The following is a 57,671-nucleotide window of genomic DNA, read 5'->3' as shown; positions in this document are numbered from 1 at the left end:
ATTACTTTACAAGATTTACCCGGCATTTACTCACTAGCACCCTACACCCCAGAAGAAATTATCGCTCGAGATTACTTAATTAGCGGTGAACCCACGGCCATCTTAGATATTGTGGACGCCACTAATATTGAACGCAATCTTTACTTAACGATGCAGCTGATGGAAACTGGGTTGCCTGTGATTTTAGCCATGAACATGATGGATGTGGTTACAAAACAACATAAAAGTTTTAACTTAGAAAAATTGGCCTATGGTTTAGGGCTGCCCGTGATTGGTATTTGTGCCCTAAAAAATAAAGGGCTGGACACTATGATTGCCAAAGCCAAAGCCTTAAACACAACGGCTGAGCCACACTATCCTCAGTATGATCCGCGGCTAGAAACTGCCCTTAGTGACATTCAAGGACAACTACATAATTTAATCCCCGCTCATCGGCGCCGCTGGTTTGCCATCAAACTATTTGAACGAGATAGTTTAGTTTTAGACCAATTGTCATTAACCGCTGAACAGCAACTGACAATTGCGGCGATTATTACCGATACGGAACAGATTTTTAATGATGATAGTGAAAGCATTATCATCAATGAACGTTATAATTTTATTTCTAAACTCGTACAACTAACTTTAGTTCAAACTGATAATTCCAAAATGAACACTAGCGATCGGATTGATCAAATTGTGACCAATCGCTTTTTAGCACTGCCTATTTTTGCCACAGTTATGTGGGCTGTTTATTATCTATCCATCCAAACCATCGGTGCACTAGGGACCAATTGGGTGAATGATACTTTATTTGGCCAGCTTATTCCTAATGGGCTTATCCCTTTATTAGAAAAATGGCAAGTTGCCGATTGGATGCAAAGCTTGCTAGTCGATGGCATTATCAGCGGGGTGGGGTCTGTAATCGGCTTTTTACCTCAGCTAATGGTTTTATTTTTATGCTTAGGTCTGTTAGAAGATTGTGGTTATATGGCCCGCATCGCTTTTGTCTTAGATCGGCTCTTTCGTAAATTTGGACTGTCTGGAAAATCTTTTATCCCCATGCTAGTAGCCACTGGTTGCGGTGTGCCAGGGATTATGGCCAGTCGAACGATCGAAAATCAAAATGATCGGCGGATGACGGTGATGGTCACCACCTTTATGCCTTGTTCCGCCAAATTAACCATTATTGCGTTAATTGCCGGCGCCTTTTTCCCAGGACATTCTTGGGTAGCCCCTTCGGCTTATTTTGTAGGCATCATCGCCATTGTCCTATCTGGTGTTTTTTTGAAGAAAACCCGCTTGTTTGCAGGGGATGAAACGCCTTTTATCATGGAACTGCCGCTTTACCATTTACCGCAGTTTGGTAATGTCCTTCGGCAAGTTTGGGACCGCAGCCGATCTTTTGTCAAAAAAGCCGGTACAATTATTTTTATTAGCTGTATTATTATTTGGCTATTAGCCAATTTTAATTATAAATTCCAGATGGTCCCTGAGCGTCAAAGTATTTTAGCGGGAATTGGCAGTTTTATTGCTGTGATCTTTGCACCGCTGGGCTTTGGTAATTGGCGGGCAGCCGTTGCTATTTTAACAGGGCTAGTGGCTAAAGAAAATGTTGTCGGTACTTTTGGCGTTTTGTTTAGCAAACAGGCCAACCTCGCTGAGAGCAGCCGACAAATTTGGCCGTTGATGCGCCAAGCTTTCACCCCCGCTGCCGGTTATGCTTTTTTGACCTTCAATTTATTATGTGCCCCTTGCTTTGCGGCGATTGGTGCCATTCGTAAGGAAATGGGCGATGCCAAATGGACGTTAACTGCCATTGGCTATCAATGTGTTTTAGCCTATATGGTCAGTTTAATCGTTTATCAATTAAACCATTGGCTTTTGGAAAACGGTCCTTTTACACTGGGCACCGGCATTGGTCTATTATTTCTAGGCCTTTGTATTTACGGCTTATTTATTTATAAACCAAGATCAAAAGCTGTCGAAGAGCAGCTAACAACGATTCCTTTACCATAATTTTTTTAATCCTGGGTAGAACAAGCCACTTTTGGTTTGCTTTATTATACATCGCGGCTTTCTTTTAAAATCTAAGCCTTGAAAGAAAACCGGCTATTACTTCAGTACTGTGGGGGAAGATGGTTCTGACCCCGAAGAAAGGAAGGACAACTATGTATAATCCAAAATCTCATGTTGCAACCGAATTCATCAGTGATGACGAAATTCAAGAAACACTAGCCTATGCCGAAGCCAACAAAGAAAACGGGGCTTTAATTGATCAGATTCTGAAAAAAGCTCGCTTACATAAAGGCCTCGACCATCGTGAAGCTTCTGTTCTGCTGGCCTGTACGTTGCCAGATCGGAATGAAGCGATTCTCGGTTTGGCAAAAGGTATCAAGGAAGCCTACTATGGCAGCCGTATCGTTATGTTCGCACCGCTTTATCTCTCCAACTATTGCGTTAATGGTTGTGTTTACTGTCCATTCCATGGTCAAAATAAACACATCCCGCGGAAAAAATTGACTCAAGCCGAAATCGAACGTGAAGTCATTGCCCTACAAGATATGGGCCATAAGCGATTAGCTTTGGAAACCGGTGAAGATCCGATTAACTGCCCAATTGATTATGTTTTGGATTCTATTCATACAATCTATAGCATTAAGCATAAAAACGGTGCCATTCGGCGGGTTAATGTGAACATTGCAGCAACTACGGTTGAAAACTATCAAAAACTTCATGACGCCGGTATTGGTACGTATATTTTATTCCAAGAAACTTATCATAAAGAAAGTTATTTGGAATTACATCCTTGGGGCCCAAAGCATGATTATGATTATCATACGGAATCCATGGATCGGGCGATGACCGGTGGCATTGATGATGTAGGTATCGGTGTTTTGTTTGGCTTAGACAAGTATCGTTATGAATTCGCCGGTCTATTAATGCATGCGGAACATTTGGAAGCTGCTTTTGGTGTCGGCCCGCATACTATCAGTGTGCCCCGCATTCGGCCAGCTGATGATATTGATCCAGAAACATTTGATAATGGGATCAGTGAAGAAATTTTTGAAAAAATTGTTGCTTGTATTCGAATTGCCGTGCCTTACACTGGGATGATCATGTCAACTAGAGAAAGTATGGCGACACGGCGTAACGTGTTAGACTTGGGGATTTCTCAAATCAGTGGGGCTTCTTGTACAAGTGTCGGTGGTTATGCCGGTACAGATCGAGACAGCTTAGAATCTAACCAATTTGATACTAGTGACAAACGGACTTTGGACGAAGTTGTTCATTGGTTAATGGATCTAGGCTATATTCCAAGTTTTTGTACAGCTTGCTATCGTGCCGGCCGTACCGGAGATCGCTTCATGTCGCTATGTAAGAGCGGTCAAATTCAAAACTGCTGTCATCCTAACGCCCTCATGACGCTTAAAGAATATCTACAAGATTACGCCAGCCCAGATACGGTTCAAGCCGGCAATCGCCTCATTGACGAACAGATCAACGATATTCCAAATGACCGCATCCGTGAAGTTGTCGGTAAAAATCTAGTTGCCATCGCCAACGGTTCTCGAGATTTTAGAATCTAATTACGGCCTTATAACTACTCGAATGATAGTCAACGATCAAAGGGTAGTAAAAGACGAAAACCCAAAATTCAGGTTTTCGTCTTTTTTATACCCTATTATTAATTATTTTTGATTAACTTTGTGTTGGATTATGCTGATGCGCCGGTGCTGTATCCGGCAATTGATTTAAGACCATCATGTCTTCAGCACTAATTGTAAAATCAAGTTGGCTGTTTGCTTCAATATGATCTAAGCTCGTTGCTTTAGGTAGCGGCAGTACGTTATTTTCAAGACAAAAACGTAATGCCAATTGTGCCACAGTAACATGATACCGCTCAGCGATCGCTTTAATTTTGGCATTATGCACTAAGTCTCCAGTGGCCAATGGTGAATAAGCTTCTACCAAGATACCTTGATCCTGGGCGAACTTAGTAATTTTAGGTTCCGTAAAACCAACGTAGTATTGAATTTGATCGACCATTGGTTTGATTTTGGCATCACTGAACACATTTTCCAAATCAACCACATTAAAATTAGAAACACCAATTGCCTTTACGCGACCGCTGGCATAGATCTCTTCCATTGCCCGCCAAACTTCCCGGTTTCCTTTGTCATGATTGGTGCCAATTTCATCCCATGGCCAAGGTGCATGAACTAAATATAAATCTAAATAATCAATATCTAAATTGGCCAAAGTCTGATCAAAAGCCTGTAATGTTTCTTGATAAGTTTTAAACTGTGCCGGTAATTTAGAGGTTACGAAAATATCCGTCCGAGGTAGCCCTGAATCACGTACTGCTTGCCCAACACTGGCTTCATTGCCATAAGCTAGCGCGGTATCCAGGTGTCGATACCCAAGCTTTAAGGCATTTACCACAGCTTGATAAGCCACAGCGCCCTCTGGAATCTGCCAAGTGCCAAAACCGACTTTAGGTATTTTAACGCCATTTTCTAGTGTAAATGTTTCTGTCAAAATCGACATCCAATCATCCCCTTATAACCCTTATTATAACATTGGATTAATTGTTAATGAGAAGGGCTATAAACTTTTTAATACGTCTACTGTGGTAGATTTTTGCGGACAATTTTAGCTTGTTGTAATAAACCAATACCGACACCAATTAAAACGCCTAGAGGAACGCCAATAATCGAGAACATCCCAAACAGCGTTGTTTTTAACCAATAATTTACCGCGCAACCCAGAATAAAGCCGATTACAGCCATAATTAAAATCGCAGCACCATAATATAATCCCACCGCTTCTTGGGTAGCAATCCCTTTTTCCGTCGTATAATTTTTGGCATAATAAGCTTTATATGCTTCATCTTGTTGATGTTTTGTCGTGACTTTTTGGACAAGATCACTTTCAATCGCAAAATCTTGTTTTGTTTGGGCAATAGCCTTATTTTCGGTATATCCCCGAGTTAATAAGGCTTGCATATGATCTTCCATATAACCGGTAAGTTCATCAATTTCATCAATTTTTTGCGTAATCGCTGCCACTTGCGCTTCAGTATCCCCGTCAGCTTTAGCAGCCTGTTTTACAGCAAATGTCCGCAATTCATTTTTATTTTCAGTTGTTAGTGTCATAATTGCCTCCATAAAATTTATCCATCATTTTTTTAATCAGCTGCCACTCAGCCTGTTTTTTAGTTAGTTCTGCTTTGCCCGATACTGTCAAATGATAATATTTGCGACGGGCAGCCCCACTACCTTCCTGCCAATAACTAGTGACGTACCCCGCTTTTTCCAAACGTTTAAGTGCCACATATAGCGTCCCTTCTTTCAGTTCAAAAAAACCTTCTGTTTGGTCATGGGCTTGCTTGGTTAAATCATAACCATAGCTGTCATCCCGGGCTAAAAGGCTCAAAATAATCGGATCAATATACCCTCTTAGTAATTCTTTATCGATTGCTTGCATTGCATTACCCTCGACTTTCTTTATACATTGTAAAGCGATGTATAAAGATTGTCAATGTATTTCATTTGCTGTCCTTAATTTTTATAGCTGTCCTGTGAGGAACATAATTTTACAGGGGTTTTACACCTTATAGGCTACTAATTTACACTATAACGGCATAATATTTTCTGTAACTAACTTACTAAATACTTCAATTTTTTGTTAATTTTATAAAATTCTTGTCAATAACTTGTAAAGGAGTCCTCTATTATGAATCAAACGTTAATTTTTGGTCACCGTGGTTTTCCTGAAAAGTTTCCAGAGAATTCTTTATCTGGTTTTGAATATGCTTTAACGCATCAAATTGATGGTTTAGAATTTGACGTCCACCTAACAAAAGATCAAATTCCTGTCATCATCCATGACGAGACGATTGACCGCGTCAGTGATGGTCATGGTTTTATCAAGGAGATGACTTTTAATCAGCTCCGTCGTTTTCATTTAAAGAATGGCGAACCAATCCCTACTTTAAACGGCCTATTAGAATTAGCTAAACGTTATCCGGTTCACTTAAACTTAGAGTTTAAAACAAATTTTGTGACCTATCCCAATATTGAACAGATTGTTTTAGAAATGGTTCACGATTATCGCTTAACTTATCCGGTAATTTACTCTTCATTTAACTTAAAATCATTACAAAATGCGTATCGTTTGGATACAAAACAAAATTATTGCTTGCTTACTGATCAAACCATCGTTGATCCAGAACAATTGATGCAGCGGGAACATCTTTCTGGATTTCATTTCAGTTATGCCCAGTCCCCAAAACACATTCCTCAACGTATTTGGACAGTAAATGATGCCAATCAAATTCAAACTCTTCTTGATTTAAAAGTTTCTGGCATTATCACTGATAATTTTGAATTAGCTCAGGCAATTAAAGCCCACCATCATCCCGTGATGGCTTAAAGTACATACTTGGTCACATTCAAAAAAACAGCCCTATCTTCTAAAAATCAAAGATAAGGCTGTTTTATTTATAAAAATTAAAGTGTGGTGACCAGCTGCAGATTTTGTTTTAACTGCTGCAACAGTGCATTACCAAAATTAATTTCTTCAGTAGTCCCGATCATATTAAAACCAATTATAATCTCATGATTAAAACTGCTAAACGCTGCTTGAAAAGCGGGTGCTTCTCTAAAAGAACCGGTTAAAAGACAATGTTTGATTGTGCACCCGGTAAAGTTCAAACGACTGGCATCAATAATCCCAAAATTCGTGTAAGCAATGGGTCGAACCGAATAATTTTGTTGAACTACTTCCCGTAAAGCCGAGATGGGCTGTGTTTTAGCTAATGTCAGCAGTTGCCGAATGGACTGTAAAAACTGCTGATCTTGTTTTAACATCGTCATCTGCTGATGAAACGCTTGAATCGTTGCCGTTAACGGCTGTGTGAAATCATTTGTCACAGCTGTATTATATCGGGCCGTTGCATTTTGAATCCGTAATTGCTGCCGTTCTTTTTCCGGTAAATACTGCCGGGTATCTGTCGGACAAGCTAACGTGATTTCCGGAACCGCTGCATAGCTTTGCATCAGTTGACCAAAAACTGCCATAAAGATGTCATTTAACGTCACCCCTTGCACTTTAGCCCATGTCTTTAATTTTTGAGAATCGGTCTTAGACAAGTGACAATCGTTAACATAGTATTGCCGCGTCGTTGCCTGTGAGTTCAAGGTTGGCAAATAAAGCGGTGCACTAGGATGATCGGTTGGCTTTAAAGTACCAACTTTTTGCTGCTGGACTAGCGTTTCTAATCCCGTCACATCCATATGATTTTTCAAACCTTGAATTGCAGTTGATCCTTGATTATAAATCGCTGCTAAAAGATATAAGAACTGTTTAAAGCCAGCACCATCGGTTAAAATATGACTCATGACAAATGTCACTTGGTGCCCTGTCTTTGTATCTTGTAAATAAACATGTAACTGCGGGCCAGTTTCTAAGTCTAACGTTAACGCATCTATATTAACTTCTGAAGCGACTTGCTGAACCAACCGCTGAGGCCGGGTATCCGGAATAAGCCATTGATTATTTTCTAAATCATAGCCGGCATAAATTTCGGGAATAACTTGCCCGATGGTTTTTAAAGCTTGATATAACTTGGGCAAATCTAACGCCTGATCCAAGGTCAACTGGCACCGGACGATGGGATATAATTTGTTCAAATCAATGGTATGCAAAATATTCAAGGGTTCTCCCGCTGTAACTGCTGTCATCATAAAACCTTCCTTTTACAAAAAAAGGGCGCTAAAACTGTGAGTATCCGCAGTTTAGCGCCCTTTTTATTTTAGAATTTAACTATTCAGTAACACCGTTTTTGAAAATAGCGATGCCATGAATGCCATACTTTTCATTATTCGTTTTTTCACCGCTGGCAACGTCAATAATATATTGGACAAATTCTGCGGCCACTTCATCCATTGTACTATGCATCAATTTACCAGCATCAAAATCAATCCAACGTGGTTTTTTATCTGCAATATACGAATTAGAAGATACTTTAACGGTTGGTACATAAGTGGCAAATGGTGTCCCACGACCAGTGGTAAATAAGACCATTTGGCAGTCTGCGGAAGCTTCTGCAGAAGAGGATACTAAATCATTACCTGGAGATTGCAACAAAGATAAACCGGCAGATTTGATTTTTTCACCATACTGTAAAACATCATTTACAGAAGAAGTCCCAGACTTTTGCGTACAGCCTAAAGATTTATCTTCAAGGGTTGTAATGCCCCCTTCTTTATTACCAGGAGAAGGATTTTCATAAATTGGCTGATGGAAGCTTTCAAAATAAGCTTTGAAATTATTAATTAAGTCCACAATCTTATCAAAAGTTGCTTCATCCTTAGCCCGAGACATCAAAATCTTTTCAGCCCCAAACATTTCAGGCACTTCGCTCAAAACTGTAGAACCACCTTGAGCTGTCACAAAATCAGATAACCGACCTAATAATGGGTTCGCTGTAACACCGGATAAACCATCGGAACCGCCACATTTTAGACCAATTTTTAGTTCACTTAAAGGTTGTGGTGTCCGAACATCATTGCCAGCAGTGGTATTTAGATCTTCTAACATATCTAACGCTGTGCCTAATTCGTCGTCGACTTCTTGAGAAATCAAGAATTTCATTCGGCTATCATCAATTGGTCCGCCGACTTTTTCGATTTCTTCAATCATGCCATCCATTTGATTGTTTTCACAGCCTAAGCCAAAGACTAAAACACCACCAGCGTTAGGTTGTAATGCGGCATCTACTAAGATTTTACGTGTCTGTTCAAAGTCGTCTCCTAATTGAGAACAGCCATAGGGGTGTTTTAAAACAATAACATTGTCAAAATTCCCATTATCTGGATGTAATGCCTTAAATTGTGCTACAAAAACATCTAATAACGGATTGATACAGCCTACAGTTGGCACAATGTACAAATCATTACGAATCCCTACTTTGCCATTCGCCCGTTTATAGCCCATGAAAGTTCGGTCATCTTTAGGGATGTCGTTATGAATTTCAATTGGTTGATAATCATAATTTAATTCCCCAGACAAATTTGTCTTCGTATTGTGGGTATGAACCCAAGCGCCTTGGGCAATAGCTTCTGTGGCATGGCCAATTGGAAAGCCATATTTAACAATGTCTTCATTTTCAGCGATTGCCTGCAAAGCAAACTTATGTCCACGCTTAATGGTTTCTTTTAAAACAACGTCACCCTTATCCGTAGACAATTTTGTCCCTTCAGGGATGTCTTGTAAAGCAACCCCTACTTTGTCCTTTGGATTTAAAATGATATATTGGTTCATAAATTATTTCCCTTCTTGGTTAATCAATTGAACTGCTTTACGTGCGCCTTGTTGATTGATTAATTCTAAATCTTCAAGAATCAACGCTTTTAAGCCGTCAAATTGATTTAAATCTTCGCCCCAAAGTTCAGTTGCGCCTAAAGCAGCTTCAACATAGTCATCAGCTTTGACTAATTTTTCAAAAGCAGCAAGCGTTTCTGGTGTATCTTGTGGTTTGAAGTCTGCTTCACCAGCATAAATCTTCAAGTAAGAAGCTAATGCTAAAGTGATCCGTTTTGGTAATTTGCCTTCTGCAGCAACATAACGTTTGAAAGTTGGTAACAAACGAGCTTTGAACTTAGAAATACTATTTAATGCAATTGAGCTTAATTCATGACGGACATAAGGATTTTCAAATCTTTCCTTAACACCTTCTGCATAAGCGGTTAATTCATCTTTTGGTAAAGCAACCGTTGGGATGATTTCTTGATACATTTCATCATTAACGAATTTATAAAAATCAGTGTCAGACATAACTTCCCCAACAGTTTCAATGCCAGCTAAGCGTGCGATTGGACTCATTGTTGTATGTGGTCCATTTAACAATGAAACTTTCCGGTTACGGTAAGGTTGCATATCGTCTGTGACAACAACATTTAAGCCAGCTGCTTTCAATGGCAATAATTTTTCTAATTTCTTGTCGCCTTCGATGACAAAAATCAAGAATGGTTCTGCTTTAACAATCAAATTGTCATGATATTGCCATTCTTTTTCTAAATCAGCTGCCCGATCCTTAGGATACCCAGGTACAATCCGGTCAACTAAAGTAGCGTAAAAATCATTTTCATTATTAACCCAAGCTTCAAAGTCAGCGCCTAAGTCCCAAAGTTTTGCATATTTCAAAACGATTTCTTTTAAAGTATTCCCGTTATGATTGATTAATTCACAAGGAATAATTTGGAAACCTTTTTTACCTAATTTAAACCGTTCATATAATAAAGCGGTCAATTTACCAGGATAAGAATTTTGAGGTTTGTCCGTTAGTTTATCGTTTTCATCAAAAGCAATCCCAGCTTCTGTGGTATTAGAGAAAATAAATTCAATATCGTCATTTTTAGCAAGGTCTAAATAAGCTTGATAGTCTTCATAAGGCCGAATCGTTTCGTTGATATCTTCAACGATTTCATGGTCTTGGACTTTTTCACCATTTAATTTACCTTCTAGTAAAACGGTATATAAATCGTCTTGTTCGTCCAACATTTTTGTCATACCATTTTCAATCGGCTGAACAACGGCCACGCCGCCCTTAAACAAATCTTTTTTATTCATTTGTTGAATCTGCCAGTCTACAAAGGCTCTTAAAAAGTTACCTTCACCAAATTGAATTACTTTTGTAGGATACTTAGGAAGTTTCCGGAAAGAATTGTCTAGTTGTTTCAATGCCATTTTTATGACCTCCAAAAAATTTAGATGCAGCCTATCCTTGCGAGATGACGTCATCATCATCCCCAATTTAAGATAGACATGCCTTGGCTACTCAATTATATTTGTTAACGATTTCATAGTATTGATAATTAAGCAAAATGTCAAGTCTATTTATAAATTTTCTAAAATAATGTGCCTATCAAATCATCCATAAGGCTTATTTTACAATGGATCAGCTGTTATCAACAGTTTTAGCGGCTTAATTCGCCTCGGGTATAACACATTATTTACCAATTTTCCTATATTATTATGCCTATATCGTGATATATCGCATAATTTAATTGTGATTTTTTTAACTTTATGTTGACATTCAAATAATTTGGTTTTATCATGAAATCGTTAACATGTTACAGACCAATTTTATTTTTGACGTCAAATGTACTTAGGCGTTATAGAACAGCTTTCTAAAACGTCCGATCTAATTTTATTATTATTCAATGTTACTTAGAGAAAAGAGGATAAAACAGTATGCCTGAGAACAAAACTGCGCAAACTGCGGCACGCCAAAAAACACTAGCCCAAGAGCTCGTTGATGGCCACCACGAAAAGAAAATTCCCGTCTCTCAGAAAATCGCCTATGGTTTTGGGGACTTCGGGAATGGCTTCATGTTTGATTTGGGGCAAGCTTACTTAACAAAATTCTGGATTGATGCGGCTGGTATCGGTGCCGGCGCTGTCGCTGGGATTTTCGCGTTCACAAAGATTTTTGATGCATTTATGGATCCAATTGCTGGATCAATTATTGATAACCGTAAGAATATTGGTAAGGCTGGGAAATTCCGGCCAGTCATGATGATTTCTGCGATTTTCTTAGGGATCATGACGGTCGTTACTTTTACAATGCCTGACCTATCCCCTACAGGTAAAATTGTTTACGCTTACGCCGTTTACATGATTTGGGGCTTAGTTTACTCCTTTACCAATGACCCATACGGCTCACTGGCCTCGGTAATGTCTAGAAACTCTGAAGACCGGAGCTTCTTAGCCACTTCCAGACAGGTTGGTTCTGTTGGGGCACAATTCTTAACTGGGATTGCCTTCATTCCAATGATGACTATGTTTGGTGGCAAAAACGAACGCCACGGCTTCCTAATTGCTGCTTCTATCTTCGCTGTTCTTGGGGTTTTGATGTTCTTTATCTGCTTTATGGGAACACGTGAAAACGTTAAAGTTCACCGTGATAAAGGCGCCCAACCAGAAGGTTTTAAAGATTACTTCAAAGTTGTCTTCACTAATGGTCCATTGTTCACTATTATCTTAATGACTTTGTTTACCATCTCTGCAATGAACACTAACAACCAAATGATGGTCTTCTTCGCCCAATATAACTTAGGTAACATTGGCTTACAGCCCGTTGTTAATGCCATCATGATGGGGACTTCTATTGTCGGTGTCTTCATGATTCCAACGTTAACAAAACACTTTGGCAAACGTAAAACAGCCATGACTTGCTTTATCATTGGTGCTGCTGCCAATATCTTAAACTTCATTTTACCAACAAACGTTGTCACATTTATCATCTTAGTTACTGTAGGGTATACCGCTTTAGCAATTCCAAACGGGATCACTTGGGCCTTTGTATCTGACGTTATTGACTATGGTGAATGGCACACAGGTATGCGTAAAGAAGCTATCACATATGCTGCTTTTAACTTCTCAAGAAAAATCGCTCAATCTTTAGCTGCTTTAGTCAGCGCCGGTGTCTTAGCCTTAACAGGTTATGTTGCCAACGCACACCAAACTCAAAAAACTTTGACAGGTATCAAAGCTGCCATGACGCTTTACCCTGGTGTTTGCTTATTAATCGCCGCTTTAGTTGTCGGTTTATTGTATAAATTGTCAGATGATCGTTTCAAGAAGATTGCTGAAGACTTAGATAACGGCAAATGGGAACATGGTATCATCGGCGATAAAGACGTTAAGAATACAACCAAATAATTATTTTTATAATTAAATTTAGATCATAGGAGTGGATAGAATTATGGCATTACTAGACAAAGATTTTCTATTAACAAATGAAATGGGCAAAAAGTTATTCCATGATTACGCAAAAGACATGCCAATCATTGATTTTCATTGTCATTTGAATCCTGATGAAATCTATGAAAACAAAAACTATGATAATATTACCCGAGTTTGGATTAACGAAGGTGTTTATGGGGACCATTACAAGTGGCGTTTAATGCGGGCTAATGGTGTGCCTGAAGAATTGATCACTGGTGACGGCGACGATTACGATAAATTCATCGCCTGGGCTAAAACGATTGAAAACGCAGCCGGTAATCCTTTATATGAATGGACACATCTTGAATTGCGTCGTTTCTTTGGTATTGATGAAGTCTTTAACGAAAAAACAGCGCCTGAAATTTGGAAAAAAGCCAATGCGCTATTACAAACTGATGATTTCAAACCACGCAGCTTAATCCGTAACTCTAATGTTAAAGCAGTCTGCACTACTGATGATCCTGCTTCTGAATTGCCTTATCATAAACTTCTAAAAGCTGAAGAAAAAGAAAATGGTTTCAGAACCTTACCAGCTATGCGTCCTGACAAATTAATCCAAGTTGACCGGGATGGCTATGCGGATTACTTGAAAGAATTGAGCCGGGTTTCTGGTGTTGAAATTACAGATTTCAACAGCTTAGTTAAAGCTTTGCATCAACGTTTTGAATTCTTCAATGAAATGGGCGGCCGTTTATCTGATCATTCTCTATTGACTTATCACTTCAATGAAGCCAGCGAAGCTGAAGTTAATGCAATCATGGCTAAAGGGATTGCTAACAAGCCTTTGACTCAAGAAGAAATTGACAAATACTTGACAATGTTGCTTGAAAACTTAATGAAATTAAACAACGAATTTGACTGGACAATGCAATGGCACGTTAACTCTGTTCGTGACCTTAACCGGCCAATGTTTGATAAATTAGGCCCTGACACTGGTTATGATGCTATTGGGACACAACCAGATATCGCCTTGCATATTCAAAAATTGTACACTAAGATGCGGGATACTAATGACATTCCTAAGTCTATCTTCTATTCTCTAAACCCTAACGACTGGATGGAATTAGCTTCTATGATGGGTTGCTTCTTAGAGGGCGGCGTTCAACGGATGCAATTAGGTGCCGGCTGGTGGTTCAATGATACTGCTGAAGGTATGCACGAACAATTACGGACCTTTGCCCAACAAAGCTTATTACCACACTTTGTTGGTATGTTAACTGACTCTCGTAGCTTCTTATCTTATCCACGGCATGAATACTTCCGTCGTGTGCTATGTAACTTCTACGGTGAATTAGCAGAACAAGGCCGTGTTCCTGATGACGAAGCTTATCTTGGTAAGATTGTTCAAAACATTTCTTACAACAATGCCTATGACTTCTTCGGCTTCTTCCCAGATGCTACACCTGAAGAATTATTCGGTAAATAAAAATAAGTACCCCTGCCAAGTTTGATTAAAATGAATTTTAAAAAGGACGAAAACTAAAATTGGTTTTCGTCCTTTTTTGTTTGAGCTTATATTTTAACTGCTTTAAAAATTTAGTTTTCTCCATTTTCTAAAGCAACGCCTCTAATAAAATTAAAAACTTTCTCAACGTCTTGCCATTGTTTTAAAACTGGATATAATATGGATCCCCGCAATATCCATCCCTTTGACCATCCGTCAATTTAAGCTTAAGATAATAACAACGCGCTTTTAGGAGGCTATTATGACAAATATTATAGATCATATTGAAGTCCGGGGTGGTAACGTTAATAACTTAAAAAATATTGACATTGATATTCCCTTAAATAAATTTGTAGCAATTTCTGGGCCCTCAGGTTCTGGCAAAAGCTCGCTAGCTATGGGTATTTTATATGCTGAAGGCTCCCGGCGTTATTTAGATGCCTTATCCACCTACACCCGCCGCCGCATCGGTCAAGCTAAAAAATCTCAAGTTCAATCCGTAAAGCACATTCCCTCAGCTTTAGCATTACGGCAGCGGCCCAGCACACCTTCTGTACGTTCTACCGTAGGGTCAATGACTGAAATTTATAACATCGTGCGCTTAATTTTCTCCCGACTAGGCTCAGTAGTTTGTCCAAATGGGCATCGCTTAGAACCCACCTTAGATATCGCCCAAGCTATGGAACTTTCAGGCGACGCTATGGGCCGCATTACTTGCCCCACCTGCCATGTTCAATTTATGGCCAAAAGTGCCGAGGACTTTGCCTTCAACTCCGCTGGTGCCTGTCCAAAGTGTGATGGCTTAGGTGTTGTCCGGCAACTAGATCCTGATAAGTTAATCGGCGACGTGTCACAAACACTGCGCGAAGGCGTCGTTCAATCTTGGCACCTGCCTGGGCGTAATTTTATGCCAGCTGTTGCTGAAAGTATCGGTGTCCGTATCGACGTTCCATACAAAGACCTAACATCTGAAGAAAAAAACATCGTACTCCATGGCGAAAAAAAGCTTTATCCATTTGACTTTCATGCGAGTACCGGCCGGGTATTCCACACAAAAGGTACCCTATATGAAAACGCCTATGAAGCGGTTTACGAAGCTTTAAAAAGTGCAAAAAGTGAGCGTTCCATTGCTAAAATCAATCAATTTTTCCATTTTTCTACCTGTCCTACTTGCCATGGCACCCGCCTAAATCCCGATTTATTAACCCAACTAGTTGCTGGTAAAAATATTGCTGAAGTTGCCAGATTACAATTAAATCAATTATTACCTTGGACCGATGCCACTTTAGCAGCACTACCTCAAAATATGCACACCTTAGCAACTATGTTATTCACGGAACTAAAAGATAATTTACAGCCGCTTTTAGAACTCGGCCTAGATTACTTAAGCTTAGATCGTGATGGCGCCAGTCTGTCCACCGGGGAACTACAGCGTATCCAATTAGCCCGGACTTTGCGAACAGAAACCACTGGTGTTTTGTACGTTTTAGACGAACCCTCCATCGGCTTACATCCGGATAACATCAAAGGCCTACTCCAAATTTTTCGCGCTTTAATTGCCCAAGGTAACTCACTAGTTGTCGTCGATCATGACGTAGACATTATTGCCGCTGCAGATTGGGTTATTGAGATCGGTCCTGGTTCTGGCGACAAAGGTGGCACTGTGATTGCTCAAGACACCCCTAGTAATCTCACTCACAATCCCCACTCCTTAATCGGCCCCTTTATTGCCGGTAAAGCTAAAATTTTACAACCTAAACACCCAGCAAAGCACCCCACGCATCAGCAAACAACTATTGAAGTTAAAGACTACTTTAATCTAACCGATTTAAACGTTCAGTTTCCTGACAATCAAGTCACCGCCGTCACCGGATTTTCCGGAGCTGGTAAAACTAGTCTCATTTTAGATAGTCTTGTTCCAGGGATCCAAGCGCTAAAAGCCAAACAAAAACTGCCCCATCAAATTACCCAGCTTACTACCGATTTAACCGACGTTGTCAGCGTTGACGCCGCTCCAATCGGTAAAAATGCCCGTTCTACAATTGCTACTTATACTAGCATCATGGATAACTTACGCCGTTTATTTGCAGCTCAACCCGAGGCCAAAGCTCAAAATTACGGCATTCAACATTTTTCTTATAACAACAAGGAAGGCGCCTGTCCAAACTGTGGTGGTGTGGGCACGATCACCCTAGATATTCAATATTTACCGGATATGTCCGTCACTTGTCCAGTATGTCATGGTACCCGTTACAAACCAGAAATCCAAGCCATTCATTGGCAAAACAACAGTATCGTTGATCTATTAGATTTATCTGTCAAAGCAGCCTTACCTGTTTTTGAAAGCCAGCCTAAAATTTACAATCAGCTCAAGCGCTTAGACGAAGTAGGCCTAGGCTATTTACATCTAGGTGAAAGTACCCCCACCTTGTCCGGTGGTGAAGCCCAGCGTTTAAAACTGGTTAAACACCTTAATAAACAGCAGCAAAATACATTATTTGTCTTTGATGAACCTTCCATCGGTCTACATCCATTAGACATTCAAGTCCTTTTAAAAATCATCGATAAATTACGGCTTAAAGGGGGCACTATTTTGATCATCACCCACGATCTAGACTTAATGCTCAACGCAGATTATCTTGTAGATCTTGGCCCTAAAGGTGGGGCTGCTGGGGGTCAATTGATGGCAGCTGGGCAACCTTTGGCATTAGTGCAAGCGCCTAACAGCCTAACCTTAACTTACTTAGCCGACTATTGGCAGAAATTACAAACGCCTTAACCAAAAATTTGCTGGACCTGTGCTGAGTCAATACTGGCTAAGTCTTGTTCTGTGACCGGATTTACTGGTTTTAACTGGGTATTGCCCAATGCATCTTTAGGTTGGTGCGTTTGACACCAAATTAAGTATTTTTTACTCAGAAAATCAAATTCGCTATTAAACGTTTTGAATATATATTTCTTTAAATCCTTAATTGCTCCCGCCTTTGCTTGTTTCAAAATGCGATAAATCGTTTTTTCTACGGTCTGAGTAAAATCTTTTAAATCTAAGTATTTGGAATAAAGACCTTGATTGTTTAACGCTGCATCCTTAGCTTTAAAAATACATTTGCTTAAAGTCACCACGTCTTGATTAAAATTGGCGCTCAAAATCTGTAATAAGTTATAGGCCGTTTCCGAAAAGACACTGTTGTCTTGATCTAAGGCTTTATATTGGGCTAAGGCCGCCGTTAAACTTTGAGTATCTTTTTCAGCATCCAGGGGTTTTAGAGTATCTGATTTAAAAGTATCTTGTTTTAAAGTATCTGTTTTGGGTTTAGTATTATCTTGTTTTATTTGAGTATTAATATATCTAGCAGGCAAATCTTGCACGTCTGGACGTGCAGATTTTGCATCTCTGGATAACAAATGCTGATTTGATGGGCTTTTAACTTGACATGCAGATTCTGCATCACTGGTTAATTGCCCTTTTTCATTCCGAACCGTCGGTGCAGGTTGGGTATCTTTAGCCTGAAGCATCTCAATTTTAGAAAAATCAGACGTTTCAATTACCGGTTTTAATAAATAAAGTCTGGCTGGCTTGTGGAGGCCTTGTTTTTGAATATTTAACAGATTAGCAGCAACAAGTTCTTGACGGACTTTAACAGCTGTCCGTTCGGAAACATGAACATCGGCAGCTAAAGTTTTAGTGGTGTAGTAAAAGTAAATTGCACCAGTATCATCAATCCAATTGTTTTTAAAAGATAATTCAAAGCGAGAGGTTAATAAAGCATAAGCAACTCGAGCATTATTTGTTAGATTTTCATATTTTTGGTTAGTAAGTAAAACCATCGGCAATTTGCAAAAAACTTCTCGATATTGTTCGTCCTTAAAATATAATAGTGCCTGGACACTAGGGTCAACTGAACTTATAATCATCAGGGTCCTTCCGTATAAAAAAAGTGGTTCACAGCCTCAGATAATTAACTTGAGTGTGTCCACTTTTATACGAATTCAATTTTAGGTATTGAAAACTAAGCTTATACCGTCTATAATGAAAAACAAGCATAAGGCAGGGACACATGAGTGTGCATGTGATTCCAAGTATGATTGTTTTTAGCGGGACTTTCATACTCGGCCTTCTTTTTTTTATTCAATTTTTAACGGGCTTCGGCTCGTTTTTTTTTCTACAAACTTAATTTAACATCATGAAAAAGCCTTTGCAATAGTCTTTTTAATTAAAGTATAAGTTATTCCGTAATAATTTCGGAATAACTTATACTTTAATTGTATTTATGGTATAAGTTATACATATATGAAATGATTACTAACAAAAAGATAGTGACGAAAAGGTAGATGCTGACTGTTTTTGTGAAGCTGTGGATAACTTTAAAATCAAAAAATAAAGGTATAAGTTATACTTTCTGGCAAATTTTTCCAGAATAACTTATACCTTTATTTGATTTTTACGTTTGAAAATTATTTTAAATTTTCAAAGCCTTTGTCAATTTCTTCTCTCAAGAATTCTTCTCTAGAGACACCCAACCGATTTTTAATATAAGATTCAGCTAATGTATCCACGATTTTGTCAAAACTGATTCGACCGCTCGCCTCTTGAAATTCTGGCATGTAATCTGTTAAGGCGTGTAATTTATTTTCAAGAGCAGGGGAAATTTTTTTCGGAAGGCTTACTTTATATCGATCATCCGTAATAACTTTAGGTCGGCCTTGCTTTCGTTTAGCTTTCGTTTTACTGCCAGGAATTTCTTTGGCATCACTATAACTGTCCAAACCCGTTGGACCAAAAGCATCATTTCCGAATTCATTTTCGCCATTAATTTCAACTTTTTTCTTAGGCTTTTTGATTAATGTATTAAACTTTTCACTTTTTACCGAATCGGTATCAAATTTAGATCTATCAACCGGCATAATTTTTTCCTCCATATAAGCTTATGAATCTGATGTTAAGAAACTATCCCGGGCATCAAGTTCACTTAAAATTTTGATAAAATTGTCATGGGCACGATAATCCCATTGGTCAAACTTACCATTTTTATTTTTCTGAAGATAAATACCTTCACGGGAATAGCGTTTAAGTCGTTTTTGATAGGTAATAACAGTGTCTAACACCGCATCGCCATATATTTCTCTGGCTTCACTCAAAATAGTCTGATCCAAATTGTCATCTGGTTCAATCATGCAGGCTACAATTGCAATAACCTGCAAGGAAATATTGTAACGATCAACCATGAAGTTTTGATAGCCTACATATTTGCTGACACCGTCTAAAGATTCTTCTTGTGTCTGAAAAGCGATAATACTGTAGTCTGATGCAGCCATGGCATTATCTGAAAATTCTGAAATTGTAGGTGGCACATCAATAAAGATGGCATCGTATTCAGCTTTAATTGGTTCTAGTAATTTTGAAATGACTGAAATTTGATCTAATTCAGATTTGAAGTTAGTCAAGACAAAACGACTGAAAGAACGGAATGAAGTATTACAAGCCACTAAATCCAAATTCGTCATAACGGGGGTAATACAACTTTTTAGATCACCACTAGAAATTGCATCGGTGATGGTTCTATCAATTCGCTCAATATTTGATGTTTTAGCTAAAACTTGAGAAGCATTACCTTGGGGATCTAAATCTAAAACCAAGGTCTTTTTATTGCGAATTGCTGCATTGTCATAAGCAAGCATTGTGACGATTTTGGTTTTACCAACGCCACCTTTAAAGTTACCGACTGTAAAAACTTTTGCACCCATAAATGTTCCTCCACAAATAAGTTATACGTTATTATCATATTAAAAGTATAACTTATAACCTTAGATATGTAAATATTTAAAAGATACTTTTAATATCTAATAACTAGAAGAATAAGTTATACCGTAAACATTTACAGTATAACTTATTCTTTTTTGGATGTTATAAACGGCGATAGACTAGACTTAGATTGAATGAAGATTAATTTTAGGTTTCAGTTTTATACTAAAAAGAAAAGACAAAAATCATAAGGGGTTAAAGGTATAAAGTATAAGTTTAATATTTCGCGTATAAGGTATCTAATTAAATTGGATTAATTTTTAATGGCGCAACATGATCGATAGCTAGTTCGTAGTTTCAAGTTACTAAAAATTTGAGGCGAAAGAGGGCTTTAAAAAATAGGAGAGTTTAACTTTAGTTCGAGATTATGATTGTAGAAATGAATCAGATAACTTAATGATTTATAGAATAAGTTATACCTTAATACTCAAAAGATTTAAAAAGATAAGTTATACTTTAAATAACATCGATTTTGAAATGCTGTTGTATAAGTATTTATAAACAAATAAAAAGAATAAGTTATACCCCAAATCTTAATTAAGGTATAACTTATTCTTTTTAAATTAAAGTATCTTCTAATTGTTCTCAATAAAATTTAGGTTGTCGGTGATGATTTTAAGTTGGCGCAGATTATTTAATTTGTACTGGATCCTGTCAAGTTGACACTTTAAATTAAGTTCGTGCATCACTCGCTGTACCATCTTAAGTGTAACTGTAAAATCAATTGATTTATCATGTTGAATGTTGATTAATAAATTTCCAGCTCCAATGCCTTGATGATGGAAGTCAAACCAGTATTGTATCCGTTCTTTGAGTTGACGATCCTGAGCTTCTCAAGTCGTTACTTGGCGTTTGAGGCCCTTATAATACGCTTGTCGGCTAACGCTAACGACTGTCAGTAGCCTAGCTACTGCACCATGTTTTCCTTGACTAACTTCTCTGATTGCGGCGTAAGCTAGTCGACGTTGTTGCGTCACCCCCTGCGCTGAAGTTCTAGAAATTTTTTTACAAAAGCTTCGACGAGCTCTTTGTCTTCAAGTTCAGCTTCCAGCTGGCGAATTCGAAGATTTGCTTTTTCAAGATCTGTCAGTTCAGATTGATCCTTGTGATGACCCCGGTTATCCACAAGGCCCGCATAACCGCTGGCTTTAGCCTTGAGTACCCAGGAGCGTGCTTGTTGATATGAGACCTGAAAGTGTTCAGCTGCCTCTGTATATGAGTGCTTCTGGTTAGTCACATATTCCACAACTTTAATGCGTTCTTCGAAGGTAGTTTTTCGACTCATAATAGGGACCTGCTTTCTGGACGGCGACGCCGTCAAAGGTTTATCCCCATTGTACTTGTCGACCCAATTTTTTGCTTGCGCTGCTCCACGAAGTCCATACCGAAGTGCTAGCTCAGTGTATGTTCCTTCACCGTTAAGATATGCATAGACTACAGTGAGCTTTAGTTTCTTAGTGTAATGGTTGTTCTTCTGAGCTTCCTTCAGGCCATCAATACCATCACGAAAATATCGATCTCGCCAACGTTCTAGTGTATCGTACCTAATACCGTGACGATTAGCGACTGCTTTTAAGTCATTACTTGACTGAACCAGTTCCTCTAAAATTGCCAATTTCTCAGATGCTGTGTGTTTAGATCTGGGCATACAAAAATCCCGCCATAGTCGTTAGATGAATTATTGTATTTCATCTGTCAACCATAAAGGGATTATCGCATATAGATGTTAGGCAAGTTAATAATTTAATAAGTGTTCTATAAAAAATGATTATAGGTGGTGAAAAGTGTGCTGCATAGTTTTAAAACATCGTTGAATTGGTGATTTAATAACGATTTATCATACTTATCTATGTTCCACGTGAAACTTTATCAAGTGTATTTCTAAACCGTTGAGGTAGAACATAAAGTATAAGTTATACAAAATGTACTTTTAATTGATGCTTATTAGGCATTGATGCTATGAGTTAATAGTATTATACGAATGCCGAATAATGTTGTAGGCTGAACTTAGCAAATTAAAGGAGCTTACAAAATGCAAAAAATTTTAATTCTTGGCGCTTATGGCCAAATTGCTAGATTGGTTTTACCACGATTATTGGCTGAAACTCAAGACCAAGTGACGTTGTATCTTAAAAATAGTCAACGATTAACAAATCCAGCACCTGATCGTGTTCGGATTATTGAAGGTGATGTAAATGATTTTGCAACTTTAAATCAGGCGATGGTAGGACAGGATATTGTTTATGCAAATTTAGGCGGTAAATTTGAGCCGATGGCGGGTAATATTGTTAAAGCGATGACCGAAAATCAAGTTACTCGATTGATATATGTCACTGGATTGGGCTTATATCATGAAGTCCCGGGTGAATTTGGTCGTTGGGTAGAAGAAACGGTTACGAAACCGGTGATGGATGATACCCGGCGGGCTGCAGCTTTGATTGAGAATACCACATTAAATTATACAATTATCCGAGCGGCCTATATGGACGATCAGCCTGAGATTGACTATGAGTTAACTGAGAAAGGCACACCATTCAAAGGGACGGTTGTTTCTAGAAAGAGTGTTGCGGACTTTATTATGACTGTTTTAAAACAACCAACGCAATATGAATTTGCCAGTGTGGGTATTTCAAAGCCAGGGACCGATGGCGATCGGCCGATGTACTAATTTAGATAGTTAAAAAGCAGTTGCATTTTTGCAACTGCTTTTTTAGGTTATCTCTTTTGGTTTTCATAAATTTGTTTAGGTGGGACTGTTGCTGTTGGCATTGGCGCTTTGAAGGTCATTAGCTTGGTGATGATAAAACCGGCAAAGAGGCCAACAAGCATAAATGGTAGAAAATCTAGGCCAATATTAAAAAGCGGAATGGCATGACTGGCCCAGGCATCAATTGCTTTAAAGGGTGCAAGGTTAGCAAAGATAGGTGGTAGATTATGAATTAAATCTAAAATTGCTGGAATGAATGTTAAAAGAATCGTGCTTTTATAAATAATTTTTTGTTGACCGATAAGGGGATGCAATAGACCTAGAATAATTAAGGCAATGGCCAATGGGTAAAGAAAACTTAAGATTGGTGAGGAATATAAAATGATTTGATCCAAGCCGAAGTTGGCGATTAAAAAGGCACCGATAGAGGTTAAGGCTAAGAAGAAATGGTAGCCTAATTTAGGAAAACGTCGGCCCCAATCTTGGGATAAAGAAGTGATTAGACCAACGCAAGAGGTGAGGCAGGCCAGCAAAGTAACGGCACCTAAAATCGCTGTACCAGCAAGGCCAGTGTAGTGACTCATGATTTGAGTAAAAGCAGTCCCACCGTTATCGCTAAGTTGGGTATATTGCAAACTTGAAGCACCAAGCGCGATTAAAAAGATATAAACGATGGCTTCAATCCCCATACTCAAGGCGCCAACTTTAGCAACGGCTTTAGACCGAGCTTTACTATTATTCATCCCGAAGAGTTTCAAAGCGGTAATAATGGTAACACCAAAACCTAAACCTGCTAAGGCATCCATGGTGTTATAACCTTGTAAAAAGCCATTAACTAATTGACCGGTAGCTTGATGCGCTTGCGGTAAAAGGGCGATATTACGTAAATCACCTTTAATAATGAAAGCGACAAAGAAAATAGCGGCTAATAGAATTAATAAAATTGGATTTAGTAATTTACCAATGTAATTGGTGATTTTACTTTCGTTATAGGCCATGAGATAGGCTGCACCGAAAAATAAAAGTGAGAAGATGAGTAGGCCACCGTGTTCCCAACCTTTTGGTAAAAAGGGCTGAATACCAATGGAAAATGTAACGGTGGCTGTTCTAGGTGTAGCGACTAATAAGCCTAAGGTTGCATGCGTTAAGATCATGAAGAATAAGGCAAATTTTTTACCAGCGGGTCGGGCTAAATCGTACATACTATTGCTGCGGGTTACGCTGATGGCTAAAATAGCTAACAACGGTAGTAAAATAGCGGAAAGTAAAAAGCCAATGGCCGCAGCGGACCAGTTACCATTACTTAATTGACCTAAATGGATGGGAAAGATTAAGTTGCCGGCGCCAAAGAATAAGCCGAATAATAGGGAACCTAAAATTAAATATTGTTTTTTCGTGAGTGTATTTTCCATAATAAAACCTCCGATTTTGGGTAACAAAAAACGCCCTTAGCTAAAATTGCTAAGGACGTGGATAGACGTGTTACCACCTTAATTTCTGACTACTTCACAGTAATCAGCTCGATCAGTACGGCCGTAGATGCGCTGTCTAAGGCGATACTGTATTGCTGTAATGGGCGCATTCCCAGTGACCATTTCAAAAATTGTCATAGCCACGACTTGTAGATTACCTTCACACAACTTTGGATTGCCTGGTCTCATTTTTACAGGCTCCCTGTAAATCCTTAGGGGTGTTACTCTTCTACGCATTGTCTTTGTTGCATTAAGATTATGTTTATAATCATAATTAAAAATAAATAAATGTCAAGCTTTATTTCAAATTTAATTTTAATCTAGAAATTTTATAAAGAAAAAATAATTAAGGAATAACTTATACTTTAATTTAATAATCCTTTAATATCAGTGATAAATAACAAAAGACACTCTGTTCTAAAATTAGAATAATGAGTGTCTTTTCATTTTTAGATTAATCAAATAAGTTCCGTGCTTTTGTATAATTAAAAACTGGTCCGTCTAAACAGACGTAAGTGTCGTTAATTTTACAATGACCACATTTACCAATGGCACAAGACATTCGCCGTTCAAAGGAAACCCAAATTTTTTCTGGGGCCGCACCTTCTTGTAAACAGGCTTTAGCAGCTGCGGCCATCATAATGGGTGGGCCAACGATGGCAATGTTGTAATCGTCAAAGTCCGCAAAGGGCACATTTTGGATATATTCTGTCACAAATCCTTGACGAAAACCGGGGGCAGCTTCCGTGTCTAAGCAATAAGTTGTTTGAAACGCGGAGGCAAACTTTGGTAGTTCATCAGCGTAAATAACGGCGTCTAAATTTTTGAAACCAGCCATAAAATAAACATTCTGACAAATTTCTGGGTGCTGGACAAAATGATTTAGGAGTGGCCGAACAGGCGCAATCCCGGTCCCACCGGCGATAACAACTAAATTTTTATTTTCAAAATCAGCCACAGGAAAGCTATTACCGTAAGGGCCACGCATAAAAAGTGTATCATCTTTTTGTAAACCGAAGATGCCTTCAGTAAGCCGGCCAATTTTACGAATGGTGAAATCCACATAGCCTTGACCTTTGCCGCTGACAGAAATAGGGGCTTCACCAACTTTAGGTATAGAAAGCTGGAAGAACTGATTATAATCGATGGGTTGATTATAGGCAACTCGAAAAGTGTATTCCGCGTTGGTTTCTTTTAAGACAGCTAAAATTTTATGGGGTTTTGGTAACATAATATTTTCCATTTATTTCACCACCGTTTCGTTTTTAGCTTGATTAAATGCATCATGAAAGCCATTGATTGTGTCCAAAAAAGAGATATCTTTTGGACATTGTTGGGTGCAGCGGCCGCAGCCAACACACATATTTTCAGTACTAAAACGCTGTTTATAATCATAAACTTTATGCATTGTTTTAAAACGCATGTTGTCTCCAGGGGTTTTACGAACGCGGTTGCCACCTGCGGTCATGGTGAAACTGTCTAGCATACAAGACGACCAAACTCGGCGGCGTTCGCCATCAAGACTCGTTTCATCATAAATAATATCGGTTGTGTCAAAGCACGTACAAGTTGGACAGACTGTGTTACAGCCACCACAGCTGATACAGCGGTCATTAAAGGTCTGCCAGTAGTCTAAATGTCCCGCCAATTGAGCTTGGGCTTGATTTTGAATTTTGGGTAGGTGTGCTTGACCTTTGTTTTTAGTAATAAAAGTTGGTACAAAATCTGTTGTCGGCTGGTGCTTAAAATCACTGAGAAATAGCGGATCTTTAACGGCCATCACAACATGATCTGTTTTAAATTCAAGGGCTAAGTTATAATGATCCGTTTGGTTCGTCTGCATTGAAACACAAAAACAATTCTCATAGCTTTCGGTACAGATCATCATCACAATTTTTACTTTTTCCCGCAGGCGTTGATAGTAACTATCCGGTGCGCCGTTGTGCATAAAAATAGTATCCGTCCGCTTTAAAGCGTTAATATCACAAGGATGCATAAAGATCAAAAAATCTTTATCGTCGTCTAAAGTACTTTCGGTAACGTTATTTTCGTTAAAGTAAAATAGTGTCTGCATGATGGGATAATAAATTTCTTTAGCTGAAAAATCAGATTGGCGGTCGTAGACAATATCAGCCAGCTGAGTCACTGCCCCAAAGCGAACCATGGGCTGTTGCTTGGCATTACGATTAGTCGTAAATGTTGGGGCATAGACGTGATAGCGTTGTTGCCATTTAGCCAATAGTTGATCAAAAGCGGCGTTGGTCAATTTAAAACTTTGAGTGGTTGCGGTGGGGCGCTGTAAAGTGGCCAAAATTTTAGCATCTTCTGCTAAAAAGCCAGCGGTGAGCAGGGCGACACCTTGATAAAAATTAGTGCGGCTATAGGTTTGAACGTCCTCTAGAAATTGTGGCGTCCAGTTTAATAAGTGTTCGTTCAAAAAAGTAGTTTGCTGGGCTAAGTCAGGTTCGGCAACATCACATAAATGAGCCATAAATTTTAATTCCATAGCAATGTGATCTTCTTTAATATCGGCCATTTCGGTAGCCATTACTAAGCCGTTGGCACGATAGATTTTAGTCACGTTTTCCCAAGCGGCTTGCAAGACTAATTTCTCGTCACTTGTATAGACAGATTCATAAGGAAAAGCAGCGTTACCTTTTGTTTCACCGGCACCTAAGAAAGTTTTGGCGTAGTCACTGGCTAAATCATCGGCCATTTCGGCCAGGGGCTGTTGGGCAAAGTAAGCTTTGAGCTGTTGATAGCCCGCTTGCATTTGCGGATTTTGTTCTGCGGTGGGATAGGTGAGGTGTGCGAGCTGTTGAATGAATTTGGGTGAAAGTTCTTTTTCGTAAAGTCGAGCTAAGAGCTGATAGAAGGCTTTTCGATTTGCCATTAATTTCGCAGTTGTCATTTTTGCTTCCCCCTTCGCACGCTGACGCATTCTTGTGGTAGGATATCTAGCCAATCATCATTTTTTAAAATATATTTAACCGCTGGGCCATTGCCAAAATCTCGCAGATTGTAAACATTTGCTTCACCGGCGTCAGCTAGCAATTTGGAAACGTCGCTTTCAGGATCATTTAAATCGCCCACATGTAAAGCGCCACCAGAACAATTTTTAACACAGGCGGGGGCATTACCTTGTTGACGGCTTTGGGCACAAAGATCACATTTATCTGAAACATGACGTTCTTCGTTAAAGCTGATGGCTTCATAAGGGCAAGCGCGGACACAACTTTTACAACCGATACATTTTTCTTGGTCGATTAAGATGACCCCGTCTTCAGGATTGACGTGGCAAGCGCCTGTGGGACAAACGGCAACACAAGTTGGATTTTTACATTGTTGACACATTGCGGGCAAAAAATACATTTGAATATTTGGATATTCGCCCGTGGGTCCGATTTCTTTAATTAAGGTTCGATTGGTTCCCAGACCAAGATGGTTTTCAAGTTTACAGGCAATTTGACAGCCTTTACAGCCAATACAGCGATCGGCTTCAACGACAAATGCAAGTTTTTTCATAGTTGGGCTCCTTTCGTGATATCCGGCGTAGCTTCGGCTGATTTTGGCAAGAAGGCTTTGAATTCTTTTGGTTCTAACCAAATACCTTCTGGAGCACCTTCTTTAGCTTTGTAAACTTTGACTAAGTAAGCCCGCAAAGTATAAGTTCCGAAAACGTCATTGTATGGCCCTTGAGAACGGGCTAAGACGTTAACATTCATTTCTTGCCAGCCATGGGTTTTAGTATTTAATGTTTCAGGATTCCAGAAACGTTCCATATAAACAGAACCTGGATTGATACCGGTTGTAAGATGGGCAATACCCCGAACTTTGCCTCTTAAAGATTCGACCCAGACCCAATCGTTATCAGCGACGCCGTATTTTTGAGCAGCTTGGGGATGGATCCATACTTCAGGCGCTGGATATAGTTCCCGAGTCCAAGCGGTATTACGTAAGGTGCCATGATGATAATAAGGTACCCGGCCATTGGTCATGACTAATGGATATTCTTCGGCTAAATCATTGCCAAGTAAAGGACTTTCATAAGGTTCTTCATAATAGGGCAGCGGTGAATAATCTTTAGAAGCCGGTGGTAGCGCACAGTGGCTATAGGGCTGTCCGGTACGGCCTAGGGTAATCATTCGTTCTAAGTAAAGTTCGCACTTTTTAGACGGTGTTGGAAAGCCTTTTGGTAAACCGGTTTTTGGATCTGGCTGTTGGTAAACATAGTAACTGCGGTAATCTGCTTCAGACATGTACTCGATTGGCGCCTCTTTTTTCAGCTGCTCCCAAGTGAACGGGGTATCTTTTAAGTTAGCATTTAATAATTCAGACATGTTGTCCCAATAAGGCAGGTCATCCCCCATATAAACTGGATCAAAGGCCTTTTGACAGCCTTCGTGACCTAATTGGGCGCAGCGTTTTGCTAACTTAGACCAAATAACGGTTTCATCAATGGTTTCCCAGACATGTGTGACCGATTGACGCGCCATCAATTTGTTACAAGATTCAACGATCATATCGGTTTCAAGCCATTCCTCAGTAGGTAAGAGCATATCTGCATAAGCTGAAAACGAAGTGGGGTACATATACATATGGACAATAAAATCAACTTTTTCAGTGGCTTTAGCCCAGCGTTTACTATCGGCTAAATTGACAAGCTTATTTCCTGAACGTTCCAGCCAAACCCGTAATGGGTAGGGATCACCGGTTTCAATGGCATGTAAAATACTAGGGGCATGTCCTGCAAGCCACATGTGTAGGCCTTTATGTTCGATAGTACCTAGCCGTTTTTTCAGTTGGGCATCGGGTAATTTAGCAGGTGCCGGTGGGACACAATAACCGATCATATTAGTGGCACCAGCTGTTCCAAAGCGCTGCAACAAAGCACCAGGACGTTCCACATCACCCATTAACAAATCGATGATCCCAGCGGCCATAGCTGCTTGTGCAGAGTTTGGAGATTGATCCGTCGCAACCCCTAAGCAAAGACCGCCGGGCATATTATCGGTAAAAGTCCGGATGGCTGCTTCAATTTTGTCCTTTGGCAACCAACAGATTTTAGCGGCTTTTTCTAAAGTATAGTCAGCTACCGTTTCTTTCAAACATTGAAAACCAGTTTTGTAAGTGACACCGTTAATAACATAAGTGCCTTCTAAAGCAACATCCAAATCGTCGTTGTAAGGATAAGGCAGCGGCTGTGCAGAATTTGTTTTTTCATCCCACACCATAAAAGTATCCGGTTGATCTGGAGCGGTGCTAGTTTCCGCCCGCCAAAGCAGATTTGTTTCAGTATTTACAAGATAAGGTAAATTGGTCCAGCGGAGGACAAAGTCATGATCGTACAGATTATTTTCAATAATATAACGAATCCAAGCAAGTTCTAAGGCCACATCTGAACCAGGGCGAATAGGCAGCCAGACATCCGCTTTGGCAGCATCAGGTGTCATGCGCGGATCAATCACAACAGTTTTAATACCTTGGGCCCGTAAATCGACTAAAGCACTGCCACCAGAAGCAGGGCTGGAGTAAGAAGGATCAGCGCCCCATAAGACGAGGGATTTCATTTTAGTTGTTTTTGGAAAATAAATTTCTTGGGCATTAGAATCTGCAATACTCGCATTTGTACCGCCATACATCATGTCATAGACACACATTCTTGGCAGATAGCATTGGGCACAGCCTGGTTCAAACCAATTTGGTGTCCCAAAAATATTACAAAATCTAGAAATACTCCAGAATTCAGGATTTCCACCGCCACCAGTGGAACAAAAAACACTTTCAGCGCCGAAATCTTGACGGGCCGCCATTAATTTATGGGCAATTGTATCGATGGCCGTATCCCATGAAATCCGTTTCCATTTATTTTCACCCCGTTGCCCTACCCGGACTAAAGGATATTTGTTACGATTAGGATTATATAACGCCTGAATACCAGATAGGCCTTTCGCACACATATGGCCTTTACTCATAGGATCTTCAGGATTACCTTCCAGATGAACCACGCGGCCATTCTTGACAGTGGCGAGGACCCCACAGTTAGAAATGCAAGCACGACAGGCTGTTTTGATAATTTGAACATTATCGGTTTGATCGTCTAAAGCTGTTTTTGTGGCTGTTTTAAAAGTACAACTTTGATCATCAGTTAGCGTTAAGCCATTGGCAATATCAGTGGCCGCTAAAAAATCTGTAGTAGACATGAACAGCGCCTCCTTCATAATAGACATACAAAAGTACATAAGTGTTTATGTGATAGTAATCACATAAAATATTTTATAAATAATAGCTATAAGTAAGTTACAATTTGATTATAGCAATAGATAATATGGATATATGTAAAACTAAGAATTACTAAGACGGTATATTTGTGTATTTATTCACTTGATGATGTACCATCATAAAAAGGCTTGCTTTTTAAAATTGGTGAAAAGATATCATTGAATCCATTTTAAAAACTAGTTGAGAATGGCTTTCAAATAGAATTTGATTTTGGTTATGCGAGATTTTTGTGTCCTGCAAATTGATATAAAAAAATAGCCGATGGAGACGATAAAATGGATTTTGATCGTTTAGCAGAATTTATTACAGTTGTAGAAGCTAAAAGTTTTACCCAGGCTGCCCAACAGTTAAAGGTAAATCCGGCAACTTTGAGCAGTCGCCAGAAAAGTTTTGAACGCAGTTTAGGATTTACATTATTTACCTATGAACATAGTCAGTTGCAATTAACAACAGCTGGTGAAAATTTTTACCATAATGGCCTTAAAATAAATCAGACGTATCAGGCTTTAAAAAGTAATATGTTGGCCACAACGCGAGATAGACTGACACAACTGCGTATAGGCGTCGTTGGTTCAGAAATACCTAACGTTTTGCAAGCTTTTTTTGCAGGTTTACAGACCCGCTATCCGCATACAGCCTTTAAATTTTTAGATGATCAAGCCTATAGCATTCGTACAGGATTGTTAACCCATCAAGTAGATTTATTTTTAGCACCGGTAACCGCAACCTTTAAGGCCCAGGGGTTACAGCGTTTTCCGTTAATGAAGCTACAGCCGCAAGTTTTATTGCCAGCAGACCATGGTTTGACGCAAGGGGCAACGGTTGATTTGAATCAGTTAGCCGGGGCGACTTTTTTAAGCTATCCCACGACAAAAGAAACTTGTATTCAAGATTTTCAAAAACAAATCCTTGATAAAACGATAATAAATTACACTTTAAATACGGGGCAAAACAGTGTGCGTTTTTATAAAAATTTAGTGATGATGCAAAAACAGATTTTAATTTATCCGGGACATTTCACTTATTTACCGTTAGGCTGTGTTGCGCGGCCGTTAATAACCACAGAACAACCGGTTTATACGTTATTTATGGCGGCGGAGAAGATTACGCCAGAAATCATGCACTTTAAGGATGATTTGATAACCTTCGTTAATCGAGAAAGTGGGCAAAATGATGGATACTGAAGGCTTATATGAGTTTTTGATTCTTTCCAAAACATTAAATTTCAGTAAAGCAGCAGATATTTTATATCTTTCACAATCAGTTTTGTCCCGGCATATTAAAGCGTTGGAACAAACTTTTGAAGTACCGTTATTTATGCGTTCCACCCACGGCGTTCAATTGACAGAGGCCGGTGAATTATTGGCCAGGCAGGCAACTGTATTAATGGATGAATGTGATCATGCGCGTTTTGTTAGTGCACTGTCTGCTCAAAATAAGCGACAAGTTGTTCGCGTGGGCTGTGTGTTGGAACTTGCTTATTTATCATATATTCAAAATTTGATAACGCACTTTCGACAGCAGTATCCAGATATTAAATTGACGATTACAGTGTTAACCGCGGGGACACCAGAAAGTTTAATTGATGCCAATTTGTATGATATTATTTTGACACCGTGTGAATTTATTAGTACAGCATCTCAAGTAAAAATGCATTTTATTCAGAGTTATCCAGTCAGTGTGGCCCTTTATCCAGGGCATCGATTATTAACGGAAAACTTGTTGTTTGCCAAAGATTTAATTGGCGAGCAACTGCTAGTACCGTTTGCCCATGAATTATTCGGCCCCTATGCCCGTAACTGGAAGGTGATTGAAAAAGCAACAAATCAGCGGGTCGTAGGTTTAAAAATGGACAACTTAGCAACGGCCTTATTTGAAGCGGCCGTGGGTCACGGGGTAGTGCTTGTGCCAGATTTTATTAAACCTATCGCTCCAGAAAGTTTGAAATTTGTTGCCTTAGCAAATAAGTATTGTCGTTATGGGGTGTACATTTATTATGATGGCCGACAAAAAAACCAAGGTGCGCAACTTTTCTTTGAAGCTTGTCGACGGACCTCAGATAATTAGCCACGATTTATTTAGGAAAAACGTAAAAATCCAAATGGAAATGATAGCCGTCAGCCTAGTGTGCCACAACTTTTCTGACGATGAAGTTAAATAAAGTATAAAAGATACCGTAATTAATTTAGAGATAAGTTATATTTAAACTAATTCACGAATAACTTATACCGTTAAAATTTAAGGTATAAGTTATTCATTTAATATTTATTGCCAATTAGCACCTTAGGCGGTTTTCATTTTAAAATTTTAAAAAAAAGGGGTCACTTTCGTCAGGTGTTATTCGAAATATTTAGGGAAGCTGTTAAAAATACGTGCAAGTTATCACTGACTATTTATTAAATGGATAGGTTGTTATATAATTGACTGATAATCTTTCTCAATTACAATTGTATTTTATATTGTGAAAGATTAAATTGTATGCGTTTTAATTGTACGTTGTTTTAAAATTAATGTATCAAGATAGATCGGAGGATAAACTATGGCAGCAATTATGGAAGCTGATAATATTACTGCTGGCTATGGGCGCCGTGTCATTATTGATCATCAGACTTTAACAATTCCAGCTGGAAAAATTACCGGTTTGATTGGCCCGAATGGTAGCGGCAAATCAACGCTGTTTAATGTTTTGAATGGTTTTGAAAGTCCGATGAGTGGGGATATAAAACTATTTGGTGAACCGATTAGCCAGTTTTCACATCGAAAACGTGCACAAAAAATCGCCTGTCTGCCGCAGCAACCGGCTGCCGCAGCGGGTATTACGGTTTCGGAATTGGTTTCATATGGCCGGTATTGTCATCGTCGAGGGTTAAATCGGTTATCCAAAAAAGACCATCAAATCATTGACGAGGCGATTACAGCGGTTCATCTGGATGAGTTCAAAGAGCATATCGTCTCGAATTTATCTGGTGGGCAACGGCAGCGGGCATTTGTGGCGATGACGTTAGCTCAAGATAGTCCAATTATGATGTTGGATGAACCAACCACTTATTTAGATTTGACAAATCAGTTAGATATTTTGAATTTATTAAAAGATTTAAACGAAAACTATCATAAAACGATTATTGTGATTTTGCATGATCTTAACCAGGCGGCCCAATATTGCGACCATTTGATTTGTCTGGTGGATGGGGAAATAAAGGCGACAGGCAATCCCACTGATGTCATTACATCTGATGTTTTAGCCGATATTTTTAAAGTCCGTGCCGATATTATTTATGATAAGTGTACAAACTGCCCACAAATTTTAAATTGTCAGTCTTTGGCTGGTAGTGGCGGATGAGTCGGACAAAAAATGGGATGCTCTGGTTGATTTTAGTGGGACTTTTAGGCCTAGGTATCGTGTTAAATGTTTTAGGTGGTCCAAAGTGGTATAGTTTATCGCAACTCTGGCAGCCCAGCAGTCAATTAATTCATGATGTCATTTGGACCATGCGCATTCCGCGGATGTTGGCCAGTGTCTTTGTAGGTATCTTATTAGCGATGAGCGGTGCTTTATTGCAGACGATTTCCCGTAATCCTTTAGCCGATCCTTCTATTTTAGGAATTAATGCCGGGGCGAACTTAGCCTTGATTATTGGCGGGGTTACGGGGATTGCTTTGAGTATTGCAAATACAGTTTGGTTAGCGCTTTTAGGTGCCGGCTGTGCATTTTTAATTGTTATCTTTTTGTCCATGAGCAAAAATGGCTTGGACCCATTACGTCTGATTTTGGGCGGCACAATTTTTTCAGGTTTTGTCAGTTGTATTTCCTTTGCGGTAAGCATGATTACCAATACAACACAACAATTTAAGAATTTGTTAGTCGGCGGCTTTAGCGGGGTAAATTATCAGCAAGTTTTGTTACTAGCGATCGTTACCGTAATTGTTTTAGCTGGAGTCACTGCTTTTCGTACAGGTTTTACCTTGTTGGCAATGGATGAAAAAACAGTTGAAGGCTTAGGTATTTCAGTTCGCACGCTCTGGCTATTCGCAGCAATTTTTGTAATTTTGGCAGCTGGTGCCAGTGTAGCGGTTGGTGGCAATATTGGTTTTGTTGGTTTAGGTATTCCGCAATTAATTAACGTTTTGCATCCCGGTTCGTTTAAACAGAATATCGGCTTAACGGCAGTTGCTGGTGGGACGTTCATGGTCTTTGCGGATTTATTTGCGAAGACAGCGGTTGCAGGCATTGAGTTGCCGTTAGCGGGGCTTAGTGCATTAATTGGCGGCTGCTTACTATTTGCCATTGTGGCTTTTGGACGGCAGGTGGCCCGCTCATGAAACGACAAATGAAACTTTATGTTGGGCTGATCAGCGCTGCCGTGATCCTTATTGTGGCTAGTTTATGTTTACTAGCGGTTGGCGATATTCAGCTCAGTTTTGGTCAAGTCTTTAAGACACTGTTGGGCGATCGGTCAGATAATATCGCAAATATCGTTGTTTGGCAGTTTCGGTTTCCTAATTTATTAGCGGCTTTGATTACCGGCGGGGCGTTGGCAGTAAGTGGTTTAATTTTACAAACGTTAACGCGAAATCCATTGGCAGATTCTAGTATTTTAGGGATCAATGCCGGGGCCAGTTTAGGTGCCGTTGTTCTTTTGAGCGTAGCTAGCCGCATTGGATTGACGGATACGAGTCAATGGCTGCCGTTTTCGGCATTAATTGGCGCATTGATTAGTGGTTGTTTGGTGATGTTAGTGAATCGGCAAGGCTCTCCTATTCGTGTGTTGTTGGGGGGCGTGGCGTTAACTTCTGCTTTAAATGGGATTATCTTGATGCTGGAATTACAGATGAATCGTTTTAATTTTGAAAAAATTCTAGTTTGGCTGAGCGGCAGTTTTTGGAATAAAGATACCGCTTTTCTACTTAAAAATGGGGCCGTTGCCCTTGTTTTATTGATCGTAGTTATTTTCTTCATACCCGTTTTAAATAGTTTTACATTAGGTACCAAAATGGCGTTAGGTATTGGGGTTAATGTTAAAACTACGCAACGAATTTTGCTGTTGCTGGCGGTAGGGTTAGCAACCGTCGCCATTTCAGTTGGTGGTGCCATTAGTTTTGTTGGGCTGATGGCGCCGAATATTGCCAAACGTTTCATGGGCGAACGGATTCAGTACTTACTACCCATGAGTTGGCTTTTAGGCAGCTGTATTATGGTCTTGGCAGAATTTGTGGCTGTTAATGGCTTTGGTAATGCCGAGTTGCCAGTGGGCTTAGTCGTTGCGGTGATCACAATGCCATATTTTATTTATCAATTATTTACACAAAAGACGCAGACCGTTTAAGCGTTTAATATAGATTAGGGAAGAGGATTACAGATGAATTCACATAAGAAAACACTTTTTGTTGCACTTTTTGCAAGTTTGATGGCACTTTTTGTAGCTAATTTAGGACAGGCACAACCGGTTTCAGCAGCTAGTACCCGGACAATTAAAGTGGCCGGTACAAAATATAAAATTCCTAAAGATCCTAAGCGGATTGTAACCAATGTGTATACCGGGGATGTTTTAACAGTCAAAGGAAATGTCGTTGGGGCAACATCAATTGATTTGAAGAGTCCTTATGTTACTAAAAAGCAAAATAAAAAGATTAAGAATCTTGGTTTGAATTTGAAAGCAGAAGCTGTTTTGAAATTAAAACCAGATCTGATCATTACGAGCAATGAAACAGATGTTAAGAATTTGAAGAAAATTGCACCAGTTGTTTATATTCCTTATGGTTCTACAGGGAATATCAAAGCAACCGTTACAGAATTTGGCCGTATTTTAAATAACCAAAAAGAAGCTAAAAGTTGGCAGAAGAAATTTACTAAGGAAGCTACCAAACAACAAAAACGTTTGAAAAACGCTGGTATTGATCCAAGTCAAACGACAGTAGGCTTGTTCGATATGCAAAGTGGGAAAGTCTATATTGACGGTGCTAAATGGGGCCGTGGCGGTCAAGCTTTAGTTACAGGTTTAGATTTCCAATTAACCGATGCAGCTAAAAAGATTGACAAAGGTGCTGGTTATGAACAAGTTTCTTTGGAATCACTAGATCAATATGGTGCGGATTGGATTTTCTTTTCTAATACAGAGACCACTAAAGGCAGTAACGACAGTGCGATTAAAGATTTAAAGGCAAACCCAGTTTGGCAAGGGTTAGATGCGGTTAAAAATGATCATGTTGTTCAATTACCATTTAACAATGTTTATTATTTTGATGGCAATGCCGTTTATCATCAAATGAAATTGATTACAGATGCGATGTTAAAACAAGTTAAATAAATTTTAACGACCAAAAAAACGAATCCCGAAAAATGGGATTCGTTTTTTTTTGAATGTCAAGACTTGTATTAACGAACGTGTGTTTATATAATAAAGTAACGAACTAATGTTTGTGGATGCTTTAAACCGACTCAAAGAAAAAACGGGCGCCAGCAATAACATGAAAATAAATTAATAGCTCACAAATTTCTGGTTGCAACCGACGGACAATCGCGATTTTTCCAGAACTTAAATGTTTGGTCATGATGTGGGGTAAATGCGTCGGGGTATTGGGAACGTCCGCTTTTAAAACACCGCAGGCGACTAAATAGCGATTATAGTCCCTTTTAAAAATAGTCCGTTTTTCAGGTGTTAAATGCGGTGGTTTGCCCCAATTTCGCATGAACTGAATCACTTGCAGCCGCAAGCTCTGATTTGAATCAAATTCATCTGTTTGCCGGAAAAATTCAGCCATTGTGAAGGCGGCAAAGTTGATTTCTTCAGTATTAAGATAGTTTGTAATTGCAGGAATAAAAGGATAGCGCAGCTCTGGACGTTGCACTAAGTTAAAGCGGCCCACATAAACATTGAAGTGTAAATTATAAAAAACCTGAATGAAATCTTGACTGAAACCTTCATTCGTAATTTTATAACGATCATAGCCCAGTGTTTGAGTTAATAGCGCTTGGTCTCTAGGATGCATGCCACCAGAAAGCGTCGTCATCAATAGGCGATCCCAAGTTTTAAGCGGCAATAAGTCCGGTGCTAATTTATAAATTTGCCGCAGCTGTACAGGAGCAGCATTTAAAGTATAACCAGCATTAAACGGCTGGTAAAGGAGTTGTAACGCTTGCACTAAGTGTCCGCCTAAAGAATGGCCGATACCGTAAAAAGTGGCGTCGTCGGGGACTTGTCGCTTTACTAATGCAATGAATTTTTTAGCAACATCAATTTGGGATAACTCCGTGTCTTCCCCTAATAAAATCGCTTGAACATTATAACGCCAGTCGCGATAAGCTTCCACAAGGGCTCTATTCCAACTTTTTAGCGGATTTAGAGAAGTTACATTTGGATCACGATGAAACTCCGTGCCCTTTAAAATAAAGAAAACTTCAGTGTTGCTGTGGAAAGTTAAAATGATGGCATCGGCGGCTAAACCGGTGGGGGCAGCTTCTGGCAGCACATCCCGGGCTGAGATCGTTGTTACTTTTTTAGGTAAAGCCCGCTGATGCTGCCAAGCAAAATATTTATAAATGGCATCCGGTGCCAATTGATTGTCTGTTTTTGTTTGATAAGACATGATTTCATATAGGAACTGCCGGTTTTTAATCAAGGTTCCTGGTATGTAACGTTCAGTTTGCTCTGTAAAATACGTTAGATGGTACTGAAATAATAAGCCGCCGATGGTGATGCCTAAATCTTGCAGACTGGCGCTATCTTCGGCATTGATTTGCGCACAAAAGTCACTGATTTGTTTTGTGAGTTCAGGATCGGAATTGCGCCGGATAATGGTTTTAGGAATGTTTTTCAAGCTATCTAAATAAGATTGTTGGTTGTCATGCCACCGTTGCATCTTTTGGCTAATGAGCGTTCGCGATTCAGCAGGGAAACTATGATCATGTGTCCCTAGGATAGATAGTATTTTTTTAAAAATAAGTTGACGTTGCGTAATATATCCTGGAATTTTAGCTTGAATATGGGCTATTTTAAGTTCAACTTCGTTGTGGTTTTCAGGAATCATTGCCCGCGGGATCAAGCATTTTAAATCAAAATAAGTTCGATCTAATTGATGTGCGAGTTGACATAACTGTGCACTAATTTCTAAATAAAGGTCTAATTGCAAGTGAGTGGACCTCCTATAATTTTACAAATGAAGACTAATATTTAGTTTACAACAGAATAGCCATTTTAGCGATGTTAACTAATGCTTTCTGAAAATAATTCATAAAAGAGGTAAAAAATAGATGTTATTCAAAAAACCGACAGCTGCTGATAATCAAAGTATTAATGACTTAGTGCAACAAGCTTATTCGGCTGCACCACAAAGCTATGATTTAATGACAAGTGCGGCTAAAGCACTCATGGGACCCGAGAGCTTTCAAAACAGCCTAGAGCTGGCGGCCGTCAGCAAAACACAAATTATCGGTTATGGCTTATTGCGGCCGGTGACCATTCGTTCAGAAATAAATTTAGTTACTGGTTTAAATTTAAGTATTTTGGCAGTGCGACCGGCTTATCAAAGACAAGGGATTGGGCAGCAACTTGTGGCGGCATTAGAACAAAATGCGGTGATGGCTGGGTATACCTTTATCACCGTCGTCGGTCAGCCTGATTATTATCAACGCTTGGGCTATATTCCGGCCAGTCAATTTGGTTTAGAAACGCCAGCGGATAAGCCGACAGCGGCCCACTTGCTTAAAGTTTTGGGCCCGAATCAACTGAAGTTTAAGCGAACCATTGGCCAGGATACGGCAGTTTTTGAAAGTTAACGTGGCGCAAAAGTGGTCTTAATTGACGGCACAAGCAGGATATTGATTTTAAAATACCTTAAAAAGCTAATTTAAGAACATCAAGTTTATTTTCAAAAACTTGGTGTTTTTTTGCGGTTTTCAAAAATATTTATAATAAGTAATCTATATTAATCATATTTAAGATAATTAATTACATATAAATGAATAATCAAGGAGTATAAAATTATTGAAAGAATATTATCAACATGATAATATACAAAAGTAGTGAAAGCATTAACAAAAAATTTGGTGAGGAAGTGATTTTTTTTGAAAGATGGGGCTGAAATTACCGCGAGTAAAACACGTCTACAAGGTCAAGATATTAAGATTATTGTAGCCTTAATGGCGGGTTACTCGATGGTTTATATGGATAAAAATATGGTATCTACGGCTATTATTCCGATTGCGAAGCAATTTGATTTTACCACTTCGCAGACTGGTTTAATTATGAGCATGTTTTTTCTAGCTTATACTTTAATGCAGATTCCTGGTGGTTGGCTAGCTGATAAAATTGGTGCCAAAAAGGTACTACTATTATCGCTAGGGATTATTTCAATTTTTTCTTATGCTTTCGGGATGGTCAGTAGTTTGATGTTATTTTTAGCCATTCGTTTTGGGGCTGGTATTGGGCATGGGGGTTATCCATCTTCTTGTTCTAAGGCTGTAGCCGAAAATTTTGATAAAAATAAACGGGTTATGGTCCAATCTGGCATTTTAACGACGTCTGGGATTGGTGGTATTTTAGCATTTACGTTAGGGGCTAATATTATTGCACTGAAGTGGCGTTACGGGTATTTCTTATTAGGCACGCTGTTTTTAATTGCTTTTTTGCTCGTTTTATTTTTGTTACCAAGCACACCGCAAGTTGCATCAACAGCAAAAGCGAAATCAACGGTTAAATTTCGAGAAATTATAACTAATCGTAATGTTTTAATTTTATTTGTAATTATGATTTTGCTCAATATTACGTATTACGGTTCTATGTCTTGGTTACCCAGCTATTTGACTAAGACTTATCAACTTTCCCTTGGGGCAGCTGGTGCGATTTTAGCGGTTAATTCGATTTCCCAAGTCTTTGGCAGTTTTATGACCGGCATGATTCTGTCTAAGTGGTTTGTTGGCAAGCAAAAACAATTCATTTTGATTTGTGCCGTGATTAGTGCCTCGGCCATTATTGCATTGGTGAATATTCATAGTGTGGCGATTTCAGTGGTTTTAGTGGCTATTATTGGGATGGTGACGATTTCAGCGTTTACGGCAACCTTTACTTGGCCCCAACATATTTTTGAACAAGAAGTCATTGGTTCTTCTGTGGGGATTATCAATACTGGTGGTACGTTTGGCGGCTTTTTAGCTCCAATGATTATTGGCGCCTTAGTCCAAGCTAGTGGCGGTAATTTCAAAAGTGGCTTTATTTTATTAGCGGTATCAATTTTACTAGGCGGGTTAGGAACTTTCTTAGTAAAAATTAACAAATAATTTTATATGGAGATGGTTGAATATGACTGAAGTAAAACAGGCAAGTGCCGCGGTTAAAGAAAAACTATACCATTTGATTGATGAAAAAACACAGCGGATGATCGATATTCGGCGCTATTTGCATCAACATCCGGAAGTGTCTTTTGAAGAAAAAGCAACGGGTGCTTATATTGCTAAATTCTATGAAGGTAAGTCCGTAGCCGTTGAAACAAATTACGGGGATGGCTATGGTGTTGTGGTCGTCATTGACTCAGGTCGTCCTGGCAAAACGGTGGCTTTAAGAGCGGATTTTGATGCACTGCCGGTTCAAGAAGAAACCGGTTTACCATATGCTTCTCAAAATAAAGGGGCAATGCATGCGTGCGGTCATGATGGGCATACGGCATATATGTTAATTTTGGCGGAAGCGCTCTATGAAATGCGGGCTGACTTTGACGGCAAAATAAAAATCGTACACCAACCGGCTGAAGAAACACCACCAGGCGGTGCTCGCGGGATGATTAAAGCCGGAGTTTTAGATGGTGTAGATGCAATGTTAGGCGTCCATGCTTGGGCACCAATTCCTTATGGTACGATTGAATGTACAAAAGGGGCAGTGATGGCTGGCCGGTCAAGTATCAAAATGACGATTAAAGGTAAAGGCGGTCACGGCTCTGCTCCCCAATTAGCGAATGATGCTAATGTAGCGGCTTCCTTTTTTGTTGCTGCCGCTCAGACAATTGTTTCTCGTCGCGTGGATCCATTTGAAATGGCAACGTTAACCATTGGTAATTTTGATGGGAAGGGTTCTTTTAATGTTATCAAAGATGCGGTTTATCTCGAGGGGGATGTCCGCTTTATGAAACAAGAGACTTGTGATATTGTTGAAAAGAACTTTAAGCAGATGGTTAAAGGCTTAGAGACGATGTTTGGGGTAGAAGTGGATCTGTTCTACGATACGGATTATCCGGTTTTGAACAATAATGATGCATTAACTGAATTTGTACAGCATTCTTTGCAAACGAGTAATATTGCAGAATTGCAACATTTGGATATGACGCATACAGAATCTGCATCCGAAGATTTTGCATATTTTGCCCAAAAGGTACCTTCAACGTTTATGTTCGTCGGTGAAATGCCTGATGATGGCGTTTTTTATCCGCACCACAGTCCTAAATTTGTAATTAATGAAAAAGCATTGCCACTCACTGCAAAAGCGGTTGGGGCAGCAGCTTTAGATATTTTAGCAAATAAATAGTGTTATAAAAAAGCTGTTGCATCGTCTAAAACGTTATGTTTTAAAGACGGCGCAACAGCTTTTTAATTTAGGAAACAGCCATTTGGAGTAAATGGATTAACCATAAATGAGCGGGGTAAAAAATATAAAAAACATATTTTAATTGATGACTATATTTACCAATTTGACCATTATAAAAATGCAGCAAGGGAATAATCAATAGGAAGAAAGGTTCACTGGCATTGACCGCAATCGTATCAAAAATTAAAGCTGGGGTAAAATCAACGGCTGCTGAAAGCGCCAGTGGAACTTCGAGAGCGGCCATACCAAAGGCTAATAATACGTACCATAAGTTACGGCGCTTAGGATTTTGATAAGTGAGCTGAGTGATAAATATAAATGGAATGACTAGAAAACTGCCTTCAATGATTGGGAAAAGGCTTAAAATGCCTAGGATAACAGCGCTGACCTTTAGTAGGCGCTGATTTTTGATGGTAGTGGCTTGGTTATCCCATAAGGCGATGACGGCAGCGCCTAAAGCTAACGTTAAAAAGATGTTATCGCCTAAAATAGCTAGATGGTTACTAGGTGTCAAGATAAATTGGTTCATTAGGAAATTTCCTAAAGCCATGAAAGCACTCCAACCGAATAGCCGTAAAATATATTGGCGGCGACTATGGGTGTAATGCATCCCCTCCACAAGTAAATAGCCAAAACCCACGGCCACGACTCGGGTTATAATATGGAAAACGTCGGCTAAGTAAGGGGAGATAAAAAAACCAATGTGATCTAAGACCATCAAGGCCATTAAGAGTAGTTTGAAAGCCTCACGGTTAAGACCTGGCTTAGCATTGTCTGCGATATAATTATTAGTCATAAAAACTCCTTTAATTGAATTCGTTAAAGTTTATTATTCCTTAAATTATAATAATCGTAAATAGCTGTGACAAAACTGTTCGTTTGTTGTCATTTCATTTGTTTTTTAGAAATATAAGCTAATTAATGTCGGCAAATCATCAATGAAAAGTTATAATAAAAACAACTGAAATAAAAGTGAGGCGTTTAATTATGAGCCAAGATTATAAAAGTGTTTTTGATATTATCGGCCCAGTTATGGTAGGTCCTAGTAGTTCTCATACTGCTGGGGCTGCTAGAATTGGCAAAGTAATGCGTTTAATTTATGGGGCTGAACCAACTCAAGTAGATGTTTATTTTTATGAATCTTTTGCAACGACTTATAAAGGGCATCGTACAGATTATGCTTTAGTCGGTGGCTTATTAGAGATGGCGCCCAGCGATCAGCGATTATCCCACTCTTTAGAAATCGCAAAAGAAAAAGGTATTAAAATTAACTTTATCACAAAAACAGAAAAAGCGATGCACCCTAATACTGTTAAAGCGCATTTAATAAAAGATGACTATGAAATGGAAATCACTGGAATTTCTATCGGCGGCGGTGCTTTTCAAATTACTGAGATTGATGGCTTTAAAATTGAGTTCTCGTTGGAAATGCCGACTTTTTTAATTCGGCATAAAGATGTCCCTGGGGTTATTGCTGAGGTTACAAAGCTACTTTCAGATAACGATATCAATATCAGTACAATGACCGTCAACCGCCAAGACAAGGGCTGCATGGCATTTATGATTATTGAGGTAGATAGTTGTTCAGAACCAGAGATTGCCACCCAGCTACGGCATTTACCTAATGTCATTAATGCAAGATTTATTGAGCGCCGGTCATAATTTTTAATTGTAATTAATAACGTGACAATTTGAGCAAAGTCATGGTATAATGCCTCATAGATAATCTCAAAACTTTTGAAGTCTGGATCAGATAATGGGGTGTGTGATTTGTCTTATATTGTTAAAAAAAAGATTGCAGTGGCTGCCAAAGCACTGATTAGTCAAAAAGGTTTAGAAAAAGTGAGCGTAACCAATATTATGGCCACAGCTCAATTACGACGGCAAACTTTTTATGACTATTTTCAAGATAAATATGACTTATTAGTATGGCTTTACGAAGATGAAGTTTCTCAAGTTGTGGATGATAATTTAAATTATGAGCATTGGAGTAAAGTTTTATATCATCTTTGTGGCTATTTTGCCGATAATCGCGCTTTTTATTGTCAAGTATTTGAAAACCATGCCCAAAATGCACCGGGTTTGGCAATTGAAGCGCATACCCACCACTTGGTAGATTTAATTGTGACGGATATGGTGCAGACTCGAAAAATTGACATTAAAACGGCCTATCGGCACTTTTTAGTGAATTTTCTAACAAATGGGTTAGTCAGTGAGATCAAATGGTGGTTGGCAAATGAAGTAGAGATTGATGCAAAGGTGGAATTTAAAGCGGTGCAGCAAATTATTGAAGATACATTTAATGGTTTGTTGCTGCGAACTGCGCCGATTACACGATATGAACACCAAGAAATTTCCATTTAATGCCAGGCAAAACCAGTTACTTCAGCATTTAGTGCTGTTAACCAGTCTGGATCAACTAGTTTTAATAAGGTGACAGAAACACCGGACATATTATAGGCCGTTAAAAAGTTACCAACTTTTAACAGTTGCGGCTGAATCTGTTTTAATGTCAAAAGTTCACAGATATCGTGGGCAAAAATGAATTGGTCCATTAATGGCAAGGCGCCCAGGCCGTTTACTAAAACGGCGCAATGATCATTAGCGATCAACGGGGCAGTCTGTAAAAGCTTATTCACTAATTCTCGGGCTAATAAGTCAGCGCTATGAAAAACTTCTTTGCGGTAGCCAGCTTCACCGTGAATACCGACACCATAAGCAACTTCATTCGAAGCGAGCTCAAACGAAGGGGCCTGTTGATCTGGTAATTCACTGCCGGTAAAGGCAGCACTTAAGGTACATAAGTTGGCATTAACCGCTTTACCTAACGATACTAGTGTTTCTAGTGTCGCTTTTTTTTCGGCCGCATAGCCTAGAATTTTATGAACAAACACTGTACCGGCCACCCCTCGCCGGCGGAGATTTAAAGTGTCTGGATTTACAGAACGGTCATCATCTACAATAACGAGGCCTACTTGATAGCCTTTAGCGATGAGTTGTTTTTGGGCCTGTTTAAAATTATGCAAGTCGGCAATAAAATTTTTGATGATAAAAACTACGGGCTTTTGTATTTTGAAAAATTCGACGGTTGCCACAATGGCTTCAGGCGTTGGTGGTGTAAAAGGGGCGCCTAAAATAGCTGCGTCTAATAAATTTGGCCCTAAATAGCCAACATCCAATGGTTCATGGCCGCTGCCGCCACCGGAGATCAGCCGTGTTTGCCGATTTAAATGAGGGTAGACTACGGCGTTGACATGGGGTACTTTGACCAGTTGTGGATAGGCTTTTAAAATGCCTGCTAACATTTCTTGGACAACGGTTTGCGGTTGATTAATGAGTTTTTTCAAGAAATCACGACCTTTATTGGTAAATAAAAATCCTCTTGTGGCAGATGCAGCAGGGCATCGATCCAAGAGGATTTTTGAATATTTATAAATGATTTAACGACTGATAAAACGATGTCTTAAAGGTTAGTGCCTTATTCAGCATCATAAGCTTCTTGGAATAGTTGAATGATTTCTTCTTTGGTACCTTTACGTGGATTTGAAAAGGCATTGCCATCTTTTAAGGCATTTTCAGCCATTAATGGGAAATCTTCAGGTTTAGCACCGATTGCTTTGATACTCTTTGGAATACCAACATCTTCAGCTAATTGTTTCATCGCTTTGATAGCTAAATCAGCAGCGTCCCGTGTGGATAGGCCTTCTGTATTTTCGCCCATGATTTCAGCTAATTCTGCAAAACGTTCAGGGCAAGCGATAATGTTATATTTTTCAACAACTGGTAATAATAACGCACAGCAGACACCATGTGGAGCATCATATTGACCGCCTAATTGGTGCGCCATCGCGTGAACATAACCTAAGTCAGCGTTGTTAAAGGCCATCCCAGCTAACATTTCTGCTTCCACCATCTTTGTCCGAGCTTCAACGTTATGGCCATTAGCAACGGCTTCACGTAAGCTGGTTTGAATCAATTTGATGGCTTGAATACATTGACTGTCTGTAATAGCGTTGCGGTTTGTAGAAACATAAGGTTCAACTGCTTGAACAAAGGCATCCATCCCAGTGGCAGCTGTTAAACTCTTAGGTACGTCAAGCATCAACATTGGATCATTAAATGAAACCAATGGGATGTTGCGCCAAGAAACAACAACAAATTTCAAATGGGTTGCTTCATTTGTAATAACACAATGCCGTGTTAATTCTGAACCAGTTCCGGCAGTGGTATTAACAGCCAGTAGTGGTGGTAATGGGTTATCTAATGTTTCGATACCGGCTAATTTAGTAATATCGTCACCATTTGTCAAAATGATACCGGTCCCTTTACCAGTATCGTGGGCAGAACCGCCACCTACTGTGATGATACTGTCACAATTTTCTTTTTCATATAAGGCTTTTGCTTCCTTGATATTACGAACTTTAGGATTAGGTTCAACACCATTGTAGATAACATAGTCTACGTTTGCAGCCTTTAAAGAAGCAATCGTTTGTTCTACGGCACCATTATGTAGACCTTCAAGAAATTTATCAGTTACAACTAATGGCCGTTTCATATTTAGCATTTTAGCGCGAGCACCAATTTTTTCAATAACGTTCGGGCCAAAGAAGTTAACGCTTGGCATTAAGAAGTCAAAATTTTCTTTCATCATTATCAATCCTTTATGTTTGATAATTTTAGTATACGTTGGATATGTGAAGAAAATAAGGGACAAAAGTTAAATTTTGTCCGATAGAATTGTGACGGCTATTTGATGATACTAAAATAGCCACATTAACTTGTACCTTTATAGGTAAGCAATGTGGCTATCTAACTAATATTCACTAAGGGCGTGTGTTAATGAAGCTTTAATGTTTAAAGAAAATCTTCTCTGACTGGGTTAAAGGAGTCAATGAGTTGACTGTCGTCTTCCAACGGGATGCAACCGTGTTCGTAATTACTAGGGAAGTAGATACTATCGCCAACATGTACTTCTTGGACGTCTGTATGATCAGGGTATTTGATGGCAAATTTAAAAGCACCTTTTAAAACATAGGTTGTTTGCACGTGTGCATGTTTGTGAAATGGAATTGTGGCATCTGATGCTAAACCATGTTCAAAAATAACCAGGGTATTCATCAAGCCATCACCGTAAGCTAGATTTTTGCGCAGTGTATTGTCATCAACACGACCAAGTTCTGTTTCGTTTCCTTTAAAAAACATAAATATCATCCTCACTTTATAGCACAATTTACTTGTATCTATAAAGTATAAGACAAATGTAAAAATTTAGGAAATTTAGAAAAAAAGACTGTACAGTTGTTGCAAATATATCGTGTATATCCGAAACGACAGGAGTACAATTGAACTAGTTTATACAAAAGAAGGGAGTATTTCACTCAGTGTTACATGTACTTCAACAGCTATACGGTCCATTTTTTGATCCCCAGGCATGGCAAGAGATTCTGACGTCATGGTCTTCATGGTCAATTATTATCTCTTTAATTTTATTGGAGTGTTTATTATCTGTTGATAATGCCGTTGTTTTAGCGGCACAAACCCAAAGTTTACCGACACCAAAACAGCAGACCGAAGCGTTATTATATGGCTTATGGGGTTCTTATATTTTAAGATTTCTCATGATTGGCTTAGGAACTTTCATGATTCATATGTGGGAAGTTAAGTTGATTGGTTCGTTGTATTTAATGTATCTCGTAATTAGTTTCTTCTATAAGCGACATAAACACGAGTCGGAACAAACTGTAAAAACTAAGAAAAATGCTAAATTTTGGCCTACTGTTTTACAGATGGTGTTTATGGATGCTATTTTTTCTGTAGACTCCATTTTAGCAGCACTGGCCGTATCCACAAATGCAATTATCGTCTTAATTGGTGGCTTAGTTGGGATCTTGGTAATGCGGGGCATTGCAGAGATTATTATTAAATTAATGAAAAAGATCCCAGAATTGGAACCAATGGCTTACTTTTTAATTGCGATTATTGCGATTAAATTATTTTTGACGATTCCTCAAATTGGGATTGAAATGCCACCTAGTGCTTTTGTTGTCATCTTAGTTGCTGCGGTGGGAATAACCTTGTTAATTCACTATATTCGAGTAAAAAAACAAATACCAGAACATAAATAAGCAAAGAAATAGAGCTCAGATCAAAAGTTGAAATTGATCTGAGCTCTATATTTATCTCATTTTTTATTAAGCATGCATTGCAATACGTCTTAAAGCTTGATGTTTAAAATCAGGCAAAGCATAGCGATCGAAGAAAGCGGTCATTGGACCTTGCGCAAAGAAAGCCCAAACTGTCCCAAAGCCGACAGAAATTAGATGACCTTGATTTAAAAGGACCATGATAATTGTTAAAACGACGGGAATTGCAAAACTAACAATCTGTGCTTTAACAGCATTGCCTTTGAAATAATAAAATCTCAAGGTAAATGCTAAGTCATCATAGGGATGCAAAATTAAATTGGCCCGTTGATAAAGTGAGACTGCAAAAGCGATTCCGGTTAAACCAACAATATCCAAAATGATCATTAAGGCAATCCAAGTGATGTCATTGGGTACAATGGCATGAAGTTTTGGTAAAACGATTTGCCAGAATGGTACAAAAAATTGAATAAGGTAGCTAAACGGAACAACGAACAAAAGGTTACGGAAAAATCGACCAATATCTTTTTCAGGTGACAGTTTAAAGTTCACTAAGCCCACAAGACAACTCATGATTAACATGGTTGTACCGTTGAAATGGTTTAAAAAGGCCAAATCATTGGTTTGGAAAATAGCGCCTAAAATGTTTAATGAAGAAGCGGACCAGATTGTGGCCCCTAACTTGGTAGAGATAGTGAGTGCTTGACAGATACCTGAAAGTAGCAGAGAAATAAGGAGCATTGCTAAACGATAAGTGATTGATTTTTTCATTAAGATGTCGGAACGGCGTCAGTCAGTCAATGACTAAAGGCAGATCCTAAGTCTCCTTTCGTGAGTCTACAGACTCGGTTTATTTTTTTATCAAGGGGCAACTTATAAATCCAGTGATTCAGAACTTTTCAGAGATGTGTTTCATAAATTGTAATAAATGAAAGCTAATTTCAGAAAAATTTTAAAATCAATTAATTTCTAAAAGCCTATATCTTGTCTATGTATCTATCATAGCACATAAAATGACGGTTTTGGGGATAAACCTAAAAAAAATTTAGGAAAATAAAAATTTTTTGTGTTTTTGATACCGAAAATTTTCAATAAAACGTTTTCATAATAAAGTAACAAAAAAATATTCTAAATGCTAGTTTAATAGAAATCTGACATTTAGAATATTATAGAATATAATTATTTTTTATTATAGAATGCTTCAAAAGTTTTCACAATTTTTGCATTTTTACTAGAGTGATCTTGAAATTTTACAACTGGTTTTAGATCAGCAACATTATTTTTAACTTCCTTTGTTGCATAAACTAAAACATTTCGAGTACCAAATTTAGTCTGTACAATTGCCAAATTACCAGGTTTAGGCTGCCCCGTTGTTTTGCTCGTAATCCGCCATTTGTAAACCTTATCCGTCTTTAAATACCATTCGCCATCTGGTGAATCTTTACGAATGTGTAAACCCATCAATACATTATCTGCCATTTTAACACCTCGTTTGGTTCTATTGATAATTATCCCTTATTAAAGGATACCATTTTTTGAAAGTATTAAGCTAGAAAATCAGATTTTATTCACAGAAATTCTGAATTTTAGGTATCTGTAAATCGAATACTGACCCAAATGCTGGCAATAAGTCTAGATCATCGGTGGCGTTAACCGTTGATTAGCAGTTGGCAGGGTGTAAATCATAAAATCATCTCTATTATCACTTTGAAATTAATCATTTTCAGTATCCGCCGATTTTTAGATTTTTAGAAAATTAGCATTTATTTTTATCATAAAATTGAGTTAAACTCTAACACAGCGAACTAAAGTGTGGTAGGCTTTAATTATGGTTTTGTCTTATTAAACTATAATTAAAGATATATTAATTACAAAGGATAGGTATTATGATTCAAATTATTAGTACGGTTGTTTTTATGATTTTATTAGCCTATCATGGCTTTTTAAATTTGGAAATGGCGCGCAAAAAAACCGCAATTGTCATTCAAAAGCTGCATTACAATATTCAAACGATGACAACTGAAGACCAAGAGAAGCTGACAATACAGCAACGTTCCATTGCCAAACAGCTATCGGAAACCTCTATTCGACGGGTTAAGCGGGCATATCGTTTTTTACAGTTTAATTATTATGGTGTGGTAGATATTATTGCCGTAATTTTACTTATTTTGGGTCAAGGATTAGCGCAAGGCTGGCTGGTGGCGTTGGCATTCTTATTGTTAATTATCGGCTGTATTATGTTAACCTACTGCTTATTGATTAATGCCGCAATGAAACGTTATCTGGAGGCTATGGAATCGCATTTAAATAGTTAGACTTTTGAGAATCATTGGTAGCGGCGATTTTCCAATCAATAAGCTCATACAAGTAACACAAATAAAAAAACCAAATCAAAATTAATTTTTTGATTTGGTTTTTTTAATTTAAGCCGTAAAACTTATAATCCCGCATCATGCAAACGTTCCAAAATAGCAGCCTTCAGCGCTGGATTATTTTCCAAAGTTGGCAAAAAAACAGCATTCGGATGAAAGTCTCTGATCCTGTCTTCTATCTTGTGGACGAGGCGGCCATCTGTCAAAAATAGCGGCTGAACTAGAATATAATTCACAATATTAGGCGCAACTTCTTGGACTTGGTGGGGACCTACATAATTTGCGCAAATCACTGGTGTATGCAATGCGGTCTGCAGTTTTTGACCAATGACTTGCAACTCGTCAAACGGCTCTGTAAAGTGTTTAGTCCCATGGGCAACTAGCAAAATGGAACGATTCACATAATGCTTAGTGGCGGTATAAAGCTGTTCTCTTAAAAAAGCAAAGACAGCCTCAGTTGTACCTAAAGGTGCCAACATTTGATAGGTTAACTCTGGGCGACAAATTGCCGCTAAGCGTTTAGGGATATCCCAAAGGACATGGGTTGCTGGGAATAAAAGAACCGGGATAACGATAAGGTGGCTGACTTTTTCTTGCAGTGCTAATGCCTGCGCTTCTAGTGTTTGCGTGTCGCCTTCCAAAAAGCCGATCGCCTGTGGCATGTCATATCGAGCTTGGATGGAATAGATTAAATTTAAATTCGCCGATGGGATTTTATCCCGGCGTCCGTGAAGGACATATAAGATACCAGTTGTCATAGCCATACTTCCTTTGAGCAATTAATTATTTTATACGCATCTCTGGTGTTAATTTTACCAGATATTCATCCAAAATATCTTGAAAATATTGATTTTCTTGACGTGAATAATAATTATAAAAGTTTTCATTATCAATTTTATGATTTTGGTAGTCTGATAAAATCGCAGTCAATGCATCAGCTAACTGTATTTGTGAAACTTTTCCTTTTAATGGTATAGCGAAATGACCGCCGTTTAATAAACTGCCGCCAACCGATAATTTGTATGCTTCCACACGTTCACCCATTAAAGTTTTACCCGTTGTACCTTCGATCCCAATATCCGCAATAGCACGATGGGCACAGCCGTTACCACAGCCAGTCAGCGTAATTCGTGGGGGATTACTGAAATTGAAGCGGTCGTCTAAAGTGTGAAACAATGGTTCAAAAAGTTCTTTTGTATGGGCGTTAGCGAGGTTGCAATACTCTGCACCGGTGCAAGTAGTGCCCATGCTCATCAATGTCTGATCGGTGGCGCTGAATTTTTGCAAAATTGGACTGGCTTGAATCGCTGCTAAGTCGGCTTGCGCCAACCAAGGAATGATCAAATCTTGATTGTGGTCTAAGCGCAGTTCATTGTGACCATATTGGGCAGCTAAAGCAACGAATGCTTTAAAGTCTTCAGCGGCTAAATGGCCAGAAGGGATGCCGATACCTAAATAGTAAAAACCGGCTTGTCGCTGGGGATGCAGGCCAAGTGCAGTACCGTTAGACCAGCCGATGACTTCATCATGACCAGCAGTGAGCAAATCAGGCATCAGTGCGCGTAATTTGGTCTCAAATTTAGCAACGCCCCAATCCTTGATCAAGAATTTCAAGCGCGCATGGCTGCGGTTACGGCGGTAGCCATAGTCTCGGTAAAGACTGACAACGGCTTCAGATACATCAGCAACTTGTTCCGGGCGGACAAAGATATCCATAGCTAAGCCTAAGAACGGCATTGCCCCAAGACCACCACCAATTTTAACGTTAAAGCCTTGAATTTTACCATTATCAGTCAGCTTTGTTGCAGGGGTAAATGCAAGATCGTTGATCTCAGCATTGCCAGCGTTGAATAAATTACTATTGATCGAAATTTTCATTTTCCGAGGTAAATTAGAGTAGTCACGATTGCCTTGAAAACGCTGATTGACTTGGTCAACAAGGGGCTGGGTATCAAATAATTCATTGCGATCAATGTCAGCTAGAGGATTGCCAATGACATTGCGGGTAATATCGCCTTCAGCACCAGTTGTTGTTAGGCCTACGTTTTCAATGCCTGCAAAAATTTCAGGTAATTTGGCAAAGGGGATCCAGTGGTATTGGACAGATTGGCGGGTGGTTAAATCAATATAGCCATGGCCGTAAGTTTCAGCGATTTTGGCTAAGTGAGTTGCTTGTGCAACCGTTAAAATACCACCGGGAACTTTGATACGCATCATAAAGTTGCCGGCATCTTGGGGCTTTTGTACGGTTAAGCCGGCATATTTAAAGTACATGTAATAGCTTTTGTCGATCTCTGGAAAGGGTTTTTTGATGAGGTCTGGAAGCATTTTAAAAACATCCAAACCATCTGTTTTGAGTTTACTAGTTTCATTCTTGTTAATTTTTTCATTTGTCCATGTTGCTTGATAGCTCATAAATTTGCCTCATTTCTGTGAGTTTACAGCAGTATTAAAATAATTATTTACGCAATCAATATAATTGTATCACTGAGATCAAGCTTTGAAGCGTAAAACTATTATATTCTGTAATAGTTACGATTAATAAATATAATAGACCGTTTGACATTAATTTGAAACACTGCTATGATGGTGGCAACAAAAATCGTTCAGAAAAGGGGTGTGCCTGGTGTTGAAAAGTGAATTTAGAGTTTTAACGACAGTGTCACACCCATATACCAATAATTTTACAGCGTCATATTGCTGTTGTTGATTCTTATACTTTAAGGAATCAGCATTTTTTGGTGCAGTTTAGTTTTATGTGAACTAGGCGATAAATCTCAAATTTACTGACTCCTAATGTTATGAATGGCTAATTGTAGACATTTCATCAAATTGTATAGGAGTCTTTTTTTATGGCAAAAAAAATTAATCTAAAATCCATCATATATTCATATAATTATTGTAAAACAAAGTTATATTGTCAGTTCGTAGGATTATCACTCAGTGGGGTGCGGGGGCGATGTTGTTTTTAGTGCAAGTATCGCTGACTGAAGTATTTTGTAGCACCGAACTAAGAAGGTGATTATTGATTTAACACGTATAGACGAACTTAGATGAGAGGATGAATTTTCATGAATTGCCGGCAATTACACATTGGTATTTTGAATTTAATGCATCATAAAATAAATACAAATCATGATTTTCAACAGATTTTAACACGCTATCCGGAATACGATGTTCAATTACATTTTTATTATCCAAGACACTATTATGATGGTCGAGAGATCCCGACGGCGGTTTTAAAGCAGCTGCAGCCGTTAGACTTAGCGGAAGTTTCAAAACTAGATGCGTTTATTATTACAGGATCCCCCATCGAACAGTTGCCGTTTGAGGATGTTACTTATATTCATGAGATTCAAGCGCTTTTAAAGGTATTGGAAAAAGTACCGCAGCGGCTGTACTTCTGCTGGGGAGCAATGGTGGCGTTGCATGAGTTGTATCAAATTGGCAAGCACGATTTACCGCAAAAGATTTTTGGGGCTTATCCGCATCAGATTTTAACAGAGGCGCCAATTTTATCAGGGTTAACCAATGGCTTTATTGCACCCCATGCCCGTTACGCTGAATCTAATATTTGGGATATTGAAGCCCATCCGGAACTCGTTGAAGTGGCTAAAAGCCGTACAGACAATTTATTTTTAATTCAAAATCAGCAAGGTAATGAAAATTTCTTATTTTCTCATTTAGAATATGGTGGTTCTGGACTAGCAGATGAATATCAGCGAGAAGTTACCGCACACCCAGAGCGACATTACGCTAAACCCCATGCCACAGCAGCTTCTGTTCTGACTTTAGAACGGGAAGCTTTCCCATGGCAGCACACACAACAGCAATTTTTTAAGAATTGGTTGCAACAAATTCAAACAAATTAACGGAGGTTTTAACATGGTCAAAGCAAATCAAACAATTACAGAATTAATCGGTAATACACCATTATTAAAATTAAATAAAGTAGTACCCGCAGGTGCGGCAGATGTTTACGTAAAATTGGAATTTTTCAATCCGGGCAGTTCTATTAAAGACCGAATTGCACTAGCTATGATCGAAACGGCAGAAAAAGATGGCCGCTTAAAACCAGGGGCAACGATTATTGAACCAACTTCTGGCAATACCGGAATCGGTTTAGCTTTAGTAGCGGCGGCCAAGGGTTATCATTTGATTATCGTGATGCCGGAAACAATGAGTTTGGAACGGCGTCAATTGATGCAAGGTTACGGCGCAGAATTAATTTTGACACCAGGGGCTGATGGCATGCCTGGCGCAATCGCCACTGCTAAAAAGTTGGCTGAAGAAAAAGATTACTTCCTACCATTACAATTCAATAATCCAGCAAATCCTAATATCCACGAACAAACGACTGGTCCAGAAATTATTGCGGCTTTTGATGGCCAGACGCCAGATGCTTTTGTAGCTGGGGTAGGTACTGGTGGCACGTTAACTGGTGTTGGCCGGGCATTGCGCAAAGTAAATCCAGAAGTCGCAATTTATGCTTTAGAAGCGGCAGAATCACCCGTTCTAAAGGAAGGTCACGGTGGCAAGCATAAGATTCAAGGGATCAGTGCTGGTTTTGTGCCTGATGTTTTGGATACGAAGTTATATGATGATATCATGGAAGTTACTAGTGAGCAGGCGATTGCGACAGTTCGAGAAGTTGCTCAAAAAGAAGGGTTCTTGCCAGGGATTTCTGCTGGTGCCAATATTTTTGGGGCCATTGAAATTGCCAAAAAATTAGGACAAGGTAAAGCAGTCGTGACCGTTGCGCCAGATAATGGGGAACGTTATTTGTCCACGAAGATATTTGATAAAGCGTAAATAACTGGAATAATAAACAAGAAAGATTAGGCAAATTAACTTTTGACCTAGTCTTTTTTATTGGCCAGCGGATAACTACCTATTAATAGGCAGAGAATAAAAATTTTTTAGCATGCTCAAAAAATGTCTAATTATGGTAAAATTTAGGTATTAATCCTGCTATAAAAAATGGAGCTGTTACAAGGGGGATACGGATGTAACGTGGCGACTCGAATAGCAGCAAGATTATTTAGGGGGAATTAATACTGAAAACACAAGCAAATTCAAAACGGCTCGCTATTTTAGTGGTGACGTTACTTATTTTAGTTGGTTTAAATATGCGTACGGGGTTAACGATTGTACCGCCAGTTTTAAGTAATATTCAACATAGTTTGAATTTACCAGGCTGGTTTTTGGGGAGTTTAACGACGATCCCGTTGCTTTGCTTTACGGCTGTATCGCCTTTTGTGGATCGTCTGCGGCAAAAATTTGGTTTGATTCGAATCTTGAGTATTGCCTTGTTGGTTTTAGCGGCAGGTTTTTTTATCCGGGTCTACTCATTTGAACTATTATTGTTGGGTACATTATTAGTTGGTGCCGGTATTGCTGTCTTAAATGTTTTGGCACCAGCGATAGTTTCAACATTTTTCCCGAATAAAATAGGGGTGATGACCAGCGTCTATTCTTTGTCGATGACAATTTTCAGTGCCGTTTCAGCAGGGATTAGCGCACCAGTGGCCTCCCAAATTGGTTGGCAGACTATGTTTCAAGTACTGGTCTTCTTCCCAATTTTAACGGGGTTAGTGGCTTTAGCAACGAAACGTTACCAGGCTGCTGCACCTAAGACAGCCCAGGCCACAACTACCGAAGTACCCAATGCTAATGTTTGGAAGCAAAAGACAAGTTGGTTTATGACGGGCTACATGGGTATCCAATCCTTATTATTTTATACAATTTTAACTTGGCTGCCCCAGATTTTAGTGGATCATGGCCTGAGTCAAAATACCAGCAGCCTGTTATTAGGGGTGATGCAGCTGGCGGCAGTGCCAATGTCTTATTTAATTCCAATTATCGCTGGACATCGGCAGCGGCAGGCGCCGTTAATGTTAATGACCGGTTTATTATTCTTGATAGGGTTAGGCAGCTTGTTAATTCCAGGGACCTCCATTGGCTTAGGCATTTTTAGCTGTATCTTTTTAGGTTTTGCAACAAACTCTGGCTTTAATATGTCCATGATTTTATTTTCTTTAAAATCTCGGAATTTGTCAGAAACTGTGGCGGTTTCAGGGATGGCGCAGTCGATGGGTTATCTGATTGCTGCAGTCGGCCCTATTGCAGCTAGCATGCTGTACAGTCAATGGCACAGCTGGGGATTTATCATCGGCCTGTTAATGGTGATGGCTTTATTAATGTTAAGCTTTGGGTTGTTATTAGATCGACATCAATATTTTTTTGAATAAATTTAGGTAAATAAATAAAAACTAAAAAATATTTAGTTTAATTGTACAAAATTTAGTTTCACAATCTAGATATTGTTAAATCACGAATTAAAGCGCTACCATTGAGCAAAAAGTACTGAGTTAATTGAAAAATGGCTTAATCTTAGCAAAATAATTCGTTATATCGTGAAAAAGTCGAACTGACTTAAAAAATCAGTTCGACTTTTTTTGTGTTTTTTGGATAAAAAACAAAACAAATTTTTAGGTATTTATCTGTATTCAAACAGATTTTGAGGATTTTAAGCGGATGAAACCCGCAGCACATAAGGGTTATCCCTAATATTAACAAAGCAAATAAATATTTTTTAGGTAGACTTCATTTTTTTAAGTGAAGGTGTTATACTCATAAGTGAAGATATTAACAAAAAACTTTGAAATCGTTTTCCCGTTTGATACAGAAGGAGGAGAAACATGTTACTAATTGGTAATGGTTATCTGGTTACACGTTCAGCAGTAAATAGTTTTATTAAAGGCGGTTGCGTCGCTCTTGATGGTAAAAAGGTCAAGGAAGTTGGCACCACTGATGATTTACGTAAGAAGTACCCAGATGCTGAATTTATCGATGCCAAAAACGGTGTGATCATGCCTGGCTTTGTTAACATGCATAATCACATTTATAGCACTTTCGCTCGGGGATTATCTATTAATGGTTATCACCCTGAAAACTTCTTGGATATTTTAAAAGGTCAATGGTTCCGGTTAGACAACGAATTAGATAACAAGATGACCTTAGCAAGTGGTCGTGTTGCTTATCTAGACAGTATTAAAAATGGTGTAACAACAATGTTTGATCACCATGCAAGTTACGGCG

At 38.9% G+C, this 57,671-nt stretch carries 49 protein-coding genes (2 of these 49 only partly in view); 24 read left to right on the top strand and 25 right to left on the bottom strand.

The window, feature by feature from the left end:
• Both feoB and hydG read left to right on the top strand, forming a co-directional pair.
• Window positions 1–1,998 carry the 3' portion of a ferrous iron transport protein B gene (gene feoB / locus EKM93_RS02480; RefSeq protein WP_125712714.1) on the top strand. The gene continues 150 nt to the left of window position 1, outside the view, so only the last 1,998 of its 2,148 coding nucleotides appear in the window; its start codon lies off the left edge, out of view; it ends in the stop codon at window positions 1,996–1,998.
• A 152-nt stretch (window positions 1,999–2,150) separates the two neighbouring features.
• Window positions 2,151–3,569: a [FeFe] hydrogenase H-cluster radical SAM maturase HydG gene (gene hydG / locus EKM93_RS02475; RefSeq protein WP_125712712.1), complete on the top strand. Its 1,419-nt coding sequence runs from the start codon at window positions 2,151–2,153 to the stop codon at window positions 3,567–3,569.
• A gap of 112 nt (window positions 3,570–3,681) precedes the next feature.
• Here the strand turns inward: hydG and EKM93_RS02470 are convergent, their stop codons facing one another.
• The 3 genes from EKM93_RS02470 to EKM93_RS02460 all read right to left on the bottom strand — a co-directional run bounded on the left by EKM93_RS02470 (window position 3,682) and on the right by EKM93_RS02460 (window position 5,469).
• Window positions 3,682–4,530, bottom strand: a complete 849-nt coding sequence (locus EKM93_RS02470; RefSeq protein ID WP_125712710.1) for an aldo/keto reductase — start codon at window positions 4,528–4,530, stop codon at window positions 3,682–3,684.
• 77 nt (window positions 4,531–4,607) lie between these two features.
• The gene (locus EKM93_RS02465; RefSeq protein ID WP_125712708.1) at window positions 4,608–5,138 is read right to left on the bottom strand and encodes a hypothetical protein; all 531 of its coding nucleotides are present in this window, start codon (window positions 5,136–5,138) and stop codon (window positions 4,608–4,610) included.
• On the bottom strand, window positions 5,122–5,469 hold the full coding sequence (locus EKM93_RS02460; RefSeq protein ID WP_125712706.1) for a PadR family transcriptional regulator: 348 nt from the start codon (window positions 5,467–5,469) through the stop codon (window positions 5,122–5,124). Before EKM93_RS02460 ends, EKM93_RS02465 begins: the two co-directional genes overlap by 17 nt.
• A gap of 246 nt (window positions 5,470–5,715) precedes the next feature.
• Between EKM93_RS02460 and EKM93_RS02455 the strand changes: the two genes are divergently transcribed.
• Window positions 5,716–6,417, top strand: coding sequence for a glycerophosphodiester phosphodiesterase (locus tag EKM93_RS02455; protein ID WP_125712704.1), 702 nt, complete (start codon window positions 5,716–5,718; stop codon window positions 6,415–6,417).
• 77 nt (window positions 6,418–6,494) lie between these two features.
• Here the strand turns inward: EKM93_RS02455 and EKM93_RS02450 are convergent, their stop codons facing one another.
• From EKM93_RS02450 to EKM93_RS02440, 3 genes are all read right to left on the bottom strand, one after another.
• Entirely contained in the window at window positions 6,495–7,727 is a 1,233-nt protein-coding gene (locus EKM93_RS02450; RefSeq protein WP_164506964.1) for a condensation domain-containing protein, read from the bottom strand.
• Between the two features lie 82 nt (window positions 7,728–7,809).
• Window positions 7,810–9,309 (bottom strand): UxaA family hydrolase, encoded by a 1,500-nt coding sequence (locus tag EKM93_RS02445; RefSeq protein WP_125712700.1) that lies wholly within the window; start codon window positions 9,307–9,309, stop codon window positions 7,810–7,812.
• 3 nt (window positions 9,310–9,312) lie between these two features.
• The gene (locus tag EKM93_RS02440) at window positions 9,313–10,728 is read right to left on the bottom strand and encodes a tagaturonate reductase (RefSeq protein ID WP_125712879.1); all 1,416 of its coding nucleotides are present in this window, start codon (window positions 10,726–10,728) and stop codon (window positions 9,313–9,315) included.
• Window positions 10,729–11,241: 513 nt separating this feature from the next.
• Here EKM93_RS02440 and EKM93_RS02435 point away from each other — a divergent pair.
• The 3 genes from EKM93_RS02435 (at window position 11,242) to EKM93_RS02425 (ending at window position 17,000) form a co-directional block, all read left to right on the top strand.
• On the top strand, window positions 11,242–12,711 hold the full coding sequence (locus EKM93_RS02435) for a glycoside-pentoside-hexuronide (GPH):cation symporter (RefSeq protein ID WP_125712698.1): 1,470 nt from the start codon (window positions 11,242–11,244) through the stop codon (window positions 12,709–12,711).
• Window positions 12,712–12,754: 43 nt separating this feature from the next.
• Window positions 12,755–14,203: a glucuronate isomerase gene (gene uxaC, locus EKM93_RS02430; RefSeq protein ID WP_125712697.1), complete on the top strand. Its 1,449-nt coding sequence runs from the start codon at window positions 12,755–12,757 to the stop codon at window positions 14,201–14,203.
• Window positions 14,204–14,483: 280 nt separating this feature from the next.
• Entirely contained in the window at window positions 14,484–17,000 is a 2,517-nt protein-coding gene (locus tag EKM93_RS02425; protein WP_125712695.1) for an excinuclease ABC subunit UvrA, read from the top strand.
• Here EKM93_RS02425 and EKM93_RS02420 read toward each other — a convergent pair.
• The 4 genes from EKM93_RS02420 to EKM93_RS02400 all read right to left on the bottom strand — a co-directional run bounded on the left by EKM93_RS02420 (window position 16,997) and on the right by EKM93_RS02400 (window position 21,672).
• Entirely contained in the window at window positions 16,997–18,136 is a 1,140-nt protein-coding gene (locus tag EKM93_RS02420; RefSeq protein ID WP_125712693.1) for a replication initiator protein A, read from the bottom strand. The two genes, EKM93_RS02425 and EKM93_RS02420, sit on opposite strands and share 4 nt — an antisense overlap.
• A 540-nt stretch (window positions 18,137–18,676) precedes the next feature.
• On the bottom strand, window positions 18,677–19,126 hold the full coding sequence (locus EKM93_RS02415; protein WP_125712691.1) for a hypothetical protein: 450 nt from the start codon (window positions 19,124–19,126) through the stop codon (window positions 18,677–18,679).
• Window positions 19,127–19,147: 21 nt separating this feature from the next.
• A complete protein-coding gene (locus EKM93_RS02410) occupies window positions 19,148–19,966 on the bottom strand; it encodes a ParA family protein (protein ID WP_125712689.1) in 819 nt (272 codons plus the stop codon).
• 1,031 nt (window positions 19,967–20,997) lie between these two features.
• Complete coding sequence (locus EKM93_RS02400; protein ID WP_125712687.1) at window positions 20,998–21,672, bottom strand: helix-turn-helix domain-containing protein; 675 nt, start codon at window positions 21,670–21,672, stop codon at window positions 20,998–21,000.
• A 384-nt stretch (window positions 21,673–22,056) separates the two neighbouring features.
• Here EKM93_RS02400 and EKM93_RS02395 point away from each other — a divergent pair, with 384 nt between their 5' ends.
• Window positions 22,057–22,692, top strand: a complete 636-nt coding sequence (locus tag EKM93_RS02395; protein ID WP_125712685.1) for an NAD(P)H-binding protein — start codon at window positions 22,057–22,059, stop codon at window positions 22,690–22,692.
• A gap of 47 nt (window positions 22,693–22,739) precedes the next feature.
• Here the strand turns inward: EKM93_RS02395 and brnQ are convergent, their stop codons facing one another.
• The 6 genes from brnQ to EKM93_RS02370 form a co-directional block, all read right to left on the bottom strand.
• Window positions 22,740–24,143: a branched-chain amino acid transport system II carrier protein gene (brnQ, locus tag EKM93_RS02390; RefSeq protein ID WP_125712683.1), complete on the bottom strand. Its 1,404-nt coding sequence runs from the start codon at window positions 24,141–24,143 to the stop codon at window positions 22,740–22,742.
• A gap of 78 nt (window positions 24,144–24,221) precedes the next feature.
• Entirely contained in the window at window positions 24,222–24,392 is a 171-nt protein-coding gene (locus EKM93_RS13825; protein WP_449224254.1) for a hypothetical protein, read from the bottom strand.
• Window positions 24,393–24,657: 265 nt separating this feature from the next.
• A complete protein-coding gene (gene asrB / locus EKM93_RS02385; protein ID WP_125712681.1) occupies window positions 24,658–25,446 on the bottom strand; it encodes an anaerobic sulfite reductase subunit AsrB in 789 nt (262 codons plus the stop codon).
• Window positions 25,447–27,114, bottom strand: coding sequence for an anaerobic sulfite reductase subunit AsrA (asrA, locus tag EKM93_RS02380; RefSeq protein WP_225423609.1), 1,668 nt, complete (start codon window positions 27,112–27,114; stop codon window positions 25,447–25,449).
• Window positions 27,111–27,728: a 4Fe-4S dicluster domain-containing protein gene (locus EKM93_RS02375; RefSeq protein WP_125712677.1), complete on the bottom strand. Its 618-nt coding sequence runs from the start codon at window positions 27,726–27,728 to the stop codon at window positions 27,111–27,113. The genes asrA and EKM93_RS02375 overlap by 4 nt, the downstream gene beginning before the upstream one ends.
• The gene (locus EKM93_RS02370) at window positions 27,725–30,406 is read right to left on the bottom strand and encodes a molybdopterin-containing oxidoreductase family protein (RefSeq protein WP_225423608.1); all 2,682 of its coding nucleotides are present in this window, start codon (window positions 30,404–30,406) and stop codon (window positions 27,725–27,727) included. The genes EKM93_RS02375 and EKM93_RS02370 overlap by 4 nt, the downstream gene beginning before the upstream one ends.
• Before the next feature lie 354 nt (window positions 30,407–30,760).
• Between EKM93_RS02370 and EKM93_RS02365 the strand changes: the two genes are divergently transcribed.
• From EKM93_RS02365 to EKM93_RS02340, 6 genes are all read left to right on the top strand, one after another.
• Complete coding sequence (locus EKM93_RS02365) at window positions 30,761–31,669, top strand: LysR family transcriptional regulator (RefSeq protein ID WP_125712675.1); 909 nt, start codon at window positions 30,761–30,763, stop codon at window positions 31,667–31,669.
• Window positions 31,656–32,552: a LysR family transcriptional regulator gene (locus EKM93_RS02360; protein ID WP_125712673.1), complete on the top strand. Its 897-nt coding sequence runs from the start codon at window positions 31,656–31,658 to the stop codon at window positions 32,550–32,552. The genes EKM93_RS02365 and EKM93_RS02360 overlap by 14 nt, the downstream gene beginning before the upstream one ends.
• Before the next feature lie 472 nt (window positions 32,553–33,024).
• Window positions 33,025–33,825 carry an ABC transporter ATP-binding protein gene (locus EKM93_RS02355; protein ID WP_125712671.1) on the top strand — a complete coding sequence of 267 codons (801 nt, stop codon included), beginning with the start codon at window positions 33,025–33,027 and terminating at the stop codon, window positions 33,823–33,825.
• The gene (locus tag EKM93_RS02350; RefSeq protein ID WP_125712669.1) at window positions 33,822–34,805 is read left to right on the top strand and encodes a FecCD family ABC transporter permease; all 984 of its coding nucleotides are present in this window, start codon (window positions 33,822–33,824) and stop codon (window positions 34,803–34,805) included. Before EKM93_RS02355 ends, EKM93_RS02350 begins: the two co-directional genes overlap by 4 nt.
• A complete protein-coding gene (locus EKM93_RS02345) occupies window positions 34,802–35,809 on the top strand; it encodes a FecCD family ABC transporter permease (protein WP_125712668.1) in 1,008 nt (335 codons plus the stop codon). The genes EKM93_RS02350 and EKM93_RS02345 overlap by 4 nt, the downstream gene beginning before the upstream one ends.
• 33 nt (window positions 35,810–35,842) lie before the next feature.
• On the top strand, window positions 35,843–36,790 hold the full coding sequence (locus EKM93_RS02340) for an ABC transporter substrate-binding protein (RefSeq protein WP_125712666.1): 948 nt from the start codon (window positions 35,843–35,845) through the stop codon (window positions 36,788–36,790).
• A 121-nt stretch (window positions 36,791–36,911) separates the two neighbouring features.
• Here EKM93_RS02340 and EKM93_RS02335 read toward each other — a convergent pair whose 3' ends face one another.
• Window positions 36,912–38,612, bottom strand: coding sequence for a DUF6792 domain-containing protein (locus tag EKM93_RS02335; RefSeq protein ID WP_125712664.1), 1,701 nt, complete (start codon window positions 38,610–38,612; stop codon window positions 36,912–36,914).
• Window positions 38,613–38,733: 121 nt separating this feature from the next.
• On the opposite strand from EKM93_RS02335, the gene EKM93_RS02330 reads away from it, so the two are divergent.
• From EKM93_RS02330 to EKM93_RS02320, 3 genes are all read left to right on the top strand, one after another.
• On the top strand, window positions 38,734–39,258 hold the full coding sequence (locus tag EKM93_RS02330; protein ID WP_125712662.1) for a GNAT family N-acetyltransferase: 525 nt from the start codon (window positions 38,734–38,736) through the stop codon (window positions 39,256–39,258).
• A 288-nt stretch (window positions 39,259–39,546) separates the two neighbouring features.
• The gene (locus tag EKM93_RS02325; protein WP_225423607.1) at window positions 39,547–40,758 is read left to right on the top strand and encodes an MFS transporter; all 1,212 of its coding nucleotides are present in this window, start codon (window positions 39,547–39,549) and stop codon (window positions 40,756–40,758) included.
• A 22-nt stretch (window positions 40,759–40,780) separates the two neighbouring features.
• Window positions 40,781–41,995, top strand: coding sequence for an amidohydrolase (locus EKM93_RS02320; RefSeq protein ID WP_125712660.1), 1,215 nt, complete (start codon window positions 40,781–40,783; stop codon window positions 41,993–41,995).
• Window positions 41,996–42,062: 67 nt separating this feature from the next.
• On the opposite strand, the gene EKM93_RS02315 is transcribed toward EKM93_RS02320, so the two are convergent.
• Window positions 42,063–42,851 (bottom strand): TraX family protein, encoded by a 789-nt coding sequence (locus EKM93_RS02315; protein ID WP_125712658.1) that lies wholly within the window; start codon window positions 42,849–42,851, stop codon window positions 42,063–42,065.
• 191 nt (window positions 42,852–43,042) lie between these two features.
• Between EKM93_RS02315 and sdaAB the strand changes: the two genes are divergently transcribed.
• Both sdaAB and dhaS read left to right on the top strand, forming a co-directional pair.
• Window positions 43,043–43,717 carry an L-serine ammonia-lyase, iron-sulfur-dependent subunit beta gene (gene sdaAB / locus EKM93_RS02310; RefSeq protein WP_125712656.1) on the top strand — a complete coding sequence of 225 codons (675 nt, stop codon included), beginning with the start codon at window positions 43,043–43,045 and terminating at the stop codon, window positions 43,715–43,717.
• A gap of 108 nt (window positions 43,718–43,825) precedes the next feature.
• The gene (gene dhaS / locus EKM93_RS02305) at window positions 43,826–44,419 is read left to right on the top strand and encodes a dihydroxyacetone kinase transcriptional activator DhaS (RefSeq protein WP_164506963.1); all 594 of its coding nucleotides are present in this window, start codon (window positions 43,826–43,828) and stop codon (window positions 44,417–44,419) included.
• Here dhaS and EKM93_RS02300 read toward each other — a convergent pair.
• The 3 genes from EKM93_RS02300 to EKM93_RS02290 all read right to left on the bottom strand — a co-directional run bounded on the left by EKM93_RS02300 (window position 44,416) and on the right by EKM93_RS02290 (window position 47,257).
• Window positions 44,416–45,402, bottom strand: a complete 987-nt coding sequence (locus tag EKM93_RS02300; protein ID WP_125712653.1) for a dihydroxyacetone kinase subunit DhaK — start codon at window positions 45,400–45,402, stop codon at window positions 44,416–44,418. The genes dhaS and EKM93_RS02300 overlap by 4 nt on opposite strands.
• Window positions 45,403–45,533: 131 nt before the next feature.
• Window positions 45,534–46,703, bottom strand: a complete 1,170-nt coding sequence (locus EKM93_RS02295; RefSeq protein ID WP_125712873.1) for an iron-containing alcohol dehydrogenase — start codon at window positions 46,701–46,703, stop codon at window positions 45,534–45,536.
• Window positions 46,704–46,909: 206 nt separating this feature from the next.
• Window positions 46,910–47,257, bottom strand: coding sequence for a cupin domain-containing protein (locus EKM93_RS02290; protein ID WP_125712651.1), 348 nt, complete (start codon window positions 47,255–47,257; stop codon window positions 46,910–46,912).
• A 179-nt stretch (window positions 47,258–47,436) separates the two neighbouring features.
• Between EKM93_RS02290 and EKM93_RS02285 the strand changes: the two genes are divergently transcribed.
• Window positions 47,437–48,180 carry a DUF475 domain-containing protein gene (locus tag EKM93_RS02285; RefSeq protein WP_125712649.1) on the top strand — a complete coding sequence of 248 codons (744 nt, stop codon included), beginning with the start codon at window positions 47,437–47,439 and terminating at the stop codon, window positions 48,178–48,180.
• A 66-nt stretch (window positions 48,181–48,246) separates the two neighbouring features.
• On the opposite strand, the gene EKM93_RS02280 is transcribed toward EKM93_RS02285, so the two are convergent.
• Both EKM93_RS02280 and EKM93_RS02275 read right to left on the bottom strand, forming a co-directional pair.
• Window positions 48,247–48,969, bottom strand: a complete 723-nt coding sequence (locus EKM93_RS02280; protein WP_125712647.1) for a hypothetical protein — start codon at window positions 48,967–48,969, stop codon at window positions 48,247–48,249.
• A gap of 408 nt (window positions 48,970–49,377) precedes the next feature.
• Window positions 49,378–49,677, bottom strand: coding sequence for a DUF5839 family protein (locus tag EKM93_RS02275; RefSeq protein ID WP_125712645.1), 300 nt, complete (start codon window positions 49,675–49,677; stop codon window positions 49,378–49,380).
• Between the two features lie 407 nt (window positions 49,678–50,084).
• Between EKM93_RS02275 and EKM93_RS02270 the strand changes: the two genes are divergently transcribed.
• On the top strand, window positions 50,085–50,513 hold the full coding sequence (locus EKM93_RS02270) for a hypothetical protein (protein ID WP_125712643.1): 429 nt from the start codon (window positions 50,085–50,087) through the stop codon (window positions 50,511–50,513).
• 122 nt (window positions 50,514–50,635) lie between these two features.
• On the opposite strand, the gene EKM93_RS02265 is transcribed toward EKM93_RS02270, so the two are convergent.
• Together EKM93_RS02265 and EKM93_RS02260 are read right to left on the bottom strand one after the other, a co-directional pair.
• Entirely contained in the window at window positions 50,636–51,328 is a 693-nt protein-coding gene (locus tag EKM93_RS02265) for a sirohydrochlorin chelatase (protein ID WP_125712641.1), read from the bottom strand.
• A gap of 25 nt (window positions 51,329–51,353) precedes the next feature.
• Window positions 51,354–52,985 (bottom strand): nitrite/sulfite reductase, encoded by a 1,632-nt coding sequence (locus tag EKM93_RS02260; protein WP_125712639.1) that lies wholly within the window; start codon window positions 52,983–52,985, stop codon window positions 51,354–51,356.
• 656 nt (window positions 52,986–53,641) lie between these two features.
• On the opposite strand from EKM93_RS02260, the gene EKM93_RS02255 reads away from it, so the two are divergent.
• The 4 genes from EKM93_RS02255 to ssnA form a co-directional block, all read left to right on the top strand.
• A complete protein-coding gene (locus tag EKM93_RS02255) occupies window positions 53,642–54,442 on the top strand; it encodes a homoserine O-acetyltransferase/O-succinyltransferase family protein (RefSeq protein ID WP_125712637.1) in 801 nt (266 codons plus the stop codon).
• Between the two features lie 13 nt (window positions 54,443–54,455).
• Window positions 54,456–55,382: a cysteine synthase A gene (gene cysK, locus EKM93_RS02250; protein ID WP_125712635.1), complete on the top strand. Its 927-nt coding sequence runs from the start codon at window positions 54,456–54,458 to the stop codon at window positions 55,380–55,382.
• Window positions 55,383–55,666: 284 nt separating this feature from the next.
• The gene (locus EKM93_RS02245) at window positions 55,667–56,821 is read left to right on the top strand and encodes an MFS transporter (protein WP_404799797.1); all 1,155 of its coding nucleotides are present in this window, start codon (window positions 55,667–55,669) and stop codon (window positions 56,819–56,821) included.
• Between the two features lie 450 nt (window positions 56,822–57,271).
• Window positions 57,272–57,671 carry the start of a putative aminohydrolase SsnA gene (gene ssnA, locus EKM93_RS02240; RefSeq protein WP_125712633.1) on the top strand. It continues 935 nt past the right edge of the window, so 400 of the gene's 1,335 nt are visible here — the first part of the coding sequence; the start codon lies at window positions 57,272–57,274; its stop codon lies beyond the right edge, outside the window.

Origin of the sequence: Agrilactobacillus yilanensis (assembly GCF_003946725.1) — a bacterium.
In the GTDB taxonomy this organism is placed as follows: Bacteria; Bacillota; Bacilli; order Lactobacillales; family Lactobacillaceae; genus Agrilactobacillus; species Agrilactobacillus yilanensis.
Note: the sequence above shows the minus strand (reverse complement) of the source record. Positions and strands in the feature narration are given on the sequence as shown.

Excerpts from the sequence above, each read along its gene's own strand:
- hydG (WP_125712712.1), top strand. The coding sequence starts at position 2,151 with ATGTATAATCCAAAATCTCATGTTGCAACCGAATTCATCAGTGATGAC.
- EKM93_RS02470 (WP_125712710.1), bottom strand. The coding sequence starts at position 4,530 with ATGTCGATTTTGACAGAAACATTTACACTAGAAAATGGCGTTAAAATA.
- EKM93_RS02465 (WP_125712708.1), bottom strand. The coding sequence starts at position 5,138 with ATGACACTAACAACTGAAAATAAAAATGAATTGCGGACATTTGCTGTA.
- EKM93_RS02460 (WP_125712706.1), bottom strand. The coding sequence starts at position 5,469 with ATGCAAGCAATCGATAAAGAATTACTAAGAGGGTATATTGATCCGATT.
- EKM93_RS02450 (WP_164506964.1), bottom strand. The coding sequence starts at position 7,727 with ATGACAGCAGTTACAGCGGGAGAACCCTTGAATATTTTGCATACCATT.
- EKM93_RS02445 (WP_125712700.1), bottom strand. The coding sequence starts at position 9,309 with ATGAACCAATATATCATTTTAAATCCAAAGGACAAAGTAGGGGTTGCT.
- EKM93_RS02435 (WP_125712698.1), top strand. The coding sequence starts at position 11,242 with ATGCCTGAGAACAAAACTGCGCAAACTGCGGCACGCCAAAAAACACTA.
- uxaC (WP_125712697.1), top strand. The coding sequence starts at position 12,755 with ATGGCATTACTAGACAAAGATTTTCTATTAACAAATGAAATGGGCAAA.
- EKM93_RS02425 (WP_125712695.1), top strand. The coding sequence starts at position 14,484 with ATGACAAATATTATAGATCATATTGAAGTCCGGGGTGGTAACGTTAAT.
- EKM93_RS02420 (WP_125712693.1), bottom strand. The coding sequence starts at position 18,136 with ATGATTATAAGTTCAGTTGACCCTAGTGTCCAGGCACTATTATATTTT.
- EKM93_RS02415 (WP_125712691.1), bottom strand. The coding sequence starts at position 19,126 with ATGCCGGTTGATAGATCTAAATTTGATACCGATTCGGTAAAAAGTGAA.
- EKM93_RS02410 (WP_125712689.1), bottom strand. The coding sequence starts at position 19,966 with ATGGGTGCAAAAGTTTTTACAGTCGGTAACTTTAAAGGTGGCGTTGGT.
- EKM93_RS02400 (WP_125712687.1), bottom strand. The coding sequence starts at position 21,672 with ATGCCCAGATCTAAACACACAGCATCTGAGAAATTGGCAATTTTAGAG.
- EKM93_RS02395 (WP_125712685.1), top strand. The coding sequence starts at position 22,057 with ATGCAAAAAATTTTAATTCTTGGCGCTTATGGCCAAATTGCTAGATTG.
- brnQ (WP_125712683.1), bottom strand. The coding sequence starts at position 24,143 with ATGGAAAATACACTCACGAAAAAACAATATTTAATTTTAGGTTCCCTA.
- EKM93_RS13825 (WP_449224254.1), bottom strand. The coding sequence starts at position 24,392 with ATGAGACCAGGCAATCCAAAGTTGTGTGAAGGTAATCTACAAGTCGTG.
- asrB (WP_125712681.1), bottom strand. The coding sequence starts at position 25,446 with ATGGAAAATATTATGTTACCAAAACCCCATAAAATTTTAGCTGTCTTA.
- asrA (WP_225423609.1), bottom strand. The coding sequence starts at position 27,114 with ATGACAACTGCGAAATTAATGGCAAATCGAAAAGCCTTCTATCAGCTC.
- EKM93_RS02375 (WP_125712677.1), bottom strand. The coding sequence starts at position 27,728 with ATGAAAAAACTTGCATTTGTCGTTGAAGCCGATCGCTGTATTGGCTGT.
- EKM93_RS02370 (WP_225423608.1), bottom strand. The coding sequence starts at position 30,406 with ATGTCTACTACAGATTTTTTAGCGGCCACTGATATTGCCAATGGCTTA.
- EKM93_RS02365 (WP_125712675.1), top strand. The coding sequence starts at position 30,761 with ATGGATTTTGATCGTTTAGCAGAATTTATTACAGTTGTAGAAGCTAAA.
- EKM93_RS02360 (WP_125712673.1), top strand. The coding sequence starts at position 31,656 with ATGATGGATACTGAAGGCTTATATGAGTTTTTGATTCTTTCCAAAACA.
- EKM93_RS02355 (WP_125712671.1), top strand. The coding sequence starts at position 33,025 with ATGGCAGCAATTATGGAAGCTGATAATATTACTGCTGGCTATGGGCGC.
- EKM93_RS02350 (WP_125712669.1), top strand. The coding sequence starts at position 33,822 with ATGAGTCGGACAAAAAATGGGATGCTCTGGTTGATTTTAGTGGGACTT.
- EKM93_RS02345 (WP_125712668.1), top strand. The coding sequence starts at position 34,802 with ATGAAACGACAAATGAAACTTTATGTTGGGCTGATCAGCGCTGCCGTG.
- EKM93_RS02340 (WP_125712666.1), top strand. The coding sequence starts at position 35,843 with ATGAATTCACATAAGAAAACACTTTTTGTTGCACTTTTTGCAAGTTTG.
- EKM93_RS02330 (WP_125712662.1), top strand. The coding sequence starts at position 38,734 with ATGTTATTCAAAAAACCGACAGCTGCTGATAATCAAAGTATTAATGAC.
- EKM93_RS02320 (WP_125712660.1), top strand. The coding sequence starts at position 40,781 with ATGACTGAAGTAAAACAGGCAAGTGCCGCGGTTAAAGAAAAACTATAC.
- EKM93_RS02315 (WP_125712658.1), bottom strand. The coding sequence starts at position 42,851 with ATGACTAATAATTATATCGCAGACAATGCTAAGCCAGGTCTTAACCGT.
- sdaAB (WP_125712656.1), top strand. The coding sequence starts at position 43,043 with ATGAGCCAAGATTATAAAAGTGTTTTTGATATTATCGGCCCAGTTATG.
- EKM93_RS02295 (WP_125712873.1), bottom strand. The coding sequence starts at position 46,703 with ATGAAAGAAAATTTTGACTTCTTAATGCCAAGCGTTAACTTCTTTGGC.
- EKM93_RS02290 (WP_125712651.1), bottom strand. The coding sequence starts at position 47,257 with ATGTTTTTTAAAGGAAACGAAACAGAACTTGGTCGTGTTGATGACAAT.
- EKM93_RS02280 (WP_125712647.1), bottom strand. The coding sequence starts at position 48,969 with ATGAAAAAATCAATCACTTATCGTTTAGCAATGCTCCTTATTTCTCTG.
- EKM93_RS02275 (WP_125712645.1), bottom strand. The coding sequence starts at position 49,677 with ATGGCAGATAATGTATTGATGGGTTTACACATTCGTAAAGATTCACCA.
- EKM93_RS02270 (WP_125712643.1), top strand. The coding sequence starts at position 50,085 with ATGATTCAAATTATTAGTACGGTTGTTTTTATGATTTTATTAGCCTAT.
- EKM93_RS02265 (WP_125712641.1), bottom strand. The coding sequence starts at position 51,328 with ATGACAACTGGTATCTTATATGTCCTTCACGGACGCCGGGATAAAATC.
- EKM93_RS02260 (WP_125712639.1), bottom strand. The coding sequence starts at position 52,985 with ATGAGCTATCAAGCAACATGGACAAATGAAAAAATTAACAAGAATGAA.
- EKM93_RS02255 (WP_125712637.1), top strand. The coding sequence starts at position 53,642 with ATGAATTGCCGGCAATTACACATTGGTATTTTGAATTTAATGCATCAT.
- cysK (WP_125712635.1), top strand. The coding sequence starts at position 54,456 with ATGGTCAAAGCAAATCAAACAATTACAGAATTAATCGGTAATACACCA.